We start from the raw sequence: 56,962 nt of genomic DNA, 5'->3' as shown, positions 1-56,962 counted from the left end.
GAGCACGCTGTCATGCACGCTGTGGCCAGCGGGGCTGACATACACGGCGGCGCGGTCGGCGTCGGTCAATGCCGGGATCGGCGTGCGGCTTTGGGTGGGCGCGGCGGGCTGCATCTGGCCGTCGTCCATGCTCTGCATTTGGCTGTGATCCATGCCCTGCATCTGGCTGTGATCCATGCCCTGCATCTGGCTGTGATCCATGTTCTGCATGCCGTCGGTAGCGGCCATCGCCGAAGAAACCGTGAGGCCAGCGAGCGCCAAGGCGAGGCCGGTAGAGCGATTCAGTCTGGTCATGGGTAGCGCCTCATTCTTCCACGCGAACTTCACGGAACATGCCCATTTCCATGTGGTACAGGAGATGGCAGTGATAGGCCCAGCGGCCGAGCGCATCGGCGGTGACCCGATAGCTGCGCCTTGAGCCGGGCGGCATGTCGATGGTGTGTTTGCGCACCATGAACTGGCCGTTCTCGTCTTCGAGGTCGCTCCACATGCCGTGCAAATGAATGGGGTGAGTCATCATCGTGTCGTTGACCAGCACCACCCGAACCCGCTCGCCGTATTTGAGTCGCAGCGGCTCAGCGTCGGAGAACTTCACGCCGTTGAACGACCAGGCGAACTTCTCCATGTGGCCGGTCAGGTGCAGTTCGATAGTGCGGCCGGGCTCGCGGCCGTCCGGGTCTTCGAATGTGCTGCGCAGGTCGGAGTAGGTCAGCACACGGCGGCCGTTGTTGCGCAGGCCTATGCCCGGGTCGTCGAGTTTTGGCGTGGTGGTCATGGCTTGCATGTCCACCAGCGGGTTGTCTTTTTCCGTGTCGGGATGGGATTGCATACCGGCCATACCGGCCATGCTGCTGTGATCCATTCCGGCCATGCTGTCCATGCCCTGCATGTCGCCGCCGTCCATGCCCTGCATGTCACCACCGTTCATGCCTTGCATGGCATCGTGGTCCATCCCCGCCATGTCACCGCCCATGCTGCCGTGATCCATCCCGCCCATGCCCATGTCATCCATGGTCACCAGCGGCCGCGGATCCAGCGGCGGAACAGTCGCCGTCAATCCGGCTTTTACCGCAAGGGTGCCTCGCGCATATCCCGTACGGTCCATCGACTGCGCGAACAGGGTGTAGGCGTCCTGGGTCGGCTCGACGATCACATCGAACGTCTCCGCCACCGCGATGCGGAATTCGTCGACGCTCACCGGTTTGACGTGCAGGCCATCGGCCGCGACCACGGTCATTTTCAAACCCGGAATACGCACGTCGAAATAGGTCATGGCGGAGCCGTTGATAAACCGCAACCGCAACTTTTCGCCAGGGCGAAACAGGCCGGTCCAGTTCATGTTCGGTGCCTGGCCGTTCATCAAGAAGGTGTAAGTGGCGCCGCTGACGTCGGCCAGGTCAGTGGGGTTCATCTTCATCTCGGCCCACATCTTGCGATCGGCGACCGTCGAGCCCCAGCCTTTCTCACTGACGTCGTGGATGAAATCGCCCACGGTGCGCTTGTGGTAGTTGTAGTAGTCGGACTGTTTTTTCAGCGTCTTCATCAGGCTGACCGCGTTTTCGTCGGTCCAGTCGGTGAGCATCACCACGTAGTCGCGGTCGTACAGGAAAGGCTCCGGCTCCTTGGCGTCGATCACCAATGGTCCATACACCCCGGATTGTTCCTGAAGCCCCGAATGGCTGTGGTACCAGTAAGTGCCGTTCTGCCGGACCTTGAACTGGTAAACGTACATGCCATCCGGTTCGATCCCATGAAAGCTCAGGCCCGGCACGCCGTCCATGTTGGCCGGCAGCAAAATGCCGTGCCAGTGAATGGAAGTGCTGTCCTTGAGTTTGTTTTTCACCCGCAGCGTGACGGTGTCGCCTTCACGCCAGCGCAGCAGGGGGCCGGGAATGCCGCCGTTGATGGTCATTGCGGTGCGGGGGTTGCCGGTGATGTTGACCGGGGTTTCGCCGATAAACAGGTCGAAGTCGGTACCGGCCAGCACATTCGGTTCGCCGGGGCTGGTGACCGCCCAGACCGGCGTGCGCCACAGCCCGAGGCCAGCGAGCACTCCGCCAGCGGCCAGGCCCTTCACAAAGGTGCGTCTTGAGGTGTTGGAATGCATGCCGTTTTATCCCGTCCGTCAGCCTGATGAAGCCCTCAGGTCCATCCTGAGCGGAAGGAAGAGAACTCAATGGGGAAGGAGGCTAACGGGCGGTGCCTTTCAGCAGGCTGAGGCCAGGATTACAGTTTTGACAGTTTCACACGGTGTTCAAGGACTGCTATTGGACCTGGACGAATCCGCCACGGTGGCGTTACCGCAATTGATATACGAAGAAGACTTCAACCAACGCTGATCCGGGTAGTAAGAAAATAACAACTGCCCATCCTTCATCGAGTCGATCAGCCGATGTGCAATTGCGGGTCTCACCGCCGGGCAGCCGAGACTTCTGCCAATCCGGCCATTGGCCCGCGCCAGGGCAGGGCTGACGTAAGGCGCGCCGTGAATGACGATCGCCCGTTCGAAGGCGTTGTCGTTAAAACCCGGTTCCAGACCTTCCATGCGCAGCGAATAACCGTTCTGCCCGACGTAGCTGGATTGGGTGCGGTACAAACCCAGGCTGGTGGCGTAGCTGGCATTCTGATTGGAGAACTGGCTGGCCATGTTCTCGCCACTGTTGCGACCGTGGGCGACCAGTTCATGGAACAACAATTTGCGTTGTTTAAGGTCGAATACCCAAAGACGTTGTACGGTCGAGGGCAGGGAATAATCGATCACTGCGAGTCTCTGCACCGGGGACGTGCCTTGGGCCCGGCTGCATTGGGAGGCGCGAACGGCCAGGGCAATGACTTTGGCGTTGGCATCGGGGGCCGCTTTGACCAAGGCAGCTTCAAGCGAATCGGCGTAGGCTGCCGGTAATGTAAAAAAAGCAGTCAGCAGCAGGGCCGTCATTAAGCAGCCAAAGCGGTGTGGGGCCATATGCAAGTCTCATCTGAATATTTCGAGTCTAGCAGCGCGCACGACGCTAGCCGGTTCAAAACGGGAGATTAAGGATTATCCATGGGGCAGTTAACAAGGTTATTCGTCATAAGCCGCATATTTTTTATGGGCTTTCTGATAAGCGGCACGGCGATCGCACAAACTTCGCCGATTGAGCCGGTATCTCCCATTAGCCCTGCGGCTGAAGCGGCACCTGGCGATTATGTTGGCCAAGCGATTCAGGCGGAGTTGGCGCCATTGAGTTCGGCGTTTCCGCCGCTGCTCACCTCGCCACGTCATCAACGGGTCGATGTGAACCGAGTAGTGCTGGATTTTTATAGCCATCGTGGCTATCGCGCCGCCTGGACGGACGATGACGATGTCGCCCAGTTGTTGAAAAGCCTGGGCGATACCCAGGCCGATGGCCTGAACCCCGCGGATTTCCGGATCGCCGAGTTGGCCGAGGCCCGCGCATTGATGCAGACAACCACCCCAACCCCTGGGCAACGGGCAGCCTTTGATCTCTCCGCCACCCGAACGTTCATCACGGCCCTGCTGCAGTTGCGGCGCGGCAAGGTCGACCCTTCGCGGTTGGACATCCACTGGAACTTCGACCCCGCTGGCGTCGATCCTCGGGAGGACGTCAATAAATTTTTTGCCGCCCTCGACAGCCATGACATCGCGCGCGCTTTCGCCCAGGCACCGCCACAAGAAGCGGTTTATGGCACATTGCGGCAGGGCTTGGCGCAACTGCGCAAGGTTCGCGACCGGGGCGGCTGGCCAAAGATCCCGGAAGCGCAGACGCTCAGACCCGGCATGGACGACGCCTCGGTCGCTCTATTGCGAGCCCGTCTGGCGGCGGGCGGTTATCTCGCCACGTCAGTGACTGCTCGCACCGACTACGACGACGCCGTCACCGCGGCGGTGAAGAAGTTTCAGACCGAGCAATACCTTGGGGCGGACGGTGTAGCGGGGCCGGCGACGCTCGCGGAGCTGAATGTGTCGGTCGAGGCGCGAATCGATCAAGTGCGGGTGAACATGGAACGGGCGCGGTGGCTGCTGTACAAGCTTCAGGGCACCTTTGTCGTTGTCGATATCGCCGGGTATAAAGTCGCGTTCTATCGCGATGGCAAACCGATCTGGCGCTCACGGGTGCAGGTCGGTAAGCCGTTTCGCAGCACGCCGATTTTTCAATCCGCGATCACCTACGTCACGTTCAACCCCACCTGGACCGTGCCACCGACGATTCTGCTCAAGGACATGCTGCCGAAGATTCGCGACAATCCTGGCTACCTTGAGGCAAGCCGGATTCGCGTGATCGATCGAGAAGGCAATGTGCTCGATCCGTCCACTGTCGATTGGGATAACCCGCGCGGCCTTACCTTGCGGCAGGATGCGGGGGCGGATAACTCGCTGGGCCAGGTGGTGATTCGTTTTCCCAATGACTATTCGATTTATCTGCACGACACGCCGCATCGAGAGTTGTTCGCGAAATCCAACCGCGCGACCAGCTCCGGCTGTATTCGGGTAGAAAACCCGCTGCAATTGGTGGAGCTGTTGTTCAACGATCCGGTTCACTGGAACAGCGAAGGGATTCAAAAGCAGTTAGCCAACGGCAAGACAGAGAACATCAGGCTCCCGGTGAAAGTGCCGGTGCTGTTGGCCTACTGGACGGTGGACCTGAGTCTTGATGGGCGCGTGACATTCAAGCCCGATGTGTATGGCTATGACTCCCCGGTATTGCGGGCGTTGAATCGGCCTTCGGAGCGGCCGGCGCTGGACGGGAGGCGAGAGGCGCCTCCCTCGGTAGCGGCGGAGCAGAGCAATTTGTAGGCCTTAAAGCCCCAAGCCTTCTTGCACGGCCAGCAGCAAATTGTGTTCCGTCAGCGCGATCGCATCCGGTTGTTGTCCGGATTGCTCGATTGCCTGAAGCCACCACTGCGTCTCGCCGTGTTCGCTCACGGTTCGCAACAGGGCGAGTTCCTTGCCTGTGGAGTGGATTTCGACTCGCCCGGCGCCGTCGGTGGTGAAGCGGGCGACGGGGTCGAAGCTGATGCTGTGGTGGTTACCTTCGATCAGCAATTGGTCGATGGCGTAGTCGTAAGTCGCCCCGTCCGGGGCACTCTCGAACACGTGAGTGGAGTTGCGCCGTAGTTTCAGACCCACCTCGATCAGTGGCTGTAGCCAGGTTTCGATCTGGTGATACAAGTCGTAGACCTGGCCCGGCCAACTGTCGATCGCCTGATCGGCGATGGTCGCATCGGCACTGGTTTGCCGGGATTGTTTCAGCTTCTCGGCGAGCTCGTCTGCTTTACTCATTTCGATTTCCTGTCGTGATGTCAGTTAATCGTAGCTCCTTCAAGGTCATGCGGTTTTGCCTTGCGTCATACGATTGAAACGCCTGCGGTCCTTAGGGATAAATGCCAGTCACTACAAAAGAGTGCGTCGCGGCTAATGGCTTAACTGACTAACAGCTGTCTTGGGTGAAGGCGCTGATTACCCCTCGGCGTGTATTTCACTCGTCGGGTAAGTCGATCGCTGTAAGTCTGGTGCATTTACCTCGCGCAACCCCGTAGACTAGGCTCACAAAAAATAAGGGTTTTGGGCCTCTGCCCATGCCTTACCCTTTCAGGACTCGCTTTTGCCTATCCCCATTCCCGATCCGCACCATGCGCCCGATGGTGCCTTGAAGCGGCTGCCCCTGCTCAAAGCTGCGGTGCTGTTTATTGCGGCAGTGTGCCTGTGTCTCGGTGGCCTGCTTTACCTGCAACTGGAGCAGTCGCGTCGGCACGATCTGGCGTTGGCCGAGGTGTCGTCGTCGAACCTGACCCGGGCCATCGCGCAGCAGGCCGAAGACACGTTCATGAAAGCCGATCTGGTGCTGACCAGTCTGGTGGACTGGATTCAGGCCGATGGCTTCGACGCTGTCCAGAGACCACGCTTGCAGAAGACCTTCGCGCGCAGGGTGCAGACGCTGCATCAGTTGCACGGGATATTTCTGTTCGACAAGCAGGGACAATGGGTCGTGACGTCGTTCGAGAATCTGCCCCGTGGGCCAGGGGTGGCGGACCGCGAGTATTTCAGGTTTCACCAGCAGAACGTATCGTCCCTGGCACACATCGGGCCTGCGATTCGCAGTAGGGAGAATGGTGAGTGGATCATTCCGGTTTCCATGCGGATAAACGACAAGAACGGTGATTTTCAGGGCGTGTTGCTGGCCGGGATCAAGATGTCGTACTTCGATCAGTTCTTCAAAAGCTTCAGCCTCGACAATAACGGCGCGATGTTTTTAGCGTTGACCAATGGAACGCTGCTGGCGCGACGGCCGTTTGTGGAGTCGCAGATCGGCACGTCATTGGCTCACGGCGAAATTTTTCAAACACTGTTGCCTGGCGCGACGTCCGGCAATGCCATGATCGCCTCGGTGGTGGATGGCATCGTTCGGTTGTATGGCTACCGTCAGCTCGATGCCTATCCGCTGGTGGTCGCAGCGGCCTCGTCCAGGGACGCGATCCTCAAGGACTGGAACGACACGGCGATTCAATCCAGCGTGATCGTTGCCCTGGTTGTCCTCGGTGTGGGGTTGTTCGGTTGGGTGTTCATTCATCAGGTGCGCGCCGGCGAGCGCATCGAGGCGGATTTGCGCAAGGCACAGAAAACACTGGAGCTGATCGCCACCCACGATAGTCTGACTGGTTTGGCCAACCGTCGGCTGTTCGAGCGGGCGCTGGAGGTCGAGTTCGGGCGCGGTGCCCGACGGTCGAGCCCGCTGAGCCTGATCATGCTCGATATCGATTACTTCAAACGCTATAACGACACCTACGGTCATGTGGCCGGGGACCACTGCCTGGCCGAAGTGGCGCGGGCACTGAAGAGTTGCTGTCACCGCAACACCGACCTCGCGGTACGCTATGGCGGTGAAGAGTTCGCGGTGTTGCTGCCCGATACCGACATCCATGGTGCGCTGACAATCGCCGAACAGATCCGCCGCAGCGTCATGGACAAAAACATCATCCACAGCGCCTCATCCACGGGCTATGTGACGGTCAGTCTTGGCTGTTATTCATTTGTACCAAAGGAGCACGACAGCACCGAAATGTTGATCAAGCGCGCAGATGCGGCGTTGTATCAGGCCAAGCACTCGGGACGAAACCGCTCGGCGGTGTTGTCGATGGAAGGGGGCGTCGAGGCGCTGATGCGCTCGGATCGATGATGCTTGCGGTCATCGATTGGCAATGGTTCTTGTGACCGGTTCTTCAAGTGTGGCAATGACTTGCGTTATCCAGGAGCGATGATCGAGCATGCCTGCTATGGTCAGTGGAGAGAGCCTGGCTGTCATACCTGACCGACCGGGCCCGCCGGTCTCATCCCGATCGGGCAATCGATTGACAGGATCAAGTGCATGGATTTGTCTGCCGTTACCACCGCTGCACCTGCGCGCCATACCCCGATTACCCGCAACCTGATGTTGGTTGTCGGTCTGTTGTTTGTGGTTGGGGTGCTGATCGCGCTGATCGCCCTGTTCAGTATTGCCGGGCGGCTCGATGCCGAGGACCTGGCCAAGACCACGTTTTATACCCAGCGCGCGCTGGAAAACCGCATCATCGCCACGAAAAACTACATCACCAGTTATGCCAACTGGACGACGGCCTACGATCACCTGAACGGCGAGGTCGATGTGCAATGGGCCTACGTCGAGCAGAACGTGGGTAAAACCCTGTTCACCATGGACCACTACGATGGCGTTTTCGTGGTCGATCTTCAGCGAACAAAATACGCCGTGGTGCGCGGGCTTCAGGTACAGGACGAGATGGCGGCCTATCTGTCGACCTCGATGGCGCCCCTCATCGAGGCGATCCAGAGCCAGGAGAACCTGATCAGCCCTGTAAGCCGCTACACCTTGTTCGAGGGCAAACCCGCGCTGTTGACGGCCGCCGCGATCGTGCCCAACGACGAACGCCCGGCAGTCGATCCCAAGAGTACTTCGGTGCTGATCTACGTCGATGAGTTGAATCCGGAAAAGCTCAGCATCTTGAGCGCCGATTACGGTTTGCACGACTTGAGCCTGACGCCCGACAATGCCATCGCTCCCGGTCAGCCCGCCATTGCCCTCGCTGGCACCGGTTACAGCCTGGTCTCCCGGCTTGAGCTGCCAGGTCATCAGTTACTCTGGTCGCTGCTGCCACCGCTGGGCGGGGCGTTGTTGGTTCTGGCGTTGTTGACGGCGTACTTCTTTCGTTATGTCCTGCGTACGTCCGGGCATGTGGATGCCAGTTACACCAGTCTGGATTTATCCAATCAGGCGCTGGAAGCCAGTGAAGAGCGTTTTCGCGCGGTGGCCGAGGCCGCATCCGACTGGATCTGGGAAATCGATGACCAGCATTGCATCACTTATCTGTCGGGGCGCTTCGGCACCGTCACCGGGTTCTCCGATCAGCAATGGCTGGGGCAGAACATCGGGCAACTGCTCAACTGCGATACAACGCCCTTGTCACTGTGGCTGAACAAACTCGATGAAGAGCAAGCCGTCAGCCACCTGCGCTGTTCTTACCGCGATCAATCGGGGCAACAACGGGTCTGCCGGGTGTCGGCGCGACCGATTCAGCGTAAGGGCACAGTGCTGGGATTTCGCGGGACGGCCAACGACATCACCGATGAAGTCGCCGCCCATGCGCAGATCCAGCATTTGTCGTTGCACGACGCGCTGACCGGGCTGCCGAACCGCAACAAACTGGCGCGCTATCTTGAAGAGGCGCTGGCGTTGAAGGAGCAGTCGACGGCGCTGACGCTGTTGATGATCGATCTGGATAACTTCAAGCCAATCAACGATTCCCTCGGCCACCCGGCCGGCGATGCGGTACTGCTGGAAGCGGCAATACGTTTGCGCGAGTGCACGCGGGATATTGACCTGGTTGCCCGATTGGGCGGCGACGAGTTCGTGCTGGTGCTCCACGGCATGGACAGCCACGCGGAAATCGACCGCTTTTGCGAGCGCCTGCTCGACAGCCTGCATCAGCCGATTCATTACGACCATCACACGCTGCACATCGGCGCGAGCATCGGTGTCGCCCTGAGTAGGCGCCAGGGGCATATTCCGCAGGAGCTGATTCGGTGTGCCGATATCGCGTTGTATCAGGCCAAATCCAATGGCAAGAAGACCTGGTGCTACTTTGCGCCGCACATGAATGATCAGATTCAGCATCGCCGACAACTGGAAAACGACCTGCGTCAGGCGATCAAGAACAACGAGTTCGTGATGCATTACCAACCGCGTTATCACGTCGATGGCAAGCAGATCGTCTCGGTCGAAGCGCTGCTGCGCTGGCAGCATCCGGTGCAAGGCTTGTTGAGCCCCGATGCGTTTATTCCGTTGGCCGAGCAGACCGACCTGATCGTGCCATTGGGTCGCTGGGTGCTGCGCGAGGCGTGCGAAACGGCCCTGACCTGGCCCGGTGCAATGATGGTGTCGGTCAACTTGTCGCCGGTGCAGTTTGCCCGTAGCGATGTGATCGAGGATGTCCGGGAGGTGTTGATCCAGACCCGCTTGCCTGCCAGTCGACTGGAGCTGGAGATCACGGAAAACGTCATGCTCATTGATGTCGATGGCGCTCTGTCGACCATGATCGCGCTCAAGGAATTGGGCGTGCGGCTAAACATGGATGATTTCGGCACTGGTTATTCTTCGCTGGGTTACCTGCGCACGTATCCGTTTGACGGGATCAAGATCGACAAGCGCTTCATTGCGTCCATGAGTAACGGCAGCAATGATCGCGCCGTGGTGCAGGCGATCATCAACCTGGGCAAGGCCATGGGCCTGACCGTCACCGCGGAGGGCGTCGAGACGCTGGAGCAACTGGACTTCCTGATCTCGGACCAATGCCATGAAGTGCAGGGGTTCTACCTCAGTCGGCCGGTGGGACAAGTATGCGTTGCTGCCGTTACTCAAGGCCTCGCAGGATGATTTTGTGCAGCACACCCCGCACCTTTAGTCGCCTGTTTCATTCGCCGCGGCAACTGCCGTGGCAGCCACCGGTCACAACTGGATATCGCCCATCCGTTGCGAGCGTCGGACCATGAAGAACCTGAAGATTGCCACCTTCAACGTCAACGGCATGCGCGCCCGTCTGCCGAATCTGCTGGCGTGGCTTGCTCGCGAGCAGCCAGACATTGCCTGCTTGCAGGAACTTAAATCGGTGGACAGTGCATTCCCCGTCGCGGAGCTGGAGGCGGCCGGGTATGGCGCCGTCTGGCACGGCCAGGTGTCGTGGAACGGGGTGGCGATTCTGGCGCGCGATGCGCAACCGCTGGAGAGCCGGCGCGGTTTGCCGGGCGATGACAGCGACACCCATAGCCGCTACGTGGAAGCTGCCGTGCATGGGGTTCTGGTGGGTTGTCTGTACCTGCCCAACGGCAATCCGCAGCCGGGACCGAAGTTCGATTACAAACTGGCGTGGTTCGAGCGTCTGATCTCGTACGCCAAGGACCTTCAGGGCAGCGACCATTCGGTGGTGCTGGCCGGCGATTACAACGTGGTGCCCACCGATCTGGACATCTACAACCCGCGCTCCTGGCTCAAAGATGCGCTGCTGCAACCCGAGAGTCGCGCGTGTTATCAGCGGCTGCTGGATCAGGGCTGGACCGATTCCCTGCGTCATCTGTATCCAGAGGAGCGGATCTACACCTTCTGGGATTATTTCCGGCAGCACTGGCAGAAGAACTCGGGGTTGCGCATTGATCATCTGCTGCTCAACCCGGCATTGAGTCCTTACCTGCAAGAGGCGGGCGTCGATGCCTGGGTTCGCAACGAACCTCATGCCAGCGATCATGCACCGGCATGGATTCGATTGGGTGCACGCAAGCGGCGATAGATGCTGCCGGCACCATGATTGGCGAAATCAATTATCGGTCCGAACGCTTTTTCCCTTATACATGGCGCCCATCGGCGGAGTGATCCGCGGGCCCCATGCATAAGGATTAAGCGATGAGCGAGCCAAAACTGAAGAATCTTGCGCTGTACCTGCAACGCCTGGGCTTCGATGCGCCCCCGGCGCCGACCCTGGAAACCCTGCGCCAACTGCAACTGCGCCACACCGGTGCCTTCCCGTTCGAAAATCTCACCACGTTATTGGGCCAGCCGGTGCTCATCGACCTGCCTTCCATCGAGCAGAAAGTCCTGCACGATGGCCGCGGCGGTTACTGCTACGAACTCAACAACCTGTTCCTGGCCTTGCTGCAGACGCTGGGTTTCGAGGCGCGCGGCATCACCGGCCGCGTGATCATGGGCCAACCCGAAGGCGCGTGGACCGCACGCACTCACCGCTTGAGCCTGGTGACCCTCGACGGCGTGCGTTACATCACCGACGTCGGCTTCGGTGGCATGGTGCCCACCGCGCCGCTGATGCTCGACAGCGAAGCCGAACAGCTCACCCCCCACGAACCCTATCGCATCGAACCGCATGCGGACGGCTACACCCTGCGCGCCAACGTCGGCGGCGAATGGCGGGCGATGTACATCTTCGACCTGCAACGTCAGGAAGACATCGATTACACCCTCGGCAACTGGTACGTCTCGACCCATCCCGAATCGTCCTTCGTCAAGCAACTGATGGTGGCGCGAACAGGGGAGGGATGGCGTCGCACGCTGAACAACGGCAGTTTTGCCATTCATCACATGGGCCGCGACAGTGAACGGCGGCAAGTGGCGGATGCGCAGGAGTTGATCGGGTTACTGGAAAGTGAATTCGCAATTCGGGTGCCGGCGCAGGAGGCTCTGATGCGGGTGTTCGAGCGGTTGATCGAGACTGTGTAGCAGGCAAATTGAGCACCACGTAGAGGGGCGGATTTGATCAATTCGTCCCTTTTTCTTTTGGTCGATCCAGGCGTAGGTGTTTTGAGCTCGTGTCTAGGAGCGAACTTCCAGCTCCATCACGTGATGGATTTCGCTGAGGGCCTCTGACAACTTTTTCTCCAGGCTTTGCAGTTCGGAAGCGGTGATGCCTTTTTTGAAATGCCCGACATTTGCAACCGCAGTGTTCTGATCGGGTTTCGCCATGCTGCCTTTATCGCTGAGCAAGGCCTGACGCAAAGTATTGTTGATCACCGTCTGGTAGCCATACCCCTCGCTTTCTGCCAGCGCGCGCGCGGCCTCTATGACGACATCATCGAGCATGATGGTGATTCGGGTCTTGCCTTTGCTGGAGGCAATCGCTCCACGCTTGGCGTTGCTGAAGTCGTATTCATCTTTCATCGGTCAAGCCTCCATATAGTGGCGACGCTCGTTTTTGGTGGCGATGCGCGCGGAAATGATTCGCACGAAATTCGGGTCGCGGTAGGTGTATGCAACGACCAGTAAGCGACCTTTGGCATCCAGCCCGATGATGATCCATCGCTGCTCATCATGGTGGTTGTCCTGAAGCGTCAGGGCTCGTTCGTCGTAAAACACGGGTTCTGTCTCTGCGAGGCTGACGCCTTGATGCTTTAGTTTGTTGGCCGCGTTCTTTGCCTTGTGATACTGAATTTCGAATGACTTCATTATGCATACTTTATATGTATAAGCGAGGGGCGGCCGTGCCGGCGGTCGCTTGGAAAGCAAAAGATTAGCGGTGGGGAGGGAAAGGGGAGGAAGGATGTATTGCAAAGAGTTTTAGGCGACAGGCACCACGGGTTAAAGGGCTGCGTGGACACATGTCCATAATCAGACTGGTTAGTTGTATACAACTCTATGGACATTTGTCCTGAGTATTGAATACAGTGTGCGCACAACAAAAACCAGGGAACCTCCCCAACCATGAAAACGCCCCATGTTTCACACCAACGGCCTGAGGACGAAAACCTCGGGATCGGCGCGAATATGGCTTATGGCCTGCAACACGTTCTGACCATGTACGGCGGTATCGTCGCGGTGCCTTTGATCATCGGCCAGGCGGCCGGGCTCTCGCCGGCGGACATCGGTTTGTTGATTGCTGCTTCATTGTTTGCAGGGGGGCTGGCGACATTGCTGCAAACCCTGGGTTTGCCGTTCTTCGGTTGTCAGTTGCCGCTGGTGCAGGGTGTCTCGTTCTCCGGCGTTGCGACCATGGTGGCGATTGTCAGCAGTGGCGGGGAGGGCGGCTTTCAGTCGATTCTCGGGGCAGTGATTGCCGCATCGCTGATCGGCTTGCTGATCACGCCGGTGTTCTCGCGAATCACCAAGTTCTTTCCGCCACTGGTGACCGGCATTGTGATCACCACCATCGGCTTGACGCTAATGCCAGTGGCCGCGCGCTGGGCCATGGGTGGCAACAGCCACGCGCCGGACTTCGGTAGCATGGCGAACATTGGCCTGGCGGCGGTGACGCTGGTGCTGGTGCTGTTGTTGAGCAAGATCGGCAGTGCGACCATCTCCCGTTTGTCGATCCTCTTGGCCATGGTCATCGGCACAGTCATCGCCGTGTTCCTCGGCATGGCGGATTTCTCGTCCGTCACCCAAGGCCCGATGTTCGGCTTCCCGGCACCGTTCCATTTCGGCATGCCGACCTTCCACTTCGCCGCGATCCTGTCGATGTGCATTGTGATCATGGTGACCCTGGTGGAAACCTCCGCCGACATTCTGGCCGTCGGTGAAATCATCGGCACTAAAGTCGACTCCAAACGCCTGGGCAACGGCCTGCGCGCCGACATGCTGTCGAGCATGGTCGCGCCGATCTTCGGCTCCTTCACTCAGAGCGCCTTCGCCCAGAACGTCGGGCTGGTGGCGGTGACCGGGATCAAGAGCCGTTTTGTGGTAGCCACCGGCGGTGTGTTTCTGGTGGTGCTGGGATTGCTGCCATTCATGGGCCGGGTCATCGCCGCCGTGCCGACCTCCGTACTCGGCGGCGCCGGCATTGTGCTGTTCGGCACTGTCGCCGCCAGTGGCATTCGGACGCTGTCCAAGGTCGACTATCGCAACAACGTCAACCTGATCATCGTCGCCACCTCCATCGGTTTCGGCATGATCCCCATCGCCGCACCGAACTTCTACGACCACTTCCCCAGCTGGTTCGCGACGATCTTCCACTCGGGCATCAGCTCCTCGGCGATCATGGCCATCGTATTGAACCTGACCTTCAATCACCTCACCGCCGGCAACTCGGATCAACAATCGGTGTTTGCGGCCGGTACCGAGCGGGTCTTGCGCTATCAGGACCTGGCGGCGTTACGGGAAGGGGATTACTTCAGCGAAGGCAAACTGCATGACTGTGACGGGAATGAGATTCCGGTGGTGGAGACGGACCATGGGCATGCCGAGCCGCGGGCGGTGCATGCGAAAAGCAGTGAGCATGTTTGACAGTGATCAACGCTGGGTCGATCGATTCAATTGTCAGTCAGGTTGACACTCGCTCCACGCATGATTGAAAATTGATTTCGAGGTCTGCAATTGCGCATCCTTGGGCTTGGCCTCCAGTATTGGCCCCCCATCTTGTTGGCAGCAGAGGAGCTGGCTCCCTCTGAAGTAGTGACGACTGGCATGCTGGTCGGATTCTGAACCCAAGGCCGTTCGTGGCCAGGAGCTAAAGAATCGCTGCGACTACTCCTCGAAATATTCAAAAGGCGTCCTTACAGGGCGCCTTTTTTATTACCTGGAATCTGGTTTGGCGATTGTGCCGACCAGAGTGCCTTCTGCGCGCCTCTTGGGGTACCAGGTTATGACGTAGTATCCGAAGCCGCGACGTTCGTTTCGAGGCTCCAGAATGAGCGAGCCGGTAGGGTTTTTAAGTACGGCGACTCTGTGATCACCTTTCATTTCCTTGAATTCGCAGTAGATGGGGGCGCCGGGTACGATCATTTTGGCAATATGGATCGCCACATCATCAATGGTGCGGCAGCCATATTTTGCCAGGTCTGCCTTGTGCGCTTCCCAGATGTGTCGAACTCCGAACCCTTTGTTGATCCCTTTGTGTATCCCTACCCGCAGAAATATTTCACCTCCCCGTAAATTGAACCTGGGCATGTCGGGAAGGATGCCAAAGCTCAATGAGCCGCAAGGATGAGGGACAAGGACGTTCTCCTTGAGTTTAAGTAACTCTGACACGTAAACAATCCAGGGATCGGCAAGCGAAAGGCGCTATTCATAACGCACAAGTTCGCTGTTTTACAGTCAGCACCCGGCCACTACGAAAGTGGCTATTGATGCTCTAGTCCAGGGTTTACGGGGGCTCAGGCGAAAGCCTAAAACACGGCTACAGAAAATCAGGAAGTTTCCTACTCTGTCGGGGTAGGGAATTCATAGGATCGTGTCTTTTCGTCAAACACAAAAAAGCACCTGAACCTTTCGATTCAGGGGCTTTTCGATTTTGCTGTCTGGCTCCACGACCTGGACTCGAACCAGGGACCCAGTGATTAACAGTCACTTGCTCTACCAACTGAGCTATCGCGGAATGACGTGTATGTTACTGATTCAAAAAGAGAAGTCAAGCATCTGTTGGTAATTTGGTGTTTTCATCGGATCAGAGGGTGGTTTATCAGCCATTGGCGGTTACCAGAAGCGCGGGAGAGGTCTACCATGGCTGCCCGGAAGTGGTGACACGCGCTGCCGGCCCTCAGCCGAAAAGGTACGCGCCATGAATCAACCAACCCTCACGCCGCTAAACAGCGGGGTATGCGCATGAGCATCGCTCAGATCAGCCTGCCCAAAGGTGTCGGCCCGCACGCCGAGAAACTGTTCGACGCGATCACTCAGGCGAGCACCGCTGACGAGCTGAATCGCGCGGGCGGCAAGGCCGAAGGTTTTGTCCTGGGCCTGGAAAGCACCAAGGCGATCAAAAGCCAGGTGGCCGAGTCGCTTTATGTGGCTTATGACGACGCGGCCAGCCAGCGCGCCAGCGAACTGGCCTAACCGCCGAAGGTAATGGTGGCAAGCATCAGTTTGGCGTACAGCATCGTGGCGGCCAGTTGCACCAGCCACAAGGCCAGGCCGCCAAGGAACACGCCCGCAGCCACTTGCAGCACCAGGTTATTACCGCGTTTGGCCGAGGAGCGGGGCACGAAGTGGTCCAGCTCGTCGCGGTCGGCGCGTAGGTCATCGTTTTTCATGTGGGTTCTCGCAAGAATTCTCGGGTGTACTCATAACCTGTGGGAGCGAGTCTGCTCGCGATGGTGGCGGCACATCTTGTATCTCTGTGACAGAAAGACCGCTATCGCGAGCAGGCTCGCTCCCACATTTAATTTGTGTGGAGTTTAAAGGGCGCAGCTGCTGCTTTGAGATTTATCTGCGGCCAATAAAAACGGGAAGCCATCTGGCTTCCCGTTTCCATATCACGCTACCACTCAGATCACCGCAACGATGGCCTTGGTCACAGCGTCGATGTTGCTCTGGTTCAGCGCGGCAACGCAGATGCGGCCGGTGTCCAGGGCGTAGATGCCGAACTCGCTACGCAGACGGGTTACCTGCTCAACTGTCAGGCCAGAGTAGGAGAACATGCCGCGCTGGCGACCGACGAAGCTGAAATCGCGCTGTGGAGCGTTTTTCGCCAGCAGGTCGACCATCTGGGTGCGCATGCCGCGAATCCGCAGGCGCATTTCTGCCAGTTCTTCTTCCCACTGGGCGCGCAGTACCGGGCTGTTCAGCACGGCGGCGACGATGCTTGCGCCGTGGGTCGGCGGGTTGGAGTAGTTGGTGCGGATTACGCGTTTGACTTGCGACAGTACGCGCGCGCTTTCTTCTTTCGATTCGCTGACGATCGACAGGGCGCCAACGCGCTCGCCGTACAGCGAGAAGGATTTGGAGAACGAGCTCGAGACGAAGAAGGTCAGGTCCGATTCGGCGAACAGGCGCACGGCAGCGGCGTCTTCATCGATACCGTCGCCAAAGCCCTGGTAGGCCATGTCGAGGAACGGTACGTGACCTTTGGCTTTCACCACGTCCAGTACGTTTTTCCAGTCCGCCGGGCTCAGGTCGACGCCGGTCGGGTTGTGGCAGCAAGCGTGCAGCACAACGATGGAGCCGGATGGCAGGGCGTTCAGGTCTTCGAGCAGGCCTGCACGGTTAACGTCGTGGGTGGCGGCGTCGTAGTAGCGATAGTTCTGCACCAGGAAACCGGCGGTTTCGAACAGTGCGCGGTGGTTTTCCCAGCTCGGGTCGCTGATCGCCACGACGGCGTTCGGCAGCAGTTGCTTGAGGAAGTCGGCACCGATTTTCAGCGCGCCAGTACCGCCGACGGCCTGGGTGGTGATGACCCGGCCAGCAGCAATCAGCGGCGAATCATTGCCGAACAGCAGTTTCTGCACGGCCTGGTCGTAGGCGGCGATGCCGTCGATCGGCAAGTAACCACGGGATACGTGTTGAGCGGCGCGAATCGTCTCGGCTTCGACAACGGCGCGCAGGAGAGGAATTCGCCCTTGCTCGTCGCAGTAAACACCGACCCCCAGGTTGACCTTGGTGGTACGGGTATCGGCATTGAATGCTTCGTTGAGGCCCAGGATTGGATCGCGTGGTGCCATTTCGACAGCGGAGAACAGGCTCATTATTGCGGCGGCTCTGAATGGAGTGTGGAGGGACGTGTCGCGCTCCAGCCGAATGCACTAGAGCGGTGCACAAACGGGGAGCTAGTATAGAGGTCATCAGCGATTGATGGCGACAGGCGATTCGGCTTTTACGGTAAGTTTTTCGAATTATTTTACGATCATTGGCCGCGTGGCATCGTCAAAGGCTTCGCCCAATGTAGGACGTTTACCTTGAAAGCGATGGCAATCGGCTCCACATTGAGCACAATCCAGTTTTTTCCTCGGGCGACATCGGTCGTTTGCGGTCTTTTCCGTTCCTGGCCGGCGTAGCTGGGCAAGGGTGACCCCGCACCGAGAACCGAGAGGTACTTATGTCTGAATTCCAGCTAGTCACCCGTTTCAAGCCTGCCGGCGATCAGCCGGAAGCCATCCGCCTGATGGTCGAGGGCATCGAGGCCGGGCTGGCGCACCAGACGCTGCTCGGTGTGACCGGTTCGGGCAAGACCTTCAGCATCGCCAACGTGATCGCTCAGGTGCAGCGCCCGACCCTGGTACTGGCGCCCAACAAAACCCTGGCCGCACAGTTGTATGGCGAGTTCAAGGCGTTCTTTCCGAACAACGCCGTTGAGTACTTCGTCTCCTACTACGATTACTACCAGCCCGAAGCCTACGTGCCGTCGTCGGACACCTTCATCGAGAAGGACGCTTCGATCAACGACCACATCGAGCAGATGCGCCTGTCGGCCACCAAGGCATTACTGGAGCGCAATGACGCGATCATTGTCACCACGGTGTCGTGCATCTACGGTCTGGGCAGCCCGGAAACCTATTTGAAGATGGTGTTGCACGTGGATCGCGGCGACAAGCTCGACCAGCGTGCGCTGCTGCGTCGCCTGGCTGACCTGCAATACACCCGCAACGACATAGACTTCGCCCGGGCGACCTTCCGGGTGCGCGGCGATGTGATCGATATCCACCCGGCGGAATCTGATTTTGAAGCGATCCGCATCGAACTCTTCGATGATGAAGTCGAGAAGATTTCCGCTTTCGATCCGTTGACCGGCGAAGTGACGCGCAAGTTGCCGCGTTTCACGTTCTATCCGAAAAGCCACTACGTGACGCCGCGGGAAACCCTGCTCGACGCCGTCGAAGGGATCAAGGTCGAGTTGCAGGAGCGCCTGGAATATCTGCGCTCCAACAACAAGCTGGTGGAAGCGCAGCGACTGGAACAGCGCACTCGTTTCGATCTGGAGATGATTCTCGAGCTGGGTTATTGCAACGGTATCGAAAACTACTCGCGCTACCTGTCGGGCCGTGCATCCGGCGAGGCGCCGCCCACCTTGTTTGACTACCTGCCGGCCGACGCCTTGCTGGTGATCGACGAATCCCACGTCAGCGTGCCGCAGGTCGGTGCCATGTATAAGGGCGACCGTTCGCGTAAAGAGACGTTGGTGGAATACGGTTTCCGCCTGCCGTCGGCGCTGGATAACCGACCGATGCGTTTCGACGAGTTCGAAAGCATCAGCCCGCAGACGATTTTTGTCTCGGCCACGCCGGGCAACTACGAGGCGGAACACGCAGGGCGCGTGGTCGAGCAACTGGTGCGCCCGACTGGCCTGGTGGACCCGCAAATCGAGATTCGCCCGGCGCTGACCCAGGTCGACGATTTGCTCTCGGAAATCACCAAGCGCGTGGCCCAGGAGGAGCGGGTACTGGTCACCACGCTGACCAAGCGCATGTCCGAAGATTTGACCGATTACCTGGCCGACCACGGCGTGCGTGTGCGTTATCTGCACTCGGACATCGACACTGTGGAGCGGGTCGAGATCATCCGCGACTTGCGTCTGGGCACCTTCGATGTGCTGGTGGGGATCAACCTGCTGCGTGAGGGCCTGGACATGCCGGAAGTCTCGCTGGTGGCGATTCTCGACGCGGACAAGGAAGGTTTCCTGCGTTCCGAGCGCTCGCTGATCCAGACCATCGGTCGGGCGGCGCGCAACCTCAATGGCCGGGCGATTCTGTATGCGGATCGCATCACCGGCTCCATGGAGCGGGCGATCGGCGAAACCGAGCGTCGTCGCGACAAGCAGATCGCCTTCAATCTGGCCAACGGCATCACGCCCAAGGGGGTGTTCAAGGACGTCGCCGACATCATGGAAGGCGCGACCGTGCCAGGTTCGCGCAGCAAGAAGCGCAAAGGCATGGCCAAGGCCGCCGAGGAAAGTGCCAAGTACGAGGCCGAACTGCGTTCGCCAAGCGAGATCAGTAAACGCATTCGTCAGTTGGAAGAGAAGATGTACCAGCTCGCCCGCGACCTGGAATTCGAAGCTGCGGCGCAGTTGCGCGACGAGATCGGCAAGTTGCGGGAGCGGTTGTTGGTCGTTTGATCTTTGTGTTGTCTGTGAGGGCCTCTTCGCGGGCAAGCCTCGCTCCTACAAGGGCTGTGTCGTTCACCCATTTTGCGACCGGCGCGTACCTGTAGGTGCGAGGCTTGCCCGCGAAAGGCGCGCCACGGTCCAAAGCCCTGGCGCTATCCAGACATCAATCTTCTTAAATACCCTGCTGACTGGAGCCGGGCCGCTATCGCCTGTTACCATTCGCCTCTTGTTTGATCTTCGCTTTTTATTCTTTTCGAGACATGCCATGACCACCGTCCGCACTCGCATCGCGCCATCGCCTACCGGGGATCCCCACGTAGGTACCGCTTACATCGCTTTGTTCAACTACTGCTTTGCCAAGCAGCATGGCGGTGAGTTCATCCTGCGGATTGAAGACACCGACCAGTTGCGTTCGACCCGCGAGTCCGAACAGCAGATTTTCGATGCCCTGCGCTGGTTGGGTATCGACTGGAGCGAAGGCCCGGATGTCGGCGGCCCGCACGGTCCTTACCGTCAGAGCGAGCGCGGCGATATCTACCAGAAGTACTGCCAGCAACTGGTCGACATGGGCCATGCCTTCCCGTGCTTCTGCACCGCCGAAGAGCTGGACCAGATGCGTGCTGAGCAAATGGCGCGCGGCGAAACCCCGCGTTACGACGGTCGTGCGCTGTTGCTGTCCAAGGAAGAAGTTGCGCGCCGCCTGGCCGCCGGCGAACCACACGTGATCCGCATGAAAGTGCCGACCGAAGGCGTGTGCGTGGTGCCAGACATGCTGCGTGGCGACGTCGAGATCCCGTGGGACCGCATGGACATGCAAGTGCTGATGAAGACCGACGGCCTGCCGACGTACTTCCTGGCCAACGTGGTCGATGACCATCTGATGGGCATCACCCACGTCTTGCGCGGTGAAGAATGGCTGCCATCGGCGCCGAAACTGATCCTTTTGTACGAGTACTTCGGCTGGGAGCAACCGCAGTTGTGCTACATGCCGCTGCTGCGTAACCCGGACAAGAGCAAGCTGTCCAAGCGCAAGAACCCGACCTCGGTGACGTTCTACGAGCGCATGGGCTTCATGCCGGAAGCGATGCTCAACTACCTGGGCCGCATGGGCTGGTCGATGCCGGACGAGCGCGAGAAGTTCTCCCTGCAGGAAATGGTCGACAACTTCGACCTGAGCCGCGTCTCGCTTGGCGGGCCGATTTTCGACATCGAGAAACTGTCGTGGCTCAACGGCCAGTGGTTGCGTGACCTGCCAGTGGAAGAGTTCGCCGCTCGGGTGCAGAAGTGGGCACTGAACCCTGAGTACATGATGAAGATTGCACCGCACGTGCAGGGTCGGGTTGAAACCTTCAGCCAGGTCGCACCGCTGGCCGGCTTCTTCTTTGCCGGTGGCGTGAACCCGGACGCCAAGCTGTTCGAATCCAAGAAGCTCTCGGGCGATCAGGTTCGTCAGTTGATGCAATTGATCCTGTGGAAGCTGGAAAGCCTGCGCCAGTGGGAGAAGAACAGCATCACTGCAACCATCCAGGCAGTGGTCGAATCCCTGGAGCTGAAGCTGCGTGATGCCATGCCGCTGATGTTCGCTGCAATCACGGGGCAGGCCAGCTCGGTGTCGGTGCTCGACGCGATGGAAATCCTCGGTCCGGACCTGACCCGTTTCCGTCTGCGCCAGGCCATCGACTTGCTGGGCGGCGTGTCGAAGAAAGAAAACAAGGAGTGGGAAAAACTCCTGGGCGCTATCGCTTAAGGCTGTTTAACTTTGTGTAGGAGCTGCCGAAGGCTGCGATCTTTTGATCTTGCTCTTCGGCGCCACCCCCGTTTTTCGGGGGGAGGGCGGTAAGTGATTGTTATGTGGGCAAAAAATTTTGGAAATTGTTAAAAATAAGTTTGACAGCCTTCCGATGCGCCATTAAGATTCGCCCCGTCCTCAGCGATGAGGGGCTATAGCTCAGCTGGGAGAGCGCTTGCATGGCATGCAAGAGGTCGACGGTTCGATCCCGTCTAGCTCCACCAATTTACACTTCAAGGTCTGGCCACACCGGCCTTGAAGCGATCAACACTCAGCGTTGATCAGTTGTATAGAAGGGTTTGCGTCCCCTTCGTCTAGTGGCCTAGGACACCGCCCTTTCACGGCGGTAACAGGGGTTCGAGTCCCCTAGGGGACGCCAGTTTTACAGAAGCGATGTTGCAAGATGTCGCTCCGCCGTGAGGCGAAAAATCCGGGGCTATAGCTCAGCTGGGAGAGCGCTTGCATGGCATGCAAGAGGTCGACGGTTCGATCCCGTCTAGCTCCACCAATTTTACAGTTCAAGGTCTGGCCACACCGGCCTTGAATCGATCAGCTCTCAGCACTGATCATTGTATAGAAGGGTTTGTGTCCCCTTCGTCTAGTGGCCTAGGACACCGCCCTTTCACGGCGGTAACAGGGGTTCGAGTCCCCTAGGGGACGCCACGATTACCCGCTTTGCGGGATTTTTAAGGGTCATTCAATTATTGAATGGCCCTTTTGTTTGTCTGGCGTTTGGCCAAATCTCCTTTTCCCCCCAAAACTGTTCTTCAGACCAGCGGTCACATCCACGACTTGCGAAAAATTATTATGAGAATAATATTCTAGTCGTAATATTCGGAGGTAACGATGAACGATAAAAAAGCTCAAACCCGCCAACGCATCCTCAAGGCTGCCAGTGCGGCGCTAATCCAGCGCGGCCCGGCTGAGCCGAGCGTGGGCGAAGTGATGGGCGCGGCGGGCCTGACGGTCGGCGGTTTCTACGCACACTTTGAAAGCAAGGACGCGTTGATGCTGGAGGCGTTCAAGCAGCTGCTCAGCCATCGTCGTGACTTGATCGCCGACATGGATGCCGAGTTGACCGGCGAAGAGCGTCGCGCGTTGGTCGCAGCGTTCTACCTGTCGCGCAAACACCGTGATTCCACCGAGCAGGCATGCCCGGTTCCAGCGTCGCTCGGTGAACTGGGCCGTCTGCCGGACGAATTCCGTGTGGCGTTGAATGAACATGTTGAATTGATGGTCGCGCAGTTGGCAGCCAGCCCGGAAGACATCGACAAGGCCTTGGCCGACATCGCCTTGATGGTGGGTGGTTTGGCCCTGGCGCGGGCGCTGGGGCCCGGAGAGTTGTCCGATCGATTGCTGCGCGCCGCCAAATCGGCGGTGCTGTGACCTAAAGGCATCAGCCTGAGGAGATGGGCGATGAACGCGTTGAGCTGGGTTCGTGGCGTTAATGGCACCTTGGGCTGGTTCGCGCCGAAGCTGGTGGCGCGCAAGATGCGCCTGGCATTCATGACTCCGCGGGAATTGCCGCCGCGCGATTGGGAATTGCCGCTGCTGGCGAAATCCGAACGAATCACCTTGCGCTTCGGCCTCTCGGCGCTGCGTTGGGGGCAGGGGCCGGCGGTGTTATTGATGCACGGCTGGGAAGGCCGGCCGACCCAGTTTGCCGCGCTGATCACGGCGTTGGTCGATGCCGGTTACACGGTGGTTGCCCTGGACGGCCCGGCTCACGGTCGCTCGCCTGGTCGCGAGGCTAATGTGGTGCTGTTCGCTCGGGCCATGCTCGAAGCGGCCGCTGAATTGCCGCCGCTGCAAGCGGTGATCGGCCACTCCATGGGCGGCGCCAGTGCCATGCTTGCAGTTCAGTTGGGCTTGCGCACCGAAACCCTGGTCTCGATCGCCGCCCCGGCGCGAATTCTCGGGGTATTGCGTGGCTTCGCGCGCTATGTGCGCCTGCCGCCCAAAGCCCGTTCGGCGTTCATTCGGCAGGTCGAAAAAGACGTCGGCATGCGCGCCGCTGCACTGGATGTTGCGCACTATCAGCTCGATATGCCGGGGCTGATCGTCCATGCCGAGGACGACAGCTTTGTGTCGGTCAAGGAGTCCCAGTTGATTCACGAAGCCTGGTTCGACAGCCGTCTGTTGCGCCTGGAAGAGGGCGGGCATCAGCGGGTGCTGGCCGATCCTCGGGTGATCGACGGTGTTCTCTCGCTGCTGGCCGGTCGCAGCCTGCAATCGCGCCAATCGGCCTGAGCTTCCGCTACACTGCCCCGGTCGAAATAATCTGACCGGGAGTGGGGCATGGGCTGGGATCGGGCAACGCCGTTTATCATTGATCTGGAAGTGGGCGCCGAGGACATCGACGGGCTGGGCCACGCGAACAACGCGGTGTACGTAAGCTGGCTCGAACGCTGCGCCTGGCGTCACTCGCAACGGCTTGGCCTGGATCTGGTCGAGTACCGTCGGCTGGACCGCGCAATGGCGGTGGTGCGGCACGAGATCGATTACCTGACAGCGGCCTATGAGGGTGACGAATTGCAGTTGGCGACCTGGATCGTCGATTGGGACCAGCGCCTGAAAATGACCCGCCACTTCCAGCTCAAACGCCCCAGCGACAACACCACGTTGCTGCGGGCGCAGACCACTTTCGTGTGCATCGAGCTGTCGACCGGCAAGCCCAAACGCATGCCGGCGGAGTTCATCGAGGGCTACGGCCCGGCGTTGCAAGCTTCAAGCTGACACGATCCTGTGGCGAGGGGGCTTGCCCCCGTTGGGTCGCATAGCGACCCCAAGACCTATTTATGATTTACGACTGCTGCGCAGCCGAACGGGGGCAAGCCCCCTCGCCACAGAGGTATGCGCAAGTCTTTCATTAGATTATCCAGTAAACTGCCGCACGTTTTTCGTTGAGTGTGTTTTTCATGCAAATTGCTTTGGCGCCCATGGAGGGGTTGGTCGACAACATCCTGCGGGACGTGCTGACCCGTGTGGGCGGTATTGATTGGTGCGTGACCGAATTCATTCGGATCAACGATCAACTGCTCACGCCTGCCTATTACCACAAATTCGGCCCGGAACTGCTGACTGACGCCCGGACCGCCTCCGGTGTGCCGTTGCGGGTGCAACTGCTCGGCTCCGATCCGGTGTGCCTGGCGGAAAACGCCGCACTGGCCTGCGAGTTGGGTTCCGAAGTCATCGACCTGAACTTTGGCTGCCCGGCCAAGACCGTCAACAAATCCCGTGGCGGCGCGGTGCTGCTCAAAGAGCCTGAACTGCTCAACCAAATCGTCGAACACGTCCGTCGTGCCGTACCCGCGCATATCCCGGTGACCGCCAAGATGCGCCTCGGTTTCGATAGCCCGGACGGTGCGCTGGTTTGCGCCACGGCCTTGGCTGAAGGCGGCGCGGCGCACATCGTGGTCCATGCGCGGACCAAGACCGATGGCTACAAGCCGCCAGCTCACTGGGAATGGATCCCTCGGGTGCAGGACGTGGTCAAGGTGCCGGTGTTTGCCAACGGCGACATCTGGAGCGTCGAGGACTGGCGTCGTTGCCGCGAGATCAGCGGCGTCGAAGACATCATGCTCGGTCGTGGACTGGTATCGCGCCCGGACCTGGCCCGACAAATCGCCGCCGCCCGCGCTGGTGAAGACGTTGTCGAGATGACCTGGGCCGAGTTGCTGCCGCTGATTCAGGACTTCTGGCTGCAAGCCAAGGCACAGATGACGCCACGTCAATCACCGGGCCGCTTGAAGCAATGGCTGGCTATGCTGACCCGCAATTATCCTGAAGCGGTAGAGCTGTTCACCGTCCTGCGTCGTGAGACCGAACTGGATAATGTCTCGCGTTTGCTGGGTTTGCAGGTGTCTGAAGCGGCCTGAAAAAAATCTTGAAATAATCTCTTGAAAAGTAATCAGCGGTCCTTATCTAAGGATTACGCGATGCCGAATTCGGGTCGCGGAGACAAAAAAACTTGCTGATTATGTTCAGGAGATTTGAATCATGAGTACTGCATTTTCCCTGGCCCCACTGTTCCGTTCCTCGGTAGGTTTCGACCGTTTCAACGACCTGTTCGAAACCGCCCTGCGCAATGAGCCAGGCAGCACCTACCCACCCTACAACGTTGAAAAATACGGTGATGACCAATACCGCATCGTTGTAGCGGCCGCCGGTTTCCAGGAAGACGACCTGGATCTGCAAGTGGAAAAAGGCGTGCTGACCATAAGTGGCGGCAAACGTGACGCGGACGAAAACGTCACCTATCTGTACCAAGGCATCGCTCAGCGCGCCTTCAAACTGTCCTTCCGTCTGGCGGACCATATTGAAATCAAGTCTGCCGGCCTTAGTAATGGTTTGTTGAGCATCGACCTGCTGCGCGTGATTCCGGAAGAGGCGAAAGCCAAACGCATCCCGATCAACGGGGCGGAAAAACCGGCTTTGCAGCACTGAGTCAAAGCAACAAAAAGGGCGCCATCCACTGGCGCCCTTTTTTGTGCCCATGTAGCAGCCGTACGTAGCGGCTCGGCAGTTGCTGCATCGCCTTATTTCAACAGCTTCTGAAACTCCTCCACCAGCAGCGGCCGGCTGTGCAAATACCCCTGATAGAAATGGCAACCCAGGCCCTGCAAGAATTCCAGCTGCTCCGTGGTTTCCACCCCTTCGGCGATGACTTTCAACTCCAGGCTGCGGGCCATGGCGACGATGGCGCGAATGATTTCGGCATCGTTGGGGTCGGTGGTGGCGTCGCGGATGAACGACTGGTCGATTTTCAGGGTGTCTACCGGCAGGCGCTTGAGGTAGGTCAGCGAGGAATACCCGGTACCGAAATCGTCCATGGCAAAGCTCACGCCGAGTTTTTTCAGGCGACGCATTTTGCTGATGGTGTCGTCCAGGTTCTGGATGACGATGCCTTCGGTGATTTCCAGTTTCAATAACGAGCAGGGCAGGCCGTGGCTGCCCAGGCTGTGTTCGATGCGTTCGACGAAATCGTTCTGGCGGAACTGCCGTGGGCTGATGTTCACGCACAGGCTGAAGTCGAGCGGGTCGATCAGGCCGTTGGCGATCAGATGTTTGAAGGCCGCGCAGGCTTCATCGAGGATCCACGTGCCGACTTCCAGAATCAGCCCGCTGTCTTCCAGCACCTTGATGAACTCGGTAGGCGATTGCGCACCCAGCTGCGGATGGTGCCAGCGCACCAGGGCTTCGGCGCCGGTAATGCGGTTGTCGCGGGCATCCACCTGAGGTTGGTATTGCACGCTGAACTCGCCCCGGGAAAGGGCCAGGCGCAGGTCGGTTTCCATGCGCAGGCGTTCGCTGGCGGCCTTCTGCATGGTGTTGTGATACATCTGCGTGGTGTTGCGGCCCGAGTCCTTGGCGCGGTAGAGGGCGATATCGGCGCGCTTGAGCAAATCGGTCGGAGTCGAGCCGTGATCGGGAATCAGCGCGATACCGATGCTCGGTGTCACTTGCAGGCGTTGCCCGTCGAGGAACATCGGTTCGGACAGCAGTTCGCGCAAGGTGTCCGCCAGTTCCCGGACCTGAGCGCTGACCTCGCCGCGCGAGCCTTCCAGGCCGCTGAGCAGTACCACGAATTCGTCACCGCCCAGGCGCGCGACGGTGTCTTCCATGCGCACGCTGGCTTCAAGACGCGCAGTGATGATCTTCAGCACTGTGTCGCCCACCGGGTGGCCGAGGGAGTCATTGATGTGCTTGAAGTGGTCGAGATCGAGGAACATCAGGGCGCCGCGCAGGTTGTGGCGCTTGAGCAGGGCGATCTGTTGGCTCAGGCGATCCATCAACAGTGCGCGGTTGGGCAGGTTGGTCAGCGGGTCGTGGTAGGCCAGGTGACGGATCTGCGCTTCGGCATTTTTCAGCAGGCTGACGTCCCGGGCGGTCAGCAGCAGGCACGCCGTTTCGTTGAGGGTGATCGGCTCCACCGAGACTTCCACCGTCAGCAACTCGCCGCGTTTGTTGCGCCCGAGCATTTCCTGGTGATGAACCCGGCCCTTGATCTGTAGCTCCGCCAGCAGCGCCGAGCGTTGCTTTTCTTCGGCCCAGATGCCGACCTGATACACCGTGCGCCCGATCACTTCATCGGCGCGGTAACCGGTCAGGCGACAGAAACCGTCGTTAACCTCCAGGTAGCGCCCGGTGTCGCGCTCGGTAATGGTGATGGCGTCGGGGCTTGAGTGGAAAGCCTTGGCGAATTTCTCCTCGCTGGCCTTGAGCGCTGCTTCCGAGCGTTGCTGCTGGGTGATGTCGCGCAATGTGGTGACGATGCACGGCTGCTCGCCGACGCTGATCTGGCGGCTGGAGATCACGCACGTCAGGGACTGCCCGTCCTTGTGCTGAACGATGATCGCCACATTGTTCAGGCCTTGTTCGCGGATGACCCGCTCGATCCTTTGCAGGCTTTTCGCCGAAGCATCCCACAGGCCGATTTCGTCGGCGCTGCGGCCAATCACGTCGGTGGTGCTCCAGCCAAACGTCTGGGTGAAGCTGGAGTTGATTTCGATGAAATGGCCGGTGTCCTGGCGCGTGACGCAGATCGGGTCCGGGCTGACCTGGAACAAGGTGGCGAACTTCTCTTCCGACGCCACCAGTTGCTGTTCGCGCTCCACTTGATCGGTGATGTCCAGCAGCGTGCCGGCCATGCGCAGCGGGTTGCCGTGTTCATCGCGGTAGAGCCTGGCGCGGCTTTCCAGGTAGCGCGAGCTGCCATCCGTTAGCTGCACACGGTAAGTCACCTGGTAATTGCCGGCCGGGCCTTCGCGCAGGCTGCGGTAGGCGTCGCGCATGGTGTCGCGTTCTTCGTCGGGCACGCCTTCGAAAAATGCATCGAAGGATTCATGGAAGGGTTTGGGCTCCAGCCCATGCAGTTGGGCGGCCCGCGCCGAGCCGTAAAGCATGCCGCTGGGGATGTGCCAGTCCCAGGTGCCGAGTTGCGCCGAATCCAGGGCCAGGTCGAGGCGTTCCTGGCTGTCTTTGAGGGCGTGCTCGGCGATTTTGCGTTCGGTGGTGTCGAGGAACGTACTCAGCAGATAAGGCTGGCCTTCGAGTTCAACCTTTTGCGCGCTGAGGATGCCGTCGTGAACCTGCCCATTGCTGGCGCGAAACTGCACCTCCATGTTGATCAGCTCGCCTTTGGCCTTGGTGGCCTTGACCAGTTGCGCCCGTTGTTCCGGGTTGACCCAAAGCCCCAGCTCCAGCGTGGTTCGGCCGATGGCGTCTTGCACCGGCCAGCCGAACAGACTTTCGAAATACTGGTTGGCTTCGCTGATCAGTCCGTCCTCCTGGCGGGTCAACAGCACCATGTTCGGGCACAGGTGAAACAGCGTGGCGAAGCGTTTTTCCGAGCTGCTCAACGCCTGTTCGCGCTGGCGCTGATGAGTGATTTCACGAATGACCCCGATCATGCGCGGCCGGCCGTTTTTGTCCGGTAGCAGGCTGCCGTTGATTTCCAGCCAATGCAGGCTGCCGTCGGGCCAGCGGATGCGGTGGTGCATGGCCTGTTCCAGCGGTGCGCCGGCGATTACCGCATGGAAAGCGCGAATGGCTTTTGCCCGATCTTCCTGGGGCAGCAGGTCGAGGTATTCCAGGTCCTCGGGCAACGGTTGCCGGGGATCGAAACCGAACAACGCCTGAGTCCCCCGTGACCAGCTGATTTGCCCCCGCTCGATGTCCCAATACCAGGCGCCCAGCCGAGCACCGTTGAGGGCCGCCAGCAACTGCGGGGCGCTTTCCCAGCTTTGTTCGGACCGTTTTGGATCAAGTGCCTGAATTCGCGGCATCGGCGGCGTACGTTCAACAGATTTGGGCATGGATAACAGGCCTTGGGCTGAATTGGGCGTTAGGCACAGGGTTTTGGGGCTCTATAGGCGTAGCACAAAAAAAAGAAGCACAGCTTAGCCGCGAGTCCCTGGCTGATCGATTTGTGCATCCAGCAGAGCCATAAAGGCCCGTGCCGCGTTCGACAGCGTCCGTTCGGTGTGCAGGATATAGCCTAGCTGGCGAGTGAGCTGTATGCCCGGCAAAGGTATGCGCGCCACTTGATCATCCAGCATGGTGCGCGGCAAAACACTCCAGGCCAGGCCGATCGAGACCATCATCTTTATGGTTTCCAGATAATTCGTGCTCATGGCGATGTTCGGCGTCAGGCCCTGGGCCTCGAACAGGCGCTGCACGATATGGTGGGTAAAGGTGTTGCCGCCGGGGAAAACCGCCGGGTGCAGGGCAATGTCCGCGAGGCTGACCGCGCCGTTGCTGATCAGCGAATGCTCCGGTGCGGCCACAAAATCCAGCGTGTCATCCCACACCGGTGTGGCTTTCACCAGCCCATGGGGCTCCGGTGCAAGGGTGATGACCGCCAGTTCGGCGCGGCCATGGAGGATTTCTTCGTAGGCCACTTCCGAGTCGAGGAACTGAATATCCAGCGCCACTTGTGGGTAACGCCGGGTGAACTCCCTTAATAAGGGCGGCAAACGGTGCAGGCCAATGTGATGACTGGTGGCCAATGTCAGGCGGCCACTGACCTCGCCGGTCAGATTAGTCAGGGCGCGACGGGTGTCATCCAGCACATTGAGGATCTGATAGGCCCGTGGCAGCAGGGCGCGACCGGCCTCGGTCAGGCCGACTTCCCGGCCCAGTCGATCGAACAGCCGCACCTTCAATTGTTGCTCGAGCCCGGCGATACGTTTGCTGATGGCCGGTTGTGTCAGGTGCAGCCGCTCGCCGGCGCCGGAGAAGCTTCCGGTCTCGGCAATCGCGATAAAAGCATTGAGGTTGGCGAGGTCCATGATGAGGTCTCAGTGGCATTCCAGTTGGTTATGCAAAGCATAAAAAATATGAATTTGAGTTATTTAATGTAACCCCCTAGGATCGACCTCACAAGCCAAGGGGTTATTGAAACGTTCAAAGCCCGGGACATAGAAACAAGCTGATGAGGAAACCGTCTGATGGCCGGCAAAACGCTCTACGACAAGCTCTGGGATTCGCATTTGGTCAAGCAGCGCGACGATGGCTCTGCGCTGATCTACATCGATCGTCACATCATCCACGAAGTGACCTCGCCGCAAGCCTTCGAAGGCCTGCGCCTGGCCGGGCGCAAGCCTTGGCGTATCGATGCCAACATCGCGACCCCGGACCACAACGTGCCGACCACCCCGGAACGCAAGGGCGGCATCGAAGCGATTGTCGACCAGGTCTCGCGCTTGCAGGTTCAGACCCTCGACGATAACTGCGACGAATACGGCATCGTCGAATTCAAGATGAACGACGTCCGCCAAGGCATCGTCCACGTCATCGGCCCGGAGCAGGGCGCAACCTTGCCGGGCATGACCGTGGTCTGCGGCGACTCCCACACCTCGACCCACGGCGCGTTCGGTGCCCTGGCTCACGGTATTGGTACTTCCGAGGTCGAGCACGTACTCGCCACGCAGTGCCTGGTCGCGAAAAAGATGAAGAACATGCTGGTATCGGTCGAAGGTCAATTGCCGTTCGGCGTGACTGCCAAGGACATCGTCCTGGCCGTGATCGGCAAGATCGGCACCGCCGGCGGTAATGGCCACGCCATTGAGTTCGCCGGTAGCGCGATTCGCGACCTGTCCGTTGAAGGCCGCATGACCATCTGCAACATGTCCATCGAAGCCGGCGCCCGTGTTGGCCTGGTGGCCGCCGACGAAAAAACCGTGGCCTACGTCAAGGGCCGTCCATTTGCTCCGAAGGGCGCGGAATGGGATTTGGCCGTCGAAGCCTGGAAAGACCTGGTCTCCGACGCCGATGCCAAGTTCGACACCATCGTCGAGCTCGATGCCTCTCAGATCAAGCCGCAAGTCAGCTGGGGCACCTCGCCTGAGATGGTGTTGGCCGTGGATCAGAACGTGCCGGACCCGGCCAAGGAAATGGACCTGGTCAAGCGTGACTCCATCGAACGCGCGTTGAAATACATGGGTTTGACCGCCAATCAGGCGATCACCGACATTCAGCTGGACCGTGTATTCATCGGTTCCTGCACCAACTCGCGGATCGAAGACCTTCGCGCCGCCGCGGTGATCGCCAAAGGCCGCAAAGTGGCTTCGACCATCAAGCAGGCCATCGTGGTGCCGGGTTCGGGGCTGGTGAAGGCTCAGGCCGAATCCGAAGGTCTGGACAAGATTTTTATCGAGGCCGGTTTTGAATGGCGTGAGCCTGGCTGCTCGATGTGCCTGGCGATGAACCCGGACCGTTTGGAGTCGGGCGAGCATTGCGCGTCGACCTCCAACCGTAACTTCGAAGGCCGTCAGGGCGCCGGTGGTCGTACCCACCTCGTCAGCCCGGCCATGGCCGCCGCCGCCGCTGTGAACGGTCGTTTCGTCGACGTCCGTGAATTGATCTAAAGGAGCGCAGCATGAAAGCTTTTACCCAGCACACTGGTCTTGTCGCGCCTTTGGATCGTGCCAACGTCGACACCGACCAGATCATCCCGAAGCAGTTCTTGAAGTCGATCAAGCGCACCGGTTTCGGTCCGAACCTGTTCGATGAGTGGCGTTATCTGGACGTTGGCCAGCCGTATCAGGACAACTCCAAGCGCCCGTTGAACAAGGACTTCGTCCTCAACGCCGAGCGTTATCAGGGTGCCAGTGTGTTGCTGGCCCGTGAAAACTTCGGTTGCGGCTCCAGTCGCGAGCACGCGCCGTGGGCGCTGGAAGAGTACGGTTTTCGCAGCATCATCGCGCCGAGCTATGCCGACATCTTCTTCAACAACAGCTTCAAGAACGGCTTGCTGCCGATCATCTTGAGCGACGCTGAAGTCGATGAGCTGTTCAAGCAGGTTGAAGCGAACCCGGGCTACCAGTTGCAGATCGATTTGCAGGCCCAGACCGTGACCCGTCCGGACGGCAAAGTGCTGAGCTTCGAGATCGATGCCTTCCGCAAACACTGCCTGCTCAATGGCCTGGACGATATCGGCCTGACCTTGCAGGACCACGAGTCGATTGCTGCGTTTGAAGCCAAACACCGCGCGAGCCAGCCGTGGTTGTTTCGCGACGCGTGATTTTGCGTAAGGCTTGATGACGCCTTCGCGGGCAAGCCTCGCTCCTACGGTTGAACTGCATTCCCCTGTAGGAGCGAGCGGTGCGGCGATCCGACTTGCCCGCGAAGAGGTCCGCACAGACACCACAAGACTCATTCCCAAAAGGAAGCCCCGATGACCAGCACCGCCCAACACAGTCAGGTCGTACAAAAACAATTCGGTGAACAGGCCTCGGCCTACCTGAGCAGCGCCGTACACGCTCAAGGCACCGAGTTCGCGCTGCTACAGGCTGAACTGGCGGGGCAGGGCGATGCCCGGGTACTGGACCTGGGTTGCGGCGCCGGTCATGTGAGTTTTCATGTGGCCTCGCTGGTCAAGGAAGTAGTCGCTTACGACCTGTCCCAGCAGATGCTCGATGTGGTTGCCGCCGCCGCTGTCGACCGGGGTTTGAGCAATGTGACCACGGTCAACGGCGCCGCCGAGCGTCTGCCGTTCGCCGATGGCGAGTTCGACTTCGTCTTCAGCCGCTATTCGGCGCACCATTGGAGCGACCTCGGTGTGGCCCTGCGCGAAGTTCGCCGGGTGTTGAAGCCGGGCGGGGTGGCGGCGTTCATCGATGTGTTGTCGCCGGGCAGCCCGTTGTTCGACACTTACCTGCAAAGCGTCGAAGTGCTGCGCGACACCAGCCACGTACGCGATTATTCTGCCGGCGAGTGGTTGCGTCAGGTCAGCGAGGCGGGGTTGCATACCCGCAGCACCACGCGCCAACGGTTGCGTCTGGAGTACACCTCCTGGGTCGAGCGCATGCGCACGCCGCAGGTGATGCGCGCGGCGATCCTCGAGTTGCAGCAATCGATGGGCAACGAAGTGCGCGAATATTTTGAGATTGAGGCCGATGGTTCGTTCAGTACCGATGTGCTGGTGCTGATGGCTGAACGATAAGCTCTGAAACATAAGCCGCCGAGCGATAGAATTTTTCCGGGTGTGCCCACGGGCATGCCGACTGATGACATGAGGAAAGCATGAGCAAGCAGATTCTGATTCTCCCGGGTGACGGTATTGGCCCGGAAATCATGGCCGAAGCGGTCAAGGTGCTGGAGCTGGCGAACGAAAAGTACAGCCTGGGCTTCGAACTGAGCCATGACGTGATCGGTGGCGCCGCCATCGACAAGCACGGCGTGCCGCTGGCTGACGAAACCCTGGATCGTGCCCGTGCCGCCGATGCGGTATTGCTGGGCGCCGTGGGCGGCCCGAAATGGGACACCATCGAGCGTGACATCCGTCCTGAGCGCGGTTTGCTGAAAATCCGTGCGCAACTGGGCCTGTTCGGCAACCTGCGTCCGGCGATCCTGTACCCGCAACTGGCCGAGGCTTCCAGCCTGAAGGCAGAAATCGTTGCCGGCCTGGACATCCTGATCGTCCGTGAGCTGACCGGCGGTATCTACTTCGGCGCGCCACGCGGTGTACGTGAACTGGAAAACGGCGAGCGTCAGGCTTACGACACCTTGCCGTACAGCGAAACTGAAATCCGCCGTATCGCCCGTGTCGGTTTCGACATGGCGCGGGTGCGCGGCAAGAAGCTGTGCTCGGTGGATAAGGCCAACGTGCTGGCTTCCAGCCAACTGTGGCGTGAAGTGGTCGAGCAAGTGGCCAAGGACTATCCGGACGTCGAACTGAGCCACATGTACGTCGACAACGCCGCCATGCAACTGGTGCGTGCGCCGAAGCAATTCGACGTGATCGTCACCGACAACCTGTTCGGCGACATTCTTTCCGACGAAGCGTCGATGCTCACCGGCTCTATCGGCATGCTGCCGTCGGCGTCGCTGGATGCCAACAACAAAGGCATGTACGAGCCGTGCCACGGTTCGGCGCCAGACATCGCTGGCAAGGGCATTGCCAACCCGTTGGCGACCATTTTGTCGGTGTCGATGATGCTGCGTTACAGCTTCAATCTGCAGGATGCGGCCGACGCTATCGAGAAGGCCGTGAGCCTGGTATTGGATCAGGGCCTGCGCACGGGCGACATCTGGTCGGCCGGTTGCACCAAGGTCGGTACGCAGGAAATGGGCGATGCAGTAGTCGCCGCGCTGCGGAATCTGTAATCTCTCTGGCCCGCTGCAATTTTCAACCTTGAAAGCAGCGGCCCACTTTTTAAAGAAGGTGTAGTTGCGATGAAACGTGTAGGTCTGATCGGTTGGCGCGGTATGGTCGGTTCCGTGCTCATGCAGCGGATGCTGGAAGAGCAGGATTTCGATCTTATTGAGCCGGTGTTTTTCACCACTTCCAATGTCGGTGGCCAAGGCCCGTCCGTGGGCAAGGACATTGCTCCGCTCAAGGACGCTTACAGCATTGAAGAGCTGAAAACCCTCGACGTGATTCTGACCTGCCAGGGTGGCGACTACACCAGCGAAGTGTTCCCGAAACTGCGCGAAGCCGGCTGGCAGGGTTACTGGATCGATGCCGCTTCCAGCCTGCGCATGCAGGATGACGCGGTGATCGTGCTGGACCCGGTGAACCGCAAGGTCATCGACCAGCAGCTCGACGCGGGCACCAAGAACTACATCGGCGGCAACTGCACCGTCAGCCTGATGCTGATGGGCCTGGGTGGTCTGTTCGAAGCCGGTCTGGTGGAATGGATGAGCGCCATGACTTATCAGGCGGCCTCCGGTGGCGGCGCGCAGCACATGCGTGAACTGATCAAGCAAATGGGTGTGACCCACGCCGCTGTCGCCGATCAACTGGCCGACCCGGCCAGCGCCATCCTCGACATCGACCGTCGTGTGGCCGAAGCCATGCGCAGCGACGCGTACCCGACCGAGAACTTCGGCGTACCGCTGGCTGGCAGCCTGATCCCGTGGATCGACAAGGAACTGCCGAACGGCCAGAGCCGCGAAGAGTGGAAGGCCCAGGCCGAGACCAACAAGATCCTCGGTCGCTTCAAGAGCCCGATCCCGGTGGACGGCATCTGCGTGCGCGTCGGCGCCATGCGTTGCCACAGCCAGGCGCTGACCATCAAGCTGAACAAAGACGTGCCGATCGCCGACATCGAAGGGCTGATCAGCCAGCACAACCCTTGGGTCAAGCTGGTGCCGAACAACCGTGAGATCAGCATGCAGGAGCTGAGCCCTACAAAGGTTACCGGTACCCTGAACGTGCCGGTTGGCCGTCTGCGCAAGCTGAACATGGGTTCGCAGTTCGTCGGTGCCTTCACCGTCGGCGACCAACTGCTGTGGGGCGCGGCCGAACCGCTGCGTCGCATGCTGCGGATTCTGCTTGAGCGTTGATCTGTTGAAGTAATGAAGAACCCGCGCCTTGAAAGAGGTGCGGGTTTTTTATGCGCGCCATCCAACTTCTGTAGCAGCTGGCGAAGCCTGCGTCCGGCTGCGCAGCAGTCGTAAACCCTGCGCGCGCGGTTTGCCTGAATGATCGGGATCGCCATGACGAGGACTTCGTCCTCGAACGCAGCCTTCGGCAGCTGCTACAAGGCTTCCCCATTCATTGCCTCACCACCAGCCACCCGGTAAAGTGCCGCTCCCCCCGTTTCGCCAGAGGTAGAACCATGAGCCAGTCCTTCGATATTGCCGTGATCGGCGCCACCGGTACTGTCGGCGAAACACTCGTCCAGATTCTCGAAGAGCGGGATTTCCCGGTCGGCAACCTGCACCTGCTGGCGAGCAGTGAATCGGCCGGGCATTCGGTGCCGTTTCGCGGCAAGAACGTGCGGGTACGGGAAGTCGATGAGTTCGATTTCAGCAAAGTCCAGCTTGTGTTTTTTGCGGCCGGCCCGGCGGTGACCCTCAGTTTCGCCCCGCGAGCCACCGCCGCCGGTTGCTCGTTGATCGACCTGTCCGGCGCCTTGCCGGCCGATCAAGCGCCGCAAGTGGTGCCTGAGGCCAACCCTGAAATGCTGGCCAGCCTGAAAAAGCCCTTCCAGGTCAGCAGCCCAAGTCCTTCGGCCGCGACCCTGGCGGTGGTGCTGGCGCCGTTGCTCGGTTTTCTCGACCTCCAACGCATCAGCTTGACGGCGTGTCTGGCGGTGTCTGCCCAAGGCCGCGAAGCGGTCAGCGAGCTGGCCCGGCAAACCGCCGAGCTGCTCAATGTGCGTCCACTGGAGCCGGCTTTCTTCGATCGGCAGATGGCTTTCAACCTGCTGGCGCAAGTCGGTACGCCTGATGCCCAAGGCCATACGCTGCTGGAAAAACGCCTGGTGCGCGAGCTGCGTCAGCTCGTGGCGCTTCCTTTATTAAAGATTTCTGTCACTTGCATTCAAGCCCCGGTGTTTTTTGGCGATAGCTTTAGCGTGACTCTGCAATCGTCGGGCGCTGTCGACCTGGCGAAAGTCAACGCGGCACTGGAAGCGGCGCCCGGCATTGAGCTGGTCGAGGCGGGCGATTACCCGACCCCGGTCGGCGATGCGGTAGGGCAGGACGTGGTTTACGTTGGTCGGGTTCGCGGCGGGATCGACGATCCGGCGGAACTTAATATGTGGCTGACGTCAGATAACGTACGCAAAGGTGCCGCGCTCAATGCTGTGCAGGTGGCTGAATTGTTGATAAAAGACCTGCTGTAAAAGATACTTGGCAACAATTTTGTCGAATGAATCTGGCCGGGCGTTATGCTCGGCCGGATTGTTTAAGGCGAACCCCTCGCAGGGTTTTGCGTCGCATGAATGAAATGATCGCGCGCGACGACCCTTCGTCGCCGCACGCAATGCCTTACGGCAGCGGTTATCAACACCTTCTCGCTGGCCGAGGAATGTTCAAACAAAGGATGAGGCTATGGTTCAAGTTCGCAAACTGGTGTTAGCAATAGCGGCCGCCTCGGCGCTGTCCTCCGGTATGGCGCATGCCCTCGGGCTTGGGGAGTTGACCCTGAAGTCCACGCTGAACCAGCCTTTGGTGGCGGAAATCGAGTTGCTCGACGTCAAGGACCTCACGGCCGCCGAAGTGGTGCCGAGCCTGGCTTCGCCCGACGATTTCGCCAAGGCCGGTGTCGACCGCCAGGCGTTTCTCAACGACCTGACCTTCACCCCGGTACTTAATGCCAGCGGCAAAAGCATCCTGCGTGTCACGTCCAGTAAACCGCTGTCCGAACCGATGGTGAAATTCCTGGTTCAGGTGATGTGGCCTAACGGTCGTCTGCTGCGTGATTACAGCGTGCTGCTCGATCCGTCCAAATTCTCGCCACAGACCGCCGATGCCGCCGCGCAACCGGCGCCGGCCCAAGCAGTCACCGCGCCGGTCACCGGCGCGAGCAAGCCATCGCAACACACCACCACACCGCGCGATACCCTTTGGGAAATCGCCGCCAAGGCGCGTAGCGGCGGTTCGATCCAGCAGACCATGCTGGCCATCCAGGCGCTGAATCCGGATGCCTTTATCGACGGTAACATCAACCGACTGAAAACCGGTCAGGTGCTGCGTCTGCCTGATCAGGCGCAAAGTGCCAACCTGCCGCAACCCAAGGCCATCGCTGAAGTCGCCGCGCAGAACACCGCATGGCGTCAGGGCCGTCGCTACGTGGCGAAACCCGGTACCGGGCAGCAGCAACTCGATGCCACCAAGCGCGCTCGCGGTGAAGGTGCTTCGTCGCAACCCGCCGTAGACAAGCTGAGCCTGGTTTCCGCCGACACCGGCAAGGGCCGTGGCAAAGGTGCCGCCGGTGATGCGAAAGCCTTGAGCAACAAGCTGGCCGTGACCCAGGAAAGCCTCGACACGGCTCGTCGTGACAACGCTGAACTGAAAAGCCGCATGAGTGATCTGCAAAGTCAGGTAGATAAGCTGCAACGCCTGATTGAGCTGAAGAACAATCAGTTGGCCAAGCTGCAGGCTGAAGGCGGCGCGAACGCACCGGCCCCCGCGGCAGCTCCGGTGCTGTCGGCTGAGCTGGCAGCCAATCCTGCAACGCCTGCAGATGTGGTTCCGGCAACACCTGCGCCGGAAGTCGTCGCGGCGCCGCCTGTCGAGCCGACGCCTGCGGCGTCCGACGAACAGAAGTTCAACGAACTGCTGACCAATCCGATCCTGCTGGGTCTGGTGGGCGGCGGTGCGGTGGTTCTGTTGCTGTTGCTGCTGTTGCTGGCGCGTCGTCGCAAAGCGCAGCAAGAGGCCGAGAAGCACCTGCGCATGGCCCGTGCCCTGGCTGAGGAACAAGAGTTCTCCGCCGATCTCGACCTGCCGGAAAGCAGCTTTGAAGGTCTGGAAGTTCCGCCGCCAAGCGTGAAACTTGCGACTGCGCCAACACCTGCGCCAGCACCGGCCCCGGTAATTACCCCGGTCGTGGTGACGCCGCCGATCGCTGCGCCGCTGGTATCGCCTGCTGCCGAACGCACTGACGACGTACTGGCTCAGGCGCAGTCGCACATCGCGGCCGGTCGTCTGAATCAGGCCGCCGCGTTGCTGGAAGACGGTATCAAGCAAGAGCCGCAACGCAGTGACCTGCGCCTGAAACTGATGGAGGTCTACGGTCAGCAAGGTGACCGCGATGCGTTCGTCGCTCAGGAGCGTCAACTGGTAGCCAACGGCGACAACTTCGCCCGGGTCGAACAGCTGAAAAGCCGCTTCCCGGCGATGGCAGTCGTAGCAGCGAGTGGTTTGGCCGCCGCGGCGATCGCCGCCGAGCTGGACGCGCAATACGTCAAGGAACTGCTGCTGGACGAGCCGCAAGCTCCGGAACCGGCATTGGATGATGACTTCGACAGCGCCTTCGATCTGAGCCTGGATGATCTGGAGGCGGCGGTTCCGGTTGCGCCGGCAGTTGCGTCGCAACCTGAGCCAGAGCCTGAACCAGAGTCTGTGGCTGAGCTGGACGCATTCCCGCTGGACGACGACCTGAGTTTTGAGTCGGTGTTGCAACAGCAGACCGAAATCAAGGAAAACCTCGACGATCTGTCAGACTTTGACCTGGACATGGATCTGGGCGGCGATGCTTCGCCGGCAACCCTGGCCGAAGACGACTTCCTGCTGAGCCTGGATGAGGATCTCAAGGACTTGCCTGCCGCCGAAGCGCCGGCGGCAACAGAAGCGCCGCTCGACGACCTGGAGCTGCCGTTGGACTTCGACCTGTCGCTGGCCGATGAGATGGACGCTACCCCGGATCAGCCTGACGCCTTCGAAAACGAACTCAACGATGTCAACGCTGAGCTGGAGCGTTTGTCCCAGAGCCTCGGTGAGCCGAGTTTCACCGAGGAAGACGCTTTGGCCTCGGCAGATGATGAACTCGATTTCCTCTCCGGCACCGACGAAGTTGCCACCAAACTCGACCTGGCCCAGGCCTACATCGATATGGGCGATAACGACGGCGCCCGGGACATCCTCAATGAGGTGGTGACCGAGGGCGATGCTGGTCAGAAGAGCGAAGCCAAGGAAATGCTGGCGCGCCTGGCGTGAGACACCGGTAAGGCGTAAACAAAACGGCAGCCCATCGAGGCTGCCGTTTTTGTTTGGGCGGTGATGCGTTGGCGCCTGCGAGATTGCTATCGCGGGCAAGCCTGCTCCCGCAGGTTTTGTAGGCGCCAAAGATCCTTGTGGGAGCGGGCTTGACCGCGAAGAGGTCGGAACAGTCAATGGAGATCCCTCTGGCGTCCCCGCCCGACAGCCTTATAATGCCTGCCTTTGCGTACATCAGCAGGCTGTCACCCCTTGGCAAATATAGATAATCCGGCCGCCGAAATGGCGGCCGACGGCTTCTTCCGGATCGCGTTGGGCGTTGAATACAAAGGTTCGCGTTATCGCGGCTGGCAGCGCCAGGCCTCCGGTGTGCTCACGGTGCAGGAAACCCTTGAAAAGGCCTTGTCCAAAGTCGCCGACTCACCTGTGTCGCTGCTCTGTGCCGGGCGCACTGATGCCGGTGTGCATGCCTGCGGACAGGTGGTGCATTTCGATACCCAGGTCGAGCGTTCGATGAAGGCCTGGGTGATGGGCGCCAATATCAACTTGCCCCACGACGTCAGCGTCAGTTGGGCCAAGGTCATGCCGGCGCATTTCCATGCGCGGTTCAAGGCGATCGCCCGGCGCTATCGCTACGTGATCTACAACGATCAGATCCGCCCGGCGCACCTGAACGAAGAAATTACCTGGAATCACCGCCCGCTGGACGTCGAGCGCATGGCCGAGGCCGCTCAGTATCTGGTCGGCACCCACGACTTCAGCGCATTTCGCGCCGGCCAGTGCCAGGCCAAGTCGCCGATCAAGGAGCTGCATCATTTACGCGTGACGCGCCACGGTAAAATGATCGTGCTGGATATCCGCGCCAGCGCGTTCCTGCACCACATGGTGCGCAACATCGCCGGTGTGCTGATGACCATCGGTGCCGGCGAGCGTCCTGTGGAGTGGATGAAAGAAGTGCTGGAAAGTCGTATCCGTCGTTCCGGCGGGGTAACGGCCCATCCGTTTGGCCTGTACCTGGTGCAGGTCGAGTACCGCGACGAGTTCGAGTTGCCCGAGCGTTACATCGGTCCACACTTCCTCACGGGCTTCTCGGAACTTGACGGCTGACGCCTTCGAACGCTTTTGTTACCATCCGGGACTTTCCCGGATTTGTCCTGAGGTTCTATCGACATGTCAGCCGTTCGCAGCAAAATTTGTGGGATTACCCGCATAGAAGATGCGTTGGCGGCGGTCGAGGCCGGGGCCGATGCCATCGGATTTGTGTTCTACGCCAAAAGCCCGCGGGCCGTGACTGTCCAGCAGGCGAGGGCGATCATCCAGGCCTTGCCTCCGTTCGTGACCACTGTGGGTTTGTTCGTCAACGCCAGTCGCTGCGAGCTGGGGGAAATCCTCGACGCCGTGCCGCTGGACCTGTTGCAGTTCCATGGTGATGAAGCCGCGGCCGATTGCGAAGGCTGGCACCGGCCGTACATCAAGGCGTTGCGGGTCAAGGCCGGTGATGACATCGCGGCAGCTTGCGATGCCTTCGCCAGCGCCAGCGGCATCCTGCTCGACGCTTACGTCGAAGGCGTCCCCGGGGGAACCGGTGAAGCTTTCGACTGGTCATTGATACCGCAAGGCCTGAGCAAGCCGATCATCCTGGCCGGCGGCTTGACCCCGGACAACGTCGCCGAGGCGATTGCCCGGGTTCGGCCTTACGCGGTGGACGTCAGCGGGGGAGTAGAGGCGAGCAAGGGCATCAAGGATCACGCAAAGATTCACGCATTCATCAAAGCTGTACGCAGGAGCCTGTAGATGTGACGGCTGGCACACTGCCGCCGTCCACAGGCATGGCTGAGGGTTTTTGGGTTGTACGCAGGTCACGTTTCGCTGACCCGGCAATCGATTGATCATCGCCGCACATATGAATTTAGCTCAAGGGCATACGCGGGGTTGCGAACCAGAGTGTTCGGGCCGCCGGTACTGGAGAAAGAAAGCATGAGCAACTGGTTAGTAGACAAACTGATCCCTTCGATCATGCGTTCCGAGGTCAAGAAGAGCTCGGTGCCTGAAGGTCTGTGGCACAAATGCCCGTCTTGCGAGGCGGTGTTGTATCGTCCGGAGCTGGAAAAGACCCTGGACGTTTGCCCCAAGTGCAACCACCACATGCGTATCGGCGCTCGTGCGCGCATCGATATCTTCCTCGACGCTGACGGTCGTGCCGAACTGGGCGCGGACCTGGAGCCGGTTGACCGCCTGAAATTCCGTGACGGCAAGAAGTACAAGGATCGCCTGACCGCTGCGCAAAAGCAGACCGGCGAAAAAGACGCGCTGATTTCCATGAGCGGCACCTTGCTGGGCATGCCGGTCGTGGTGTCGGCCTTCGAATTCTCCTTCATGGGTGGTTCGATGGGCGCCATCGTCGGTGAGCGCTTTGTTCGCGCCGCCAACTACGCCCTGGAAAACCGTTGCCCGATGATCTGCTTCTCCGCTTCCGGCGGTGCGCGGATGCAGGAAGCACTGATTTCCCTGATGCAAATGGCCAAGACCTCCGCGGTGCTGGCGCGTCTGCGCGAAGAAGGCATCCCGTTCATCTCGGTACTGACCGACCCGGTCTACGGTGGTGTTTCCGCCAGCCTGGCAATGCTCGGCGACGTGATCGTCGGTGAGCCTAAAGCCTTGATCGGTTTCGCCGGTCCGCGTGTGATCGAGCAGACCGTTCGCGAAAAACTGCCGGAAGGCTTCCAGCGCAGTGAGTTCCTGCTGGAGCACGGCGCGATCGATATGATCATTCCTCGTCAGGAGCTGCGTCCGCGTCTGGGCAATCTGCTGGCGCAACTGACCGGCAAGCCGACGCCCAAATACGTCGCCGCGCCAGTTGAGCCGATCGTGGTTCCGCCGGTACCTGCGAACATATGATCGAGCGCACCCTTGGCGAGTGGCTCGCCTACCTCGAGCAGTTGCATCCGTCGGCCATCGATATGGGGCTGGAGCGTTCGCAACAGGTAGCGTCCCGCATGGGACTGGGCAAGCCGGCGCCTCGGGTGATCACGGTCACCGGCACCAACGGCAAAGGGTCTACCTGCGCGTTCGTGGCTTCATTGCTGCGGGCGCAGAGCCTGAACGTGGGTGTCTACAATTCTCCGCACCTGCTGCGTTACAACGAGCGGGTGCAGGTCAATGGTGTCGAAGCCACTGACGCTCAGCTGTGCGAAGCCTTTGCTGCGGTTGAGGCGGGTCGTGGCGATACGTCCCTGACTTACTTCGAAATGGGCACCTTGGCGGCGTTCTGGCTGTTTCAACAGGCCGGTCTCGATGCGGTGGTGCTGGAAGTCGGCCTGGGCGGACGCCTGGACACCGTCAATGTGGTGGATGCCGATATCGCGCTGGTGACCAGCATTGGCGTCGATCATGCGGATTACCTGGGCGATACCCGCGAATCCGTGGCCTTCGAAAAGGCCGGCATTTTCCGTCAGGGCGCGCCGGCACTCTGCGGCGACCTGAACCCTCCACAACCTCTGCTGGATAAAGCGCGCGAGCTCAATTGCCCGTTTTTCCTGCGCGGGCGCGATTTCGATTTGGGTATCACCGATCACAACTGGCAATGGCGCGGCCTTGATGCTCAAGGGCGTGCGGTCGAGTTGCATGATCTGCCGTTGCTCGATCTGCCGATGGAAAACGCCGCGCTGGCGTTGCAGGCTTACCTGCTGCTCGGTTTGCCTTGGGTGGATGCGCAGATTATCGAAGCCTTGAAAGCGACGCGAGTGGTCGGGCGTCTCGATCGCCGTCAGTTCGACTGGCAGGGCAAGCGTCTGAATCTGCTACTGGACGTGGGGCATAACCCCCATGCGGCCGAATATCTGGCCCGGCGTCTGGCCAGCCGACCGCCTGCCGGCAAGCGTCTGGCGGTGTTCGGATTGTTGGCGGACAAGGATCTGGATGGTGTTGTCGGTGAGTTGAATGCTAGTGTCCAGCATTGGGCTGTCGCACCGCTGGATTCGCCACGGGCGCGGCCGGTTGCGCAGTTGCACGCGGCGTTGCAGAACCTTGGCGCCTCGGTAACGTCTTATGACAGCGTGGCCGCCGCCCTGGAAGGGCAGTGCGCGCAGGCGACGAGCGACGACGAAATTCTGTTGTTCGGATCATTTTACTGTGTCGCCGAGGCCCTTGAATGGCTGGCCCGGCACTCCACGGAGGAAGCGGCAAATGGCTTTGCTGGATAAGGCGTACAAGCAGCGCATGGTCGGTGCCCTGGTGCTGGTGGCGCTGGCGGTGATTTTCCTGCCAATGCTGTTTTCCCGTCAGGACGAGCAGCGCCAGGTGACGGTCGACGCGCCTGCTGCGCCGCATGCGCCGGCAATGCCGCAAGTGCAGATCGAGCCGGTGGCGGTGCCTGAGCCGCAGGCCTTGCCGCAAGAGCCTGTGCCGAGCGACGACGAAATTGCCGAGCAGCAAGCGCCGTCGGCACCGATTGCGCCAAGTGCTCCTGTAGCGCCAGTGCCAGCGCCGCCGGCTGCCAAACCGGTCACACCGCCTGCGGCGCCAGTCGCCAAGCCTGTACCGACACCTACCCAGCCAATCGCTGTCGCGCCGAGCAAGCCGAGCACCACCCCAAGCCGCGTCGATGCCAATGGCCTGTCGGTCAGTTGGTCGGTGCAACTGGCCAGCCTGTCGAGCCGTGAAAGCGCTGAAAGCCTGCAGAAAACCTTGCGTAGCCAAGGCTATAACGCCTATATCCGCTCCGCCGATGGGAAGAATCGGGTGTTCGTCGGACCGCTGATCGAGCGCGCGGAAGCCGATCGTCTGCGTGACTTGTTGAGTCGCCAGCAGAACCTCAAGGGTTTTGTGGTGCGTTTCCAGCCTGAGCGTGGTTAAAACTATCGCCCTGATTTGAAAAGCACTGACAATCTCAGCTTACCGACAGCCATGGGCTCTGCTAAAATGCGCCGCCTTATCCGTCAGTAGGCTGCACTGTGCCATTTACCTGGGTTGATTGGGCGATCGTTGCAATCGTCGCCATCTCCGCTTTGATCAGCTTGAGCCGCGGCTTCGTCAAAGAAGCACTATCGCTGGTGACCTGGATCATCGCAGGAGTCGTCGCCTGGATGTTCGGTGGCTCATTGTCCGAGTACCTTGGCGGATACATCGAAACGCCATCGGCTCGTGTGATCACGGGCTGTGCCATCATGTTTGTCGCCACTTTAATCGTAGGCGCAATGATCAATTATCTTATCGGCGAATTGGTTCGCGTCACCGGGCTATCCGGGACCGATCGATTCCTCGGCATGGCCTTTGGCGCAGCGCGTGGCGTGTTGCTGGTGGTCGTGGCGGTCGGGCTGTTGAGCCTGGGGCCGGTACAGCAGGACGGGTGGTGGCAACAATCACAGCTCGTGCCAAAATTTCTATTGGTCGCAGACTGGTCCAAAAACCTGATTCTTGGGTGGAGCAGTCAGTGGCTTGCCAGCGGAATCAGCGTACCCGCTGATATACCGTTCAAGGAGCACCTCTTGCCGACGGCCAAAACGCCTCAGTGAGTTGTGTTCAGTTCAGATCCATTAAGTAGGGGTTGCGTCGCATGTGTGGCATCGTCGGTATCGTCGGTAAGTCGAACGTCAATCAGGCGCTGTATGACGCGCTAACCGTCCTCCAGCACCGCGGCCAGGACGCTGCCGGTATCGTGACCAGCCATGATGGCCGGTTATTCCTGCGCAAGGACAATGGCCTGGTGCGTGACGTGTTCCATCAGCGTCACATGCAGCGCCTGGTCGGCCACATGGGCATTGGCCATGTGCGTTACCCGACCGCGGGCAGCTCGACCTCGGCCGAAGCTCAACCGTTTTACGTCAACTCGCCGTACGGCATCACCCTGGCGCACAACGGTAACCTGACCAACGTTGAACAGCTGGCCAAGGAGATTTACGAATCTGACCTGCGCCACGTCAACACCAACTCTGACTCGGAAGTGCTGCTCAACGTGTTCGCGCACGAGCTGGCCCAGCGTGGCAAGTTGCAGCCGACCGAAGAAGACGTGTTCGCGGCTGTCACCGACGTGCATAACCGTTGCGTCGGTGGTTACGCGGTCGTGGCGATGGTGACCGGTTACGGCATCGTCGGTTTCCGCGATCCGCACGGCATCCGCCCGATCGTTTTCGGCCAGCGTCATACCGACGAAGGCGTCGAGTACATGATCGCTTCCGAAAGCGTTTCGCTGGACGTACTCGGTTTCACCCTGATTCGCGACCTGGCACCGGGCGAAGCGGTCTACATCACTGAAGACGGCAAGCTGCACACCCGTCAGTGCGCGACCAACCCATCGTTGACTCCGTGCATCTTCGAACACGTCTACCTGGCGCGTCCGGACTCGATCATCGACGGCGTCTCGGTTTACAAAGCCCGTCTGCGCATGGGCGAGAAGCTTGCCGAGAAGATCCTGCGCGAACGTCCGGATCACGACATCGACGTGGTCATCCCGATCCCGGACACCAGCCGCACCGCGGCCCTGGAACTGGCGAACCACCTGGGCGTCAAGTTCCGCGAAGGCTTCGTGAAGAACCGCTACATCGGCCGGACCTTCATCATGCCAGGCCAGGCTGCACGGAAAAAATCCGTACGCCAGAAGCTCAACGCCATCGAGCTGGAATTCCGCGGCAAGAACGTGATGCTGGTGGACGACTCCATCGTTCGCGGCACCACCTGCAAGCAAATCATCCAGATGGCTCGCGAAGCCGGCGCCAAAAACGTCTATTTCTGCTCCGCGGCACCGGCCGTTCGCTACCCGAACGTCTATGGCATCGACATGCCGAGCGCTCACGAGCTGATCGCCCACAACCGTTCGACCCAGGACGTGGCTGACCTGATCGGCGCTGACTGGTTGATCTATCAGGACCTGCCTGACTTGATCGAAGCGGTCGGTGGCGGCAAGATCAAGATCGAGAAATTCGATTGCGCGGTGTTCGACGGCCAGTACGTCACCGGCGACGTCGACGAGGCTTACCTGAATAAGATCGAGCAGGCGCGTAATGATGCCTCCAAGGTCAAGACGCAGGCAGTCAGCGCGATCATTGATCTGTACAACAACTGAGTTTCTACCGGCCCTGAGGGGCCGGTTTTGTATCTACTACCGAACAAGGCAAGGAGTGACAGCATGAGTCAGGATTGGGATGCCGGTCGGCTGGACAGCGACCTCGAAGGCGTAGCGTTCGATACCCTGGCCGTACGCGCCGGTCAGCACCGCACGCCGGAAGGCGAACACGGTGATCCGATGTTCTTCACGTCCAGCTATGTATTCCGTACTGCCGCCGACGCGGCTGCGCGCTTTGCCGGGGAAGTGCCGGGCAACGTTTACTCGCGCTACACCAACCCGACCGTGCGCGCGTTCGAAGAGCGCATTGCTGCGCTCGAAAGCGCTGAACAGGCGGTGGCCACGGCGACCGGCATGGCGGCGATCATGGCGGTGGTGATGAGCCTGTGCAGCGCCGGTGATCACGTGCTGGTGTCGCGTAGCGTGTTCGGTTCGACCATCAGCCTGTTCGAGAAGTACTTCAAGCGCTTCGGCATTGAAGTCGACTACGTGCCACTGGCGGATTTGTCCGGTTGGGATGCAGCGATCAAGGCCAACACCAAGTTGCTCTTCGTCGAATCGCCCTCCAACCCGCTGGCCGAGCTGGTGGACATCGCCGCACTGTCGGAAATTGCTCACGCCAAGGGCGCGATGCTGGTGGTCGACAACTGTTTCTGCACACCTGCGTTGCAGCAGCCGCTGAAGCTCGGCGCGGACATCGTCGTGCACTCGGCGACCAAGTTCATCGACGGCCAGGGTCGTTGCATGGGTGGTGTCGTGGCCGGTCGCAGCGAGCAGATGAAAGAAGTCGTCGGTTTCCTGCGTACCGCCGGGCCGACCCTGAGCCCGTTCAACGCCTGGATCTTCCTCAAGGGCCTGGAAACGCTGAGCCTGCGCATGAAGGCGCATTGCGCCAATGCCCAGCAACTGGCCGAGTGGCTGGAGCAGCAGGACGGCATCGAGAAAGTCCATTACGCCGGCCTCAAGAGCCATCCGCAGCACGAATTGGCCCAGCGCCAGCAGAAGGGTTTCGGTGCGGTCGTGAGTTTCGAGGTCAAGGGCGGCAAAGAGGGTGCCTGGCGCTTTATCGATGCGACTCGCCTGATCTCCATCACCGCCAACCTGGGCGACAGCAAAACTACTATCACGCACCCGAGCACCACTTCCCACGGCCGTCTCGCACCGCAAGAGCGTGAAGCGGCGGGGATCCGTGACAGCCTGATCCGCATTGCGGTCGGTCTGGAAGACGTGGCAGACCTGCAAGCCGATCTGGCGCGCGGGTTGGCCGCCTTGTGATCGAGTTGTCCGCGCCGGCCACGGGCACCCATGGCCGCGTTGCACTGGTCACCGGGGCGGCGCGTGGCATTGGTCTGGGGATCGCGGCCTGGCTGATCAGCGAAGGCTGGCAGGTGGTGCTGACGGATCTGGATCGGGTGCGTGGTTCGAAAGTGGCGCAGGTGCTTGGCGAAAATGCCTGGTTCATCGCCATGGATGTTGCGAATGAAGCGCAGGTGGCGCTGGGTGTGGCTGAGGTGCTGGGGCAGTTCGGGCGTCTGGATGCGCTGGTGTGCAATGCGGCGGTGGCCGATCCGCACAACATCACTCTGGAAAGCCTCGATCTGGCCTACTGGAACCGGGTGCTGGCGGTGAATCTCAGTGGGCCGATGCTGTTGGCCAAGCATTGCGCGCCGTATCTGCGTGCTCACAGCGGCGCGATCGTCAATCTGGCCTCGACCCGCGCCGGGCAGTCAGAACCGGACACAGAGGCTTACGCGGCGAGCAAGGGCGGTTTGCTGGCCCTGACTCACGCCTTGGCCATCAGTTTGGGGCCGGAGATTCGCGTCAACGCGGTCAGCCCGGGTTGGATTGATGCGCGAGACCCAACGGCACGGCGTGCCGAACCTCTGACCGACGCCGATCATGCGCAGCATCCGGCGGGCAGGGTAGGGACGGTTGAGGATGTGGCGGCAATGGTGGCGTGGTTACTGTCCAAGAACGCCGGTTTTGTCACGGGTCAGGAATTCGTGGTCGATGGTGGCATGACCAAGAAGATGATTTACAGCGAGTAATTCGAGCAGGGGGCGCGACAGCGGCGGCTTGAGGTTGCAGGCGGCCGTGGGCAGCGCTGCGGGAAATGACATGATTTTGTCTTTTTCAGAAAAACTTCAAGCAGGGTATTGACTTAGCTTCGATACCTGCGTAAATTTCGCGGCCTCAGAGAAGCAAAGGGTGATTAGCTCAGCTGGGAGAGCGTCTGCCTTACAAGCAGAATGTCGGCGGTTCGATCCCGTCATCACCCACCACTTCTTGAGACTCTTGCGTAAGCAAGAGGGAAGCTGAAAAGCCTCCACCGACGCGCAGCGGTAGTTCAGTCGGTTAGAATACCGGCCTGTCACGCCGGGGGTCGCGGGTTCGAGTCCCGTCCGCTGCGCCATATTTTCCGAGTCAGGTTTACCTGTCTCGAGATTGAGAAGCCTCGAAGCTTTCCAGTCAGACGAGTTACTTGGGCGAAAGTCCAAAGCGATACGCAGCGGTAGTTCAGTCGGTTAGAATACCGGCCTGTCACGCCGGGGGTCGCGGGTTCGAGTCCCGTCCGCTGCGCCATATCTGCCTCAAGGCCCACTGAACGCCTTGAAGCTATGAAGAAAGCCACTGGTAAAGCCGGTGTCTACTTCGAGTCGATAGCAAAGACCCTGGTCGAAAGACCGGGGTTTTTTGTGCCTGCGATTTGACTTTTTCCCCTCTTGTGTCTTCCAGGCCGGATCTTTCTGCATATCCCAGGCACAAAGGGCTTGGTTCACTGCATCGACATTAATTAGAATCACTCTCATTTACGATAACTCCTTCACAGGGCTTCTTGAGATGAGTGATGCAGCGATGCCGAAGGAGCAAACCCTTCACGACCTGTACCGCGATCACCGTGGCTGGCTAGAAGGCTGGTTGAGGCGACGCATGGGCAACGCCTGTGATGCGGCGGACCTCAGTCAGGATACGTTCTTGCGCTTACTTGCCAGCTCTCAACGGATTGCCGACCTGCAGGAGCCCCGTGCCTATCTGCTGACCGTGGGCAAACGGCTGCTGAGTAACTTCTATCAGCGTCGCAGTCTGGAGCAGGCCTACCTGAGTGCCTTGGCCTCGCTGCCTGAAGACTGCGTGCCATCACCCGAGCAGCGCTGGCTGCTGCTGGAAACCCTGCAAGCCCTGGACGAACTGCTCGACGGACTGCCGACGGCGGTGCGGCGGGCGTTTCTCTGGAGTCAGCTGGAAGGCTTGAGCTATCAGCACATCGCTGAGCGCCTGCGGGTGTCGGAACGCACGATCAAACGCTACATGGCGCAAGCCTACGAGCATTGCCTGTTGGTGGAGCTGTGAGCTCGCCCTCGGTGGAAGTTCGCCAGATAGCGCGCGCCGCCGCGCAGTGGCTCGCTTTACTGGAATCCGGCACCGCGAACGAGCAGGATCTTGCCGGTCTGCAGCGGTGGCGCGACAGTTGTGCCAGTCATGAGCAGGCCTGGCAGAGGGCCCAGGCCTTGCGTCAGCGCTTTGCCGATCTGCCTTCGGCGTTGGCGCTGCAAAGCCTGGATCGCCCTGAGCTGGGTCGGCGGGTGGTACTCAAGCGCGCATTGGGGGCGGTGGCGTTAGTGCCGGCGGCCTGGCTGATCAGCCGGCAATTACCGCTGGAGGTCTGGCGAGCCGACTTGCAGACGTCCACCGGGGAGCGCAAGGAGGTGCGGCTCGCCGATGGCAGTTTCTTGCAACTCAACACAGCCAGTGCCGTCGATGTGGATTTGCAGAGTCGGCGCTTGCGGTTGGTAGAGGGCGAGATATCGCTGAAGGTGCCTGGTGCATCGCCATTGACGATCCAGGCTCGCTTCGGACAAGTCATCGTCAGTCAAGGCGAGGTCTGTGTTCGTCAGGATTTGCGCGGTTGCCGCGTGTCGGTGTTCAGCGGTTCCGTGCAATTGCAGCCCTTGCAGGGGCCGGCGTTGGTTTTGCGCAGTGGTCAGCAGGTCAGTCTTCAAGCCACCGGCGTCGGGCCGATCAGTCCATTCGATGTGCTTGCGCCAGGTTGGCGCGAAGGCGTGCTGATGGCGAAAAACCAGCCGCTGGGGGATTTTCTGCGCGAACTCAGCACTTATCGACCGGGTGTGTTGCGCTGGGAGCCGGAGCTTGAAGCGTTGCGCGTCACCGGCAGCTTCCGCCTGGAAGACACCGATCGCGTCCTCGCGTTGCTCGCGGCCAGTCTGCCGCTGGAGGTGCATTCGCGCACGCGATATTGGGTGACGTTACTGCCGCGCAAAAATAGTGTGTGAAGCCTGTCCCCTTTTTTCGACTCGCTTGTCATTCAAGGCATGTGAACGAATCAAGAGAGCTATTTCAATGCCCGCAGTAATACCTTGCTGTCCGCGTCCGGCTTCTTCCGGCCTACGTCCGTTGTTGCACCTGAGCCTGTTGCTGAGCTTGAGTGCCAGTCCGCTGTTCATCACTTCCAGTTGGGCCGAAGACGCCACCCGGCGCAGTTATCAGGTGCCTGCCGGGAGCCTGAGCGATGCGCTGACCCGGTTTGCCGGGCAGGCCGGGGTCAACCTCTCGGTGGACCCGGCGTTGGTGGGCAGTCGTAGCAGCGCGGGTCTTTCCGGCGAATACGCGGTCGAGGAGGGCTTCACCCGGCTGTTGCAGGGTTCCGGTCTGCAACTGCAGCCAGTGGGCGAACAAGCGTACATCCTGACTCCGGCGCCAGAAGGCAGCAGCCTGCAACTGGCTCCCACCTCGATTCTCGGTGCCACTGACTCGGCAGGCGGCGATCCCTATGCCGGCGGTCAGGTCGCCCGCCGTGGTTCGCAAGGCTTGCTGGGCTCGCGAGACTTTATGGAAACGCCGTTCAGCATGACCACCTACACCAGCGAGGTAGTCAAAAACCAGCAGGCTCGCACCTTGGGCGACCTGATCGCCAGCGATCCCTCGGTACGCGCCACCAACCCGGCGGGTGGGCGTTATGAGCAGTTCACCATTCGCGGGCTCAGCCTGTTCAACAGTGATGTCGCCTACAACGGTCTCTACGGTGTCTTGCCGACCTATACGATCGACATGGCGATGGCCGACCGCGTCGACATCCTCAAGGGCCCCACCCAGCTCATCAACGGCATTTCGCCGCGGGGCAGTGTGGGTGGTGGAATCAACGTGGTGCCCAAGCGCGCGACCGACAAGCCCATCACTTCGTTTACCGGTAGCTACGCTTCCGACAACCAGGTCGGTGGGGCCGTGGATGTCGGCCGGCGCTTTGGTGAAGACAACAAGTTCGGTATTCGTTTCAATGGCGTGAAGCAGTCCGGTGACACCGAATGGGATCATCAGAGTGTCGACCGCGAGATGGCCGTATTGGGCCTGGATTTTCGCGGTGAGCGCCTGCGACTCTCGACAGACCTCGGGCGCACCGAGCGTGATACCGACGCCCCGCAGGAGCGCGTGCAGGTCGGCGCCAATGCGAAAGTTCCAAATGCGAACGATGTCCGCGACAACTATGCGCAGCCCTGGAGCAAGGCGAGCACCAACGACACTTTCGGCGCGGTGAACGGCGAATTCGACGTCAGCGATTCCGTCATGCTGTACGGCGGCGTGGGTGCGCGTAAGAGCAACCATGACTTTCTCCGGCATGCCGTTGCGGTCACCAACGACGCCGGCGATTTCAGCGTTCAGCCACGTGACTTTACCCGTGACGAAAATGTCCGGACGGCCACGGCAGGGGTGCGCAACTGGTTTCATACCGGCCCGGTGAGCCATGAAGTCAATCTGGCTGCCAGCTACTTCTACATGGACTTCGAAAATGGCGGCGCCCGTTATGCCGCGGCCCGCAGCAACCTTTACGACCCCGTGGAAACACCAACACCAGTCAGGCCCACTCGACTCGATTCGAAGGTCTACACCGAGAACCGTTTCAGCGGCGTGGCGTTGTCCGACACCCTGGGTTTCTTCGATGACCGGCTGCTGCTGACCCTCGGCGCCCGCTGGCAGCGCGTGAAGGTTGACGACTGGACGGATGATGTCAAAGGCGACACGGCCTACGATGAGGAAAAGGTTTCGCCGTCGGGCGGTATCCTGTTCAAGGCAACCGATAAGCTGTCGCTGTATGCCAACTACATGGAGGGCCTGAGCCAGGGCAAGATCGCGCCGTCGACCTCGGTGAACGAGGACGAAATATTCCCGCCGTTTATCAGCCGGCAGGTCGAGGTCGGCGCCAAGTATGATGCGGGTGCGTTCGCCGTGACCGCCGCGGTGTTCCGGATCAAGCAGCCGGCTTACGAGACCAACGCCACGACGCGAGTTTTCGGCCCGAACGGCAAGCGTCAAAACGATGGTGTAGAACTGAGTGTGTTCGGTGAGCCCTTCAAAGGTTTTCGCCTGCTCGGCGGTGTCATGTACATCGACAGCGAGTTGACCAACACCACCAACGGCGCCTTCGACGGCAACCGAGCGCCGGCCACGCCGAAATACAACGTCAACCTGGGCGCCGAGTGGGATGTCCCGACTGTACAGGGCTTGACCCTGACCAGCCGCGGCATCTATTCCAGCTCGCAGTACCTGGACCAGTCCAACAACAAGGAAATCGACGCCTGGGAGCGTTTCGACGTAGGCGCACGCTACGGGTTCAAGGTCGACGAAAAGAACATCACTCTGCGTGCCAATGTCGAGAACGTGGCGGACAAACGCTACTGGAGTTCAGCCGGTGCCTCGGATGACAGCGAGCCAGGCTTGACGTTATCGACCCCGCGCACCTATCTCCTTTCGGCGACGGTCGACTTCTGAGTCAGCGACGGGGGCGCTTTTCGTAGGAGTCAGGCCGCATTCAGCGGCCTGTCGGTCAATATCCGAACTTGTCCCGCAACCCGTAGTACCAAGCACCCAACGCAGCGAACGGTGTTCGCAGCAATTGTCCGCCGGGGAATGGGTAGTGGGGCAGGTCGGCAAAGGCGTCGAAGCGCTCGGCCTGGCCGCGCAATGCCTCGGCCAACACTTTGCCCGCCAGGTGCGTATACGTCACGCCGTGACCACTGCAACCCTGTGAGTAGTAGATGTTGTCGCCCAGTCGTCCGACTTGGGGAAGACGCGACAGGGTCAGCAGGAAATTGCCGGTCCAGGCGTAATCGATCTTCACGTCCTTGAGCTGCGGAAAGGCCTTGAGCATCTTCGGTCGAATAATCGCTTCGATGTTCGCCGGATCCCGCGCGCCATACACCACGCCGCCGCCGAAAATCAGGCGTTTGTCAGCGCTCAGGCGGTAGTAGTCGAGCAGGTAGTTACAGTCTTCGACGCAGTAGTCCTGAGGCAGCAGGCGTTTGGCCAGTTCATCGCCCAAGGGTTCGGTAGTGATCACTTGAGTCCCGCAAGGCATCGACTTGGCGGCCAGCTCCGGCACCAGATTGCCAATGTAAGCGTTGCCGGCGACGATGATGAATTTGGCTCTGACCTTACCCTGAGGTGTATGCACCACCGGATTGGCGCCGCGCTCGATGCGCACCGCTGGCGATTGCTCGTAAATAGTGCCGCCCAGCGACTCCACGGCTGCTGCCTCGCCGAGGGCAAGGTTGAGCGGATGCATATGCCCGCCGCTCATGTCGAGCATGCCGCCCACATATTGATCGCAAGCCACCACTTCACGGATGCGTCGCTGATCCATCAGCTCAAGTTGCGTGTGACCGAAACGCTCCCACAGCCGCTTCTGGGATTCCAGATGGCCCATCTGCTTGGCGGTAATGGCAGCGAACACACCGCCATCCTTCAAGTCGCACTGGATATTATATTTGGCCACCCGCTCACGAATGATCCGTCCACCTTCGAACGCCATTTGCCCCAGCAGCTGAGCTTGCTTGGGGCCGACAGTGCGCTCGATCACATCGATATCACGGCTGTAGCTGTTAACGATCTGGCCACCGTTGCGACCGGAGGCGCCAAAACCCACTTTGGCCGCCTCCAGGACCGTAACCCGAAAACCGTTCTCCAGTAGAAACAGGGCAGAGGACAGCCCGGTGTAACCGGCGCCGATTACACAGACATCGGTCTCTACGTCGTCCTGCAAGGTCGGGCGCTCTGGCGCCGCATTGGCCGACGCGGCGTAGTAGGACTCTGGGTAGGGGGTGTTCGCCATCCTGCAGCCTCTGTTTAATATATTTTACGAGTGCATCGATCCTACCCGAGTTAAAAATCGACCGCCAGCCACCGGAAAATCTTCTTTGCAGTCGAAAAATTAAATATTTTGCATATTCATAGGGTTAGGTGAAAAAAAGGTGTTGACACCCCTCCGGAATTCCGTAGAATGCCGCCTCACAGCAGGCACGTAGCTCAGTTGGTTAGAGCACCACCTTGACATGGTGGGGGTCGTTGGTTCGAGTCCAATCGCGCCTACCAAACAAAATCCGCTCTGCTGGGCGGTCTAGAAGGGCTCACCGAAAGGTGGGCCCTTTTTTGTTGTCTGTCGTTTGGGCGGGCGACTATTACGCTAAGGTTTCTGCCCCCGCCCAAGGAACATGGAAGTGAGAAACAAATACGCAACAGGCATGTTCTTTCTACTGATGATGACGGCTCAATGTGCTTACTCCAGCGCAACAGACGAGTCCGTCGAGAATGCCTCATTACTCTGCAAAATGCTGGATGGCAACGACGCCTTGGCTCAGGCCTCGGAGTTCTCGGCCGAAGATCGTTCGGTCTACATCTCCATAGATAGCTCTCCAGAGGAAGCCAGAAAGTTTTGCCCCGTAATCAGTGCCATGGTCGAGGATCACGGTATGGTGTTTACGCAAGGCTGGACCGTGCGGATCACCTCTTCAGGCAGTGGCTCTGAAGTTGTCGCTATTTGCCCGTTGTAGGAAACGCACTTCGGTAAGTAGTGGTTCGTGGGAAGCGTTCATGCTTCCCCAGTAGTGTTGTAGTTGCTTCATCTGGCCCGGTTTTCAACTAACCGGGTCCGCTCGGCGCTCCGTCTCCAGTGAGCGCGATTGCTGAACTAATCCAGTCATAACCGTCTACATTTTCAGGGGGCATCCCCTTTCTGAGAGAACGGATATGTTTAGATCTCGCTCGTTGATTGCCGCTATGACGTGTCTTGCCTTGGTGTCCGCTTCAGCGACTGCATTGGCCGACCCGGGAAACGGGAAGGGCCAGGGAGGCGGTAAGGGAAATCCACAAAACATTCAGGACTATGGCAACCCCGGCAGCCATGGAAAACAGGGGAAAGGTTCAGGTGGTGGTGATTGGAGCCATGGCCCCAGCATTAACCACGGTAGCGTCCTTGGAATCGTGGGTAGTTATCACGATTACTGGAGTCCTGGGCCCGCCTTGCCGCCGGGCATTCAAAAAAACCTCGCTCGCGGAAAACCTCTACCGCCGGGAATCGCCCAAAAACTCGATGGTCGATTACTCGGCAGGCTTCCGCACTACGATGGCTATGAGTGGCGACAGGCTGGTACTGACTTGATATTGGTGGCGATCGCTACCGGGATCATCTATGAGGTTCTCAATGGCGCGTTCGATTGAGCTGAAAGCGATAAATTTCAATCGCGCCCTTGCAAGCTAAAGACCGGCAAAGTCACGGGAAGCGGTGTGCACGTTCGGCAGTTGCACATTGCTCGCCCGCTGGTCGTCCGACTTTGAACTGTGTGAGGCCTGAACGGTCAATTCTTCCGTGCGATATCAACCCTCACGGAACCCACCATGCTATTAAAAAACAAGAGTCTTGCTGCTGTCATGTCATGCGTGATGATGCTTGCGGCTGCGCCATTATTGCCCGCTGATCTGTCCATCATGGGCTCCGCCTACGCGAAGGATGGTGGTGGTGGTGGTGGTGGTGGTGGTGGTGGTGGTGGTGGTGGTGGTGGTGGTGGTAACGGTGGTGGCAATGGCGGCGGTAACGGCGGTGGTCATGGTGGCAGCGGTAGCCACGACGG

At 59.8% G+C, this 56,962-nt stretch carries 48 protein-coding genes and 9 tRNA genes (2 of these 57 running past the window's edge); 44 read left to right on the top strand and 13 right to left on the bottom strand.

The genetic code is table 11. The annotated features are described in order from the left end of the window. The 3 genes from ACZ9BB_RS14325 to ACZ9BB_RS14315 form a co-directional block, all read right to left on the bottom strand. On the bottom strand, window positions 1-294 hold the beginning of the coding sequence (locus tag ACZ9BB_RS14325; RefSeq protein WP_476214339.1) for a copper resistance protein B. 621 nt of this gene lie to the left of the window's left edge; the window shows 294 of its 915 coding nt (coding positions 1-294); the start codon lies at window positions 292-294; the stop codon falls past the left edge of the window. 10 nt (window positions 295-304) lie between these two features. Beyond that, the gene (locus ACZ9BB_RS14320; protein ID WP_476214338.1) at window positions 305-2,107 is read right to left on the bottom strand and encodes a copper resistance system multicopper oxidase; all 1,803 of its coding nucleotides are present in this window, start codon (window positions 2,105-2,107) and stop codon (window positions 305-307) included. Between the two features lie 147 nt (window positions 2,108-2,254). After that, window positions 2,255-2,962, bottom strand: a complete 708-nt coding sequence (locus tag ACZ9BB_RS14315; RefSeq protein ID WP_476214337.1) for a murein L,D-transpeptidase catalytic domain family protein — start codon at window positions 2,960-2,962, stop codon at window positions 2,255-2,257. Window positions 2,963-3,043: 81 nt separating this feature from the next. On the opposite strand from ACZ9BB_RS14315, the gene ACZ9BB_RS14310 reads away from it, so the two are divergent. Continuing rightward, window positions 3,044-4,795, top strand: coding sequence for a L,D-transpeptidase family protein (locus ACZ9BB_RS14310; protein WP_476214336.1), 1,752 nt, complete (start codon window positions 3,044-3,046; stop codon window positions 4,793-4,795). A gap of 3 nt (window positions 4,796-4,798) precedes the next feature. Here the strand turns inward: ACZ9BB_RS14310 and ACZ9BB_RS14305 are convergent, their stop codons facing one another. After that, a complete protein-coding gene (locus ACZ9BB_RS14305) occupies window positions 4,799-5,281 on the bottom strand; it encodes a hypothetical protein (RefSeq protein ID WP_476214335.1) in 483 nt (160 codons plus the stop codon). A 322-nt stretch (window positions 5,282-5,603) separates the two neighbouring features. Between ACZ9BB_RS14305 and ACZ9BB_RS14300 the strand changes: the two genes are divergently transcribed. The 4 genes from ACZ9BB_RS14300 (at window position 5,604) to ACZ9BB_RS14285 (ending at window position 11,771) form a co-directional block, all read left to right on the top strand. Beyond that, entirely contained in the window at window positions 5,604-7,175 is a 1,572-nt protein-coding gene (locus tag ACZ9BB_RS14300) for a sensor domain-containing diguanylate cyclase (protein ID WP_476214334.1), read from the top strand. A gap of 189 nt (window positions 7,176-7,364) precedes the next feature. Next, on the top strand, window positions 7,365-9,923 hold the full coding sequence (locus ACZ9BB_RS14295) for a bifunctional diguanylate cyclase/phosphodiesterase (protein ID WP_476214333.1): 2,559 nt from the start codon (window positions 7,365-7,367) through the stop codon (window positions 9,921-9,923). 112 nt (window positions 9,924-10,035) lie between these two features. After that, on the top strand, window positions 10,036-10,830 hold the full coding sequence (gene xth / locus ACZ9BB_RS14290; protein ID WP_476214332.1) for an exodeoxyribonuclease III: 795 nt from the start codon (window positions 10,036-10,038) through the stop codon (window positions 10,828-10,830). A gap of 113 nt (window positions 10,831-10,943) precedes the next feature. Then, the gene (locus tag ACZ9BB_RS14285; protein ID WP_476214331.1) at window positions 10,944-11,771 is read left to right on the top strand and encodes an arylamine N-acetyltransferase family protein; all 828 of its coding nucleotides are present in this window, start codon (window positions 10,944-10,946) and stop codon (window positions 11,769-11,771) included. A gap of 93 nt (window positions 11,772-11,864) precedes the next feature. On the opposite strand, the gene ACZ9BB_RS14280 is transcribed toward ACZ9BB_RS14285, so the two are convergent. Together ACZ9BB_RS14280 and ACZ9BB_RS14275 are read right to left on the bottom strand one after the other, a co-directional pair. After that, entirely contained in the window at window positions 11,865-12,209 is a 345-nt protein-coding gene (locus ACZ9BB_RS14280; RefSeq protein ID WP_476214330.1) for a BrnA antitoxin family protein, read from the bottom strand. Window positions 12,210-12,212: 3 nt separating this feature from the next. Next, entirely contained in the window at window positions 12,213-12,494 is a 282-nt protein-coding gene (locus ACZ9BB_RS14275; RefSeq protein ID WP_476214329.1) for a BrnT family toxin, read from the bottom strand. Between the two features lie 255 nt (window positions 12,495-12,749). Here ACZ9BB_RS14275 and ACZ9BB_RS14270 point away from each other — a divergent pair, with 255 nt between their 5' ends. Then, entirely contained in the window at window positions 12,750-14,267 is a 1,518-nt protein-coding gene (locus ACZ9BB_RS14270) for a nucleobase:cation symporter-2 family protein (RefSeq protein ID WP_476214328.1), read from the top strand. Window positions 14,268-14,555: 288 nt separating this feature from the next. On the opposite strand, the gene ACZ9BB_RS14265 is transcribed toward ACZ9BB_RS14270, so the two are convergent. Both ACZ9BB_RS14265 and ACZ9BB_RS14260 read right to left on the bottom strand, forming a co-directional pair. Then, window positions 14,556-15,011, bottom strand: a complete 456-nt coding sequence (locus tag ACZ9BB_RS14265) for a hypothetical protein (RefSeq protein ID WP_476214327.1) — start codon at window positions 15,009-15,011, stop codon at window positions 14,556-14,558. A 270-nt stretch (window positions 15,012-15,281) separates the two neighbouring features. Beyond that, window positions 15,282-15,357 (bottom strand) — tRNA-Asn (locus ACZ9BB_RS14260). Between the two features lie 227 nt (window positions 15,358-15,584). Here ACZ9BB_RS14260 and ACZ9BB_RS14255 point away from each other — a divergent pair. Continuing rightward, window positions 15,585-15,815: a hypothetical protein gene (locus ACZ9BB_RS14255; RefSeq protein WP_019649343.1), complete on the top strand. Its 231-nt coding sequence runs from the start codon at window positions 15,585-15,587 to the stop codon at window positions 15,813-15,815. On the opposite strand, the gene ACZ9BB_RS14250 is transcribed toward ACZ9BB_RS14255, so the two are convergent. Both ACZ9BB_RS14250 and ACZ9BB_RS14245 read right to left on the bottom strand, forming a co-directional pair. Continuing rightward, window positions 15,812-16,012: a hypothetical protein gene (locus tag ACZ9BB_RS14250; RefSeq protein WP_030132391.1), complete on the bottom strand. Its 201-nt coding sequence runs from the start codon at window positions 16,010-16,012 to the stop codon at window positions 15,812-15,814. The two genes, ACZ9BB_RS14255 and ACZ9BB_RS14250, sit on opposite strands and share 4 nt — an antisense overlap. Window positions 16,013-16,246: 234 nt before the next feature. Further along, complete coding sequence (locus tag ACZ9BB_RS14245; RefSeq protein ID WP_476214326.1) at window positions 16,247-17,443, bottom strand: amino acid aminotransferase; 1,197 nt, start codon at window positions 17,441-17,443, stop codon at window positions 16,247-16,249. Window positions 17,444-17,793: 350 nt separating this feature from the next. On the opposite strand from ACZ9BB_RS14245, the gene uvrB reads away from it, so the two are divergent. The 11 genes from uvrB to ACZ9BB_RS14190 all read left to right on the top strand — a co-directional run bounded on the left by uvrB (window position 17,794) and on the right by ACZ9BB_RS14190 (window position 26,035). Next, on the top strand, window positions 17,794-19,809 hold the full coding sequence (gene uvrB, locus ACZ9BB_RS14240) for an excinuclease ABC subunit UvrB (RefSeq protein ID WP_476214325.1): 2,016 nt from the start codon (window positions 17,794-17,796) through the stop codon (window positions 19,807-19,809). Window positions 19,810-20,065: 256 nt separating this feature from the next. Continuing rightward, window positions 20,066-21,547, top strand: a complete 1,482-nt coding sequence (gene gltX, locus ACZ9BB_RS14235; RefSeq protein ID WP_476214324.1) for a glutamate--tRNA ligase — start codon at window positions 20,066-20,068, stop codon at window positions 21,545-21,547. A gap of 190 nt (window positions 21,548-21,737) precedes the next feature. Beyond that, window positions 21,738-21,813: transfer RNA gene (locus ACZ9BB_RS14230), tRNA-Ala, on the top strand. A 79-nt stretch (window positions 21,814-21,892) separates the two neighbouring features. Next, window positions 21,893-21,968: transfer RNA gene (locus ACZ9BB_RS14225), tRNA-Glu, on the top strand. 53 nt (window positions 21,969-22,021) lie between these two features. Next, window positions 22,022-22,097, top strand: a tRNA-Ala gene (locus tag ACZ9BB_RS14220). A gap of 79 nt (window positions 22,098-22,176) precedes the next feature. After that, window positions 22,177-22,252 (top strand) — tRNA-Glu (locus ACZ9BB_RS14215). A 183-nt stretch (window positions 22,253-22,435) separates the two neighbouring features. Then, the gene (locus ACZ9BB_RS14210) at window positions 22,436-22,975 is read left to right on the top strand and encodes a TetR/AcrR family transcriptional regulator (RefSeq protein ID WP_476214323.1); all 540 of its coding nucleotides are present in this window, start codon (window positions 22,436-22,438) and stop codon (window positions 22,973-22,975) included. Between the two features lie 30 nt (window positions 22,976-23,005). Continuing rightward, complete coding sequence (locus tag ACZ9BB_RS14205) at window positions 23,006-23,839, top strand: alpha/beta fold hydrolase (protein ID WP_476214322.1); 834 nt, start codon at window positions 23,006-23,008, stop codon at window positions 23,837-23,839. A gap of 48 nt (window positions 23,840-23,887) precedes the next feature. After that, the gene (locus ACZ9BB_RS14200) at window positions 23,888-24,325 is read left to right on the top strand and encodes an acyl-CoA thioesterase (protein ID WP_476214321.1); all 438 of its coding nucleotides are present in this window, start codon (window positions 23,888-23,890) and stop codon (window positions 24,323-24,325) included. A 182-nt stretch (window positions 24,326-24,507) separates the two neighbouring features. Further along, a complete protein-coding gene (locus ACZ9BB_RS14195; protein ID WP_454867898.1) occupies window positions 24,508-25,467 on the top strand; it encodes a tRNA dihydrouridine synthase in 960 nt (319 codons plus the stop codon). 121 nt (window positions 25,468-25,588) lie between these two features. Next, window positions 25,589-26,035 (top strand): Hsp20 family protein, encoded by a 447-nt coding sequence (locus tag ACZ9BB_RS14190; protein ID WP_476214320.1) that lies wholly within the window; start codon window positions 25,589-25,591, stop codon window positions 26,033-26,035. A 92-nt stretch (window positions 26,036-26,127) separates the two neighbouring features. On the opposite strand, the gene ACZ9BB_RS14185 is transcribed toward ACZ9BB_RS14190, so the two are convergent. After that, the gene (locus ACZ9BB_RS14185) at window positions 26,128-29,406 is read right to left on the bottom strand and encodes a sensor domain-containing protein (protein ID WP_476214319.1); all 3,279 of its coding nucleotides are present in this window, start codon (window positions 29,404-29,406) and stop codon (window positions 26,128-26,130) included. A gap of 84 nt (window positions 29,407-29,490) precedes the next feature. Continuing rightward, window positions 29,491-30,381: a LysR family transcriptional regulator gene (locus tag ACZ9BB_RS14180; RefSeq protein WP_476214318.1), complete on the bottom strand. Its 891-nt coding sequence runs from the start codon at window positions 30,379-30,381 to the stop codon at window positions 29,491-29,493. Between the two features lie 159 nt (window positions 30,382-30,540). Here ACZ9BB_RS14180 and leuC point away from each other — a divergent pair, with 159 nt between their 5' ends. From leuC to ACZ9BB_RS14070, 22 genes are all read left to right on the top strand, one after another. After that, window positions 30,541-31,959: a 3-isopropylmalate dehydratase large subunit gene (leuC, locus tag ACZ9BB_RS14175; protein WP_476214317.1), complete on the top strand. Its 1,419-nt coding sequence runs from the start codon at window positions 30,541-30,543 to the stop codon at window positions 31,957-31,959. A gap of 11 nt (window positions 31,960-31,970) precedes the next feature. Beyond that, window positions 31,971-32,615, top strand: a complete 645-nt coding sequence (leuD, locus tag ACZ9BB_RS14170) for a 3-isopropylmalate dehydratase small subunit (RefSeq protein WP_476214316.1) — start codon at window positions 31,971-31,973, stop codon at window positions 32,613-32,615. A gap of 153 nt (window positions 32,616-32,768) precedes the next feature. Next, window positions 32,769-33,536: a class I SAM-dependent methyltransferase gene (locus ACZ9BB_RS14165; protein ID WP_007935188.1), complete on the top strand. Its 768-nt coding sequence runs from the start codon at window positions 32,769-32,771 to the stop codon at window positions 33,534-33,536. A gap of 80 nt (window positions 33,537-33,616) precedes the next feature. Continuing rightward, window positions 33,617-34,699 carry a 3-isopropylmalate dehydrogenase gene (leuB, locus tag ACZ9BB_RS14160; protein ID WP_476214315.1) on the top strand — a complete coding sequence of 361 codons (1,083 nt, stop codon included), beginning with the start codon at window positions 33,617-33,619 and terminating at the stop codon, window positions 34,697-34,699. Window positions 34,700-34,768: 69 nt separating this feature from the next. Then, window positions 34,769-35,881, top strand: coding sequence for an aspartate-semialdehyde dehydrogenase (asd, locus tag ACZ9BB_RS14155; protein ID WP_237886921.1), 1,113 nt, complete (start codon window positions 34,769-34,771; stop codon window positions 35,879-35,881). 275 nt (window positions 35,882-36,156) lie between these two features. After that, on the top strand, window positions 36,157-37,167 hold the full coding sequence (locus ACZ9BB_RS14150; RefSeq protein WP_476214314.1) for an aspartate-semialdehyde dehydrogenase: 1,011 nt from the start codon (window positions 36,157-36,159) through the stop codon (window positions 37,165-37,167). 208 nt (window positions 37,168-37,375) lie between these two features. Continuing rightward, window positions 37,376-39,985 carry a motility hub landmark protein FimV gene (locus ACZ9BB_RS14145; RefSeq protein WP_476214313.1) on the top strand — a complete coding sequence of 870 codons (2,610 nt, stop codon included), beginning with the start codon at window positions 37,376-37,378 and terminating at the stop codon, window positions 39,983-39,985. A gap of 282 nt (window positions 39,986-40,267) precedes the next feature. Beyond that, window positions 40,268-41,092 (top strand): tRNA pseudouridine(38-40) synthase TruA, encoded by an 825-nt coding sequence (gene truA, locus ACZ9BB_RS14140; RefSeq protein ID WP_476218312.1) that lies wholly within the window; start codon window positions 40,268-40,270, stop codon window positions 41,090-41,092. 63 nt (window positions 41,093-41,155) lie between these two features. After that, window positions 41,156-41,779, top strand: a complete 624-nt coding sequence (locus tag ACZ9BB_RS14135) for a phosphoribosylanthranilate isomerase (RefSeq protein WP_476214312.1) — start codon at window positions 41,156-41,158, stop codon at window positions 41,777-41,779. Window positions 41,780-41,962: 183 nt separating this feature from the next. Next, the gene (gene accD, locus ACZ9BB_RS14130) at window positions 41,963-42,883 is read left to right on the top strand and encodes an acetyl-CoA carboxylase, carboxyltransferase subunit beta (RefSeq protein WP_476214311.1); all 921 of its coding nucleotides are present in this window, start codon (window positions 41,963-41,965) and stop codon (window positions 42,881-42,883) included. Next, entirely contained in the window at window positions 42,880-44,187 is a 1,308-nt protein-coding gene (gene folC, locus ACZ9BB_RS14125; protein WP_476214310.1) for a bifunctional tetrahydrofolate synthase/dihydrofolate synthase, read from the top strand. Before accD ends, folC begins: the two co-directional genes overlap by 4 nt. Then, complete coding sequence (locus tag ACZ9BB_RS14120) at window positions 44,171-44,839, top strand: SPOR domain-containing protein (protein ID WP_476214309.1); 669 nt, start codon at window positions 44,171-44,173, stop codon at window positions 44,837-44,839. Before folC ends, ACZ9BB_RS14120 begins: the two co-directional genes overlap by 17 nt. 98 nt (window positions 44,840-44,937) lie before the next feature. Beyond that, the gene (locus ACZ9BB_RS14115; RefSeq protein WP_476214308.1) at window positions 44,938-45,498 is read left to right on the top strand and encodes a CvpA family protein; all 561 of its coding nucleotides are present in this window, start codon (window positions 44,938-44,940) and stop codon (window positions 45,496-45,498) included. Window positions 45,499-45,539: 41 nt separating this feature from the next. Beyond that, window positions 45,540-47,045, top strand: coding sequence for an amidophosphoribosyltransferase (purF, locus tag ACZ9BB_RS14110; protein ID WP_007905939.1), 1,506 nt, complete (start codon window positions 45,540-45,542; stop codon window positions 47,043-47,045). Between the two features lie 63 nt (window positions 47,046-47,108). Beyond that, window positions 47,109-48,320: an O-succinylhomoserine sulfhydrylase gene (locus tag ACZ9BB_RS14105; RefSeq protein ID WP_476214307.1), complete on the top strand. Its 1,212-nt coding sequence runs from the start codon at window positions 47,109-47,111 to the stop codon at window positions 48,318-48,320. Further along, window positions 48,317-49,093 carry an SDR family oxidoreductase gene (locus tag ACZ9BB_RS14100; RefSeq protein ID WP_476214306.1) on the top strand — a complete coding sequence of 259 codons (777 nt, stop codon included), beginning with the start codon at window positions 48,317-48,319 and terminating at the stop codon, window positions 49,091-49,093. The genes ACZ9BB_RS14105 and ACZ9BB_RS14100 overlap by 4 nt, the downstream gene beginning before the upstream one ends. 158 nt (window positions 49,094-49,251) lie before the next feature. Further along, a tRNA-Val gene (locus ACZ9BB_RS14095) sits at window positions 49,252-49,327 on the top strand. Between the two features lie 54 nt (window positions 49,328-49,381). Beyond that, a tRNA-Asp gene (locus ACZ9BB_RS14090) sits at window positions 49,382-49,458 on the top strand. A 93-nt stretch (window positions 49,459-49,551) separates the two neighbouring features. Beyond that, window positions 49,552-49,628: transfer RNA gene (locus ACZ9BB_RS14085), tRNA-Asp, on the top strand. 258 nt (window positions 49,629-49,886) lie between these two features. Beyond that, window positions 49,887-50,396: a sigma-70 family RNA polymerase sigma factor gene (locus ACZ9BB_RS14080; RefSeq protein ID WP_476214305.1), complete on the top strand. Its 510-nt coding sequence runs from the start codon at window positions 49,887-49,889 to the stop codon at window positions 50,394-50,396. Next, the gene (locus ACZ9BB_RS14075; RefSeq protein ID WP_476214304.1) at window positions 50,393-51,337 is read left to right on the top strand and encodes a FecR domain-containing protein; all 945 of its coding nucleotides are present in this window, start codon (window positions 50,393-50,395) and stop codon (window positions 51,335-51,337) included. Before ACZ9BB_RS14080 ends, ACZ9BB_RS14075 begins: the two co-directional genes overlap by 4 nt. A gap of 67 nt (window positions 51,338-51,404) precedes the next feature. After that, on the top strand, window positions 51,405-53,828 hold the full coding sequence (locus ACZ9BB_RS14070; protein ID WP_476214303.1) for a TonB-dependent siderophore receptor: 2,424 nt from the start codon (window positions 51,405-51,407) through the stop codon (window positions 53,826-53,828). Between the two features lie 55 nt (window positions 53,829-53,883). On the opposite strand, the gene ACZ9BB_RS14065 is transcribed toward ACZ9BB_RS14070, so the two are convergent. Further along, on the bottom strand, window positions 53,884-55,167 hold the full coding sequence (locus ACZ9BB_RS14065) for an NAD(P)/FAD-dependent oxidoreductase (RefSeq protein WP_476214302.1): 1,284 nt from the start codon (window positions 55,165-55,167) through the stop codon (window positions 53,884-53,886). Between the two features lie 183 nt (window positions 55,168-55,350). Between ACZ9BB_RS14065 and ACZ9BB_RS14060 the strand changes: the two genes are divergently transcribed. The 4 genes from ACZ9BB_RS14060 to ACZ9BB_RS14045 all read left to right on the top strand — a co-directional run. Further along, a tRNA-Val gene (locus ACZ9BB_RS14060) sits at window positions 55,351-55,427 on the top strand. Between the two features lie 119 nt (window positions 55,428-55,546). After that, the gene (locus ACZ9BB_RS14055; protein WP_476214301.1) at window positions 55,547-55,885 is read left to right on the top strand and encodes a hypothetical protein; all 339 of its coding nucleotides are present in this window, start codon (window positions 55,547-55,549) and stop codon (window positions 55,883-55,885) included. 196 nt (window positions 55,886-56,081) lie between these two features. Beyond that, entirely contained in the window at window positions 56,082-56,552 is a 471-nt protein-coding gene (locus ACZ9BB_RS14050; RefSeq protein WP_476214300.1) for an anti-virulence regulator CigR family protein, read from the top strand. Window positions 56,553-56,729: 177 nt separating this feature from the next. After that, window positions 56,730-56,962, top strand: the beginning of a protein-coding gene (locus tag ACZ9BB_RS14045; RefSeq protein ID WP_476214299.1) for a hypothetical protein. 349 nt of this gene lie beyond the right edge of the window; 233 of the gene's 582 nt are visible here — the first part of the coding sequence; it begins with the start codon at window positions 56,730-56,732; its stop codon lies off the right edge, out of view.

The sequence above is a fragment of the Pseudomonas sp. TE3552 genome, from assembly GCF_056278945.1.
The sequence above is the reverse complement of the archived record's forward strand: the minus strand, read 5'-3'. Positions and strand labels throughout refer to the sequence as shown.

Excerpts from the sequence above, each read along its gene's own strand:
- leuB (WP_476214315.1), top strand. The coding sequence starts at position 33,617 with ATGAGCAAGCAGATTCTGATTCTCCCGGGTGACGGTATTGGCCCGGAA.
- ACZ9BB_RS14310 (WP_476214336.1), top strand. The coding sequence starts at position 3,044 with ATGGGGCAGTTAACAAGGTTATTCGTCATAAGCCGCATATTTTTTATG.
- ACZ9BB_RS14145 (WP_476214313.1), top strand. The coding sequence starts at position 37,376 with ATGGTTCAAGTTCGCAAACTGGTGTTAGCAATAGCGGCCGCCTCGGCG.
- ACZ9BB_RS14080 (WP_476214305.1), top strand. The coding sequence starts at position 49,887 with ATGAGTGATGCAGCGATGCCGAAGGAGCAAACCCTTCACGACCTGTAC.
- ACZ9BB_RS14065 (WP_476214302.1), bottom strand. The coding sequence starts at position 55,167 with ATGGCGAACACCCCCTACCCAGAGTCCTACTACGCCGCGTCGGCCAAT.
- ACZ9BB_RS14195 (WP_454867898.1), top strand. The coding sequence starts at position 24,508 with ATGCAAATTGCTTTGGCGCCCATGGAGGGGTTGGTCGACAACATCCTG.
- ACZ9BB_RS14120 (WP_476214309.1), top strand. The coding sequence starts at position 44,171 with ATGGCTTTGCTGGATAAGGCGTACAAGCAGCGCATGGTCGGTGCCCTG.
- ACZ9BB_RS14190 (WP_476214320.1), top strand. The coding sequence starts at position 25,589 with ATGAGTACTGCATTTTCCCTGGCCCCACTGTTCCGTTCCTCGGTAGGT.
- ACZ9BB_RS14135 (WP_476214312.1), top strand. The coding sequence starts at position 41,156 with ATGTCAGCCGTTCGCAGCAAAATTTGTGGGATTACCCGCATAGAAGAT.
- folC (WP_476214310.1), top strand. The coding sequence starts at position 42,880 with ATGATCGAGCGCACCCTTGGCGAGTGGCTCGCCTACCTCGAGCAGTTG.
- ACZ9BB_RS14205 (WP_476214322.1), top strand. The coding sequence starts at position 23,006 with ATGAACGCGTTGAGCTGGGTTCGTGGCGTTAATGGCACCTTGGGCTGG.
- ACZ9BB_RS14280 (WP_476214330.1), bottom strand. The coding sequence starts at position 12,209 with ATGAAAGATGAATACGACTTCAGCAACGCCAAGCGTGGAGCGATTGCC.
- ACZ9BB_RS14315 (WP_476214337.1), bottom strand. The coding sequence starts at position 2,962 with ATGGCCCCACACCGCTTTGGCTGCTTAATGACGGCCCTGCTGCTGACT.
- ACZ9BB_RS14305 (WP_476214335.1), bottom strand. The coding sequence starts at position 5,281 with ATGAGTAAAGCAGACGAGCTCGCCGAGAAGCTGAAACAATCCCGGCAA.
- ACZ9BB_RS14285 (WP_476214331.1), top strand. The coding sequence starts at position 10,944 with ATGAGCGAGCCAAAACTGAAGAATCTTGCGCTGTACCTGCAACGCCTG.
- purF (WP_007905939.1), top strand. The coding sequence starts at position 45,540 with ATGTGTGGCATCGTCGGTATCGTCGGTAAGTCGAACGTCAATCAGGCG.
- ACZ9BB_RS14165 (WP_007935188.1), top strand. The coding sequence starts at position 32,769 with ATGACCAGCACCGCCCAACACAGTCAGGTCGTACAAAAACAATTCGGT.
- ACZ9BB_RS14255 (WP_019649343.1), top strand. The coding sequence starts at position 15,585 with ATGAGCATCGCTCAGATCAGCCTGCCCAAAGGTGTCGGCCCGCACGCC.
- ACZ9BB_RS14200 (WP_476214321.1), top strand. The coding sequence starts at position 23,888 with ATGGGCTGGGATCGGGCAACGCCGTTTATCATTGATCTGGAAGTGGGC.
- ACZ9BB_RS14070 (WP_476214303.1), top strand. The coding sequence starts at position 51,405 with ATGCCCGCAGTAATACCTTGCTGTCCGCGTCCGGCTTCTTCCGGCCTA.
- ACZ9BB_RS14210 (WP_476214323.1), top strand. The coding sequence starts at position 22,436 with ATGAACGATAAAAAAGCTCAAACCCGCCAACGCATCCTCAAGGCTGCC.
- leuC (WP_476214317.1), top strand. The coding sequence starts at position 30,541 with ATGGCCGGCAAAACGCTCTACGACAAGCTCTGGGATTCGCATTTGGTC.
- ACZ9BB_RS14295 (WP_476214333.1), top strand. The coding sequence starts at position 7,365 with ATGGATTTGTCTGCCGTTACCACCGCTGCACCTGCGCGCCATACCCCG.
- ACZ9BB_RS14180 (WP_476214318.1), bottom strand. The coding sequence starts at position 30,381 with ATGGACCTCGCCAACCTCAATGCTTTTATCGCGATTGCCGAGACCGGA.
- ACZ9BB_RS14150 (WP_476214314.1), top strand. The coding sequence starts at position 36,157 with ATGAGCCAGTCCTTCGATATTGCCGTGATCGGCGCCACCGGTACTGTC.
- leuD (WP_476214316.1), top strand. The coding sequence starts at position 31,971 with ATGAAAGCTTTTACCCAGCACACTGGTCTTGTCGCGCCTTTGGATCGT.
- accD (WP_476214311.1), top strand. The coding sequence starts at position 41,963 with ATGAGCAACTGGTTAGTAGACAAACTGATCCCTTCGATCATGCGTTCC.
- ACZ9BB_RS14250 (WP_030132391.1), bottom strand. The coding sequence starts at position 16,012 with ATGAAAAACGATGACCTACGCGCCGACCGCGACGAGCTGGACCACTTC.
- ACZ9BB_RS14105 (WP_476214307.1), top strand. The coding sequence starts at position 47,109 with ATGAGTCAGGATTGGGATGCCGGTCGGCTGGACAGCGACCTCGAAGGC.
- ACZ9BB_RS14050 (WP_476214300.1), top strand. The coding sequence starts at position 56,082 with ATGTTTAGATCTCGCTCGTTGATTGCCGCTATGACGTGTCTTGCCTTG.
- asd (WP_237886921.1), top strand. The coding sequence starts at position 34,769 with ATGAAACGTGTAGGTCTGATCGGTTGGCGCGGTATGGTCGGTTCCGTG.
- ACZ9BB_RS14055 (WP_476214301.1), top strand. The coding sequence starts at position 55,547 with ATGGAAGTGAGAAACAAATACGCAACAGGCATGTTCTTTCTACTGATG.
- uvrB (WP_476214325.1), top strand. The coding sequence starts at position 17,794 with ATGTCTGAATTCCAGCTAGTCACCCGTTTCAAGCCTGCCGGCGATCAG.
- ACZ9BB_RS14245 (WP_476214326.1), bottom strand. The coding sequence starts at position 17,443 with ATGAGCCTGTTCTCCGCTGTCGAAATGGCACCACGCGATCCAATCCTG.
- ACZ9BB_RS14270 (WP_476214328.1), top strand. The coding sequence starts at position 12,750 with ATGAAAACGCCCCATGTTTCACACCAACGGCCTGAGGACGAAAACCTC.
- ACZ9BB_RS14320 (WP_476214338.1), bottom strand. The coding sequence starts at position 2,107 with ATGCATTCCAACACCTCAAGACGCACCTTTGTGAAGGGCCTGGCCGCT.
- ACZ9BB_RS14275 (WP_476214329.1), bottom strand. The coding sequence starts at position 12,494 with ATGAAGTCATTCGAAATTCAGTATCACAAGGCAAAGAACGCGGCCAAC.
- truA (WP_476218312.1), top strand. The coding sequence starts at position 40,268 with ATGGCGGCCGACGGCTTCTTCCGGATCGCGTTGGGCGTTGAATACAAA.
- ACZ9BB_RS14185 (WP_476214319.1), bottom strand. The coding sequence starts at position 29,406 with ATGCCCAAATCTGTTGAACGTACGCCGCCGATGCCGCGAATTCAGGCA.
- gltX (WP_476214324.1), top strand. The coding sequence starts at position 20,066 with ATGACCACCGTCCGCACTCGCATCGCGCCATCGCCTACCGGGGATCCC.
- xth (WP_476214332.1), top strand. The coding sequence starts at position 10,036 with ATGAAGAACCTGAAGATTGCCACCTTCAACGTCAACGGCATGCGCGCC.